40 protein-coding genes (2 of these 40 cut by a window edge) are annotated in these 57,671 nt (G+C 42.1%); 14 read left to right on the forward strand and 26 right to left on the reverse strand.

Annotation, left to right across the window (positions count from 1 at the left end; genetic code table 11):
- From A587_RS0106050 to A587_RS0106060, 3 genes are all read left to right on the forward strand, one after another.
- A protein-coding gene (locus A587_RS0106050; RefSeq protein WP_010377120.1) for a DUF3192 domain-containing protein crosses the window boundary here: on the forward strand, positions 1 to 175 show its 3' end. The gene continues 209 nt to the left of window position 1, outside the view; only the last 175 of its 384 coding nucleotides appear in the window; its start codon lies off the left edge, out of view; its stop codon occupies positions 173 to 175.
- A gap of 167 nt (positions 176 to 342) precedes the next feature.
- Positions 343 to 2,034: a hypothetical protein gene (locus tag A587_RS0106055; RefSeq protein ID WP_017216842.1), complete on the forward strand. Its 1,692-nt coding sequence runs from the start codon at positions 343 to 345 to the stop codon at positions 2,032 to 2,034.
- 196 nt (positions 2,035 to 2,230) lie between these two features.
- On the forward strand, positions 2,231 to 3,238 hold the full coding sequence (locus tag A587_RS0106060) for an isocitrate dehydrogenase (protein ID WP_010377116.1): 1,008 nt from the start codon (positions 2,231 to 2,233) through the stop codon (positions 3,236 to 3,238).
- Positions 3,239 to 3,272: 34 nt separating this feature from the next.
- Here the strand turns inward: A587_RS0106060 and A587_RS0106065 are convergent, their stop codons facing one another.
- Complete coding sequence (locus A587_RS0106065) at positions 3,273 to 6,245, reverse strand: immune inhibitor A domain-containing protein (protein ID WP_017216843.1); 2,973 nt, start codon at positions 6,243 to 6,245, stop codon at positions 3,273 to 3,275.
- A 366-nt stretch (positions 6,246 to 6,611) separates the two neighbouring features.
- On the opposite strand from A587_RS0106065, the gene A587_RS0106070 reads away from it, so the two are divergent.
- The 4 genes from A587_RS0106070 to A587_RS0106085 all read left to right on the forward strand — a co-directional run bounded on the left by A587_RS0106070 (position 6,612) and on the right by A587_RS0106085 (position 10,920).
- A complete protein-coding gene (locus A587_RS0106070) occupies positions 6,612 to 8,333 on the forward strand; it encodes an acetolactate synthase 3 large subunit (protein ID WP_010605491.1) in 1,722 nt (573 codons plus the stop codon).
- Entirely contained in the window at positions 8,333 to 8,830 is a 498-nt protein-coding gene (gene ilvN, locus A587_RS0106075) for an acetolactate synthase small subunit (protein WP_017216844.1), read from the forward strand. The genes A587_RS0106070 and ilvN overlap by 1 nt, the downstream gene beginning before the upstream one ends.
- 154 nt (positions 8,831 to 8,984) lie before the next feature.
- Positions 8,985 to 9,485, forward strand: coding sequence for a DUF4240 domain-containing protein (locus A587_RS0106080; protein WP_017216845.1), 501 nt, complete (start codon positions 8,985 to 8,987; stop codon positions 9,483 to 9,485).
- Positions 9,486 to 9,693: 208 nt separating this feature from the next.
- The gene (locus A587_RS0106085; RefSeq protein WP_232288023.1) at positions 9,694 to 10,920 is read left to right on the forward strand and encodes an FG-GAP repeat protein; all 1,227 of its coding nucleotides are present in this window, start codon (positions 9,694 to 9,696) and stop codon (positions 10,918 to 10,920) included.
- Positions 10,921 to 11,039: 119 nt separating this feature from the next.
- Here A587_RS0106085 and A587_RS0106090 read toward each other — a convergent pair whose 3' ends face one another.
- The gene (locus tag A587_RS0106090) at positions 11,040 to 11,498 is read right to left on the reverse strand and encodes a hypothetical protein (protein WP_017216847.1); all 459 of its coding nucleotides are present in this window, start codon (positions 11,496 to 11,498) and stop codon (positions 11,040 to 11,042) included.
- A 160-nt stretch (positions 11,499 to 11,658) separates the two neighbouring features.
- Positions 11,659 to 13,653: a methyl-accepting chemotaxis protein gene (locus A587_RS0106095; protein ID WP_017216848.1), complete on the reverse strand. Its 1,995-nt coding sequence runs from the start codon at positions 13,651 to 13,653 to the stop codon at positions 11,659 to 11,661.
- A 233-nt stretch (positions 13,654 to 13,886) separates the two neighbouring features.
- Here A587_RS0106095 and A587_RS0106100 point away from each other — a divergent pair, with 233 nt between their 5' ends.
- Positions 13,887 to 14,231 (forward strand): hypothetical protein, encoded by a 345-nt coding sequence (locus tag A587_RS0106100; protein ID WP_017216849.1) that lies wholly within the window; start codon positions 13,887 to 13,889, stop codon positions 14,229 to 14,231.
- 33 nt (positions 14,232 to 14,264) lie between these two features.
- Here A587_RS0106100 and asd read toward each other — a convergent pair whose 3' ends face one another.
- The 13 genes from asd to A587_RS0106165 all read right to left on the reverse strand — a co-directional run bounded on the left by asd (position 14,265) and on the right by A587_RS0106165 (position 32,371).
- Positions 14,265 to 15,380, reverse strand: a complete 1,116-nt coding sequence (gene asd / locus A587_RS0106105; protein WP_017216850.1) for an aspartate-semialdehyde dehydrogenase — start codon at positions 15,378 to 15,380, stop codon at positions 14,265 to 14,267.
- Between the two features lie 444 nt (positions 15,381 to 15,824).
- Entirely contained in the window at positions 15,825 to 18,512 is a 2,688-nt protein-coding gene (locus A587_RS0106110; RefSeq protein WP_017216851.1) for a TonB-dependent receptor domain-containing protein, read from the reverse strand.
- A 77-nt stretch (positions 18,513 to 18,589) separates the two neighbouring features.
- Entirely contained in the window at positions 18,590 to 20,260 is a 1,671-nt protein-coding gene (locus A587_RS0106115; RefSeq protein WP_017216852.1) for a hypothetical protein, read from the reverse strand.
- Positions 20,261 to 20,451: 191 nt separating this feature from the next.
- Complete coding sequence (locus A587_RS0106120; RefSeq protein WP_017216853.1) at positions 20,452 to 21,762, reverse strand: tetratricopeptide repeat protein; 1,311 nt, start codon at positions 21,760 to 21,762, stop codon at positions 20,452 to 20,454.
- Between the two features lie 21 nt (positions 21,763 to 21,783).
- Complete coding sequence (locus A587_RS0106125; protein WP_010378710.1) at positions 21,784 to 22,389, reverse strand: energy transducer TonB; 606 nt, start codon at positions 22,387 to 22,389, stop codon at positions 21,784 to 21,786.
- A 9-nt stretch (positions 22,390 to 22,398) separates the two neighbouring features.
- Entirely contained in the window at positions 22,399 to 22,809 is a 411-nt protein-coding gene (locus A587_RS0106130) for an ExbD/TolR family protein (RefSeq protein WP_010378708.1), read from the reverse strand.
- A gap of 22 nt (positions 22,810 to 22,831) precedes the next feature.
- Positions 22,832 to 23,359 (reverse strand): MotA/TolQ/ExbB proton channel family protein, encoded by a 528-nt coding sequence (locus A587_RS0106135; protein ID WP_010378705.1) that lies wholly within the window; start codon positions 23,357 to 23,359, stop codon positions 22,832 to 22,834.
- A gap of 2 nt (positions 23,360 to 23,361) precedes the next feature.
- Positions 23,362 to 24,729 (reverse strand): MotA/TolQ/ExbB proton channel family protein, encoded by a 1,368-nt coding sequence (locus tag A587_RS0106140; RefSeq protein ID WP_017216854.1) that lies wholly within the window; start codon positions 24,727 to 24,729, stop codon positions 23,362 to 23,364.
- Between the two features lie 14 nt (positions 24,730 to 24,743).
- Entirely contained in the window at positions 24,744 to 25,493 is a 750-nt protein-coding gene (locus A587_RS0106145) for a DUF3450 domain-containing protein (protein ID WP_017216855.1), read from the reverse strand.
- 249 nt (positions 25,494 to 25,742) lie between these two features.
- Positions 25,743 to 27,632: a methyl-accepting chemotaxis protein gene (locus tag A587_RS0106150; RefSeq protein WP_017216856.1), complete on the reverse strand. Its 1,890-nt coding sequence runs from the start codon at positions 27,630 to 27,632 to the stop codon at positions 25,743 to 25,745.
- Between the two features lie 197 nt (positions 27,633 to 27,829).
- Complete coding sequence (locus tag A587_RS0106155; RefSeq protein ID WP_017216857.1) at positions 27,830 to 28,597, reverse strand: basic secretory protein-like protein; 768 nt, start codon at positions 28,595 to 28,597, stop codon at positions 27,830 to 27,832.
- The gene (locus A587_RS0106160) at positions 28,597 to 30,951 is read right to left on the reverse strand and encodes a GH92 family glycosyl hydrolase (protein ID WP_017216858.1); all 2,355 of its coding nucleotides are present in this window, start codon (positions 30,949 to 30,951) and stop codon (positions 28,597 to 28,599) included. Before A587_RS0106160 ends, A587_RS0106155 begins: the two co-directional genes overlap by 1 nt.
- 145 nt (positions 30,952 to 31,096) lie before the next feature.
- Positions 31,097 to 32,371 carry a sugar MFS transporter gene (locus tag A587_RS0106165; RefSeq protein ID WP_017216859.1) on the reverse strand — a complete coding sequence of 425 codons (1,275 nt, stop codon included), beginning with the start codon at positions 32,369 to 32,371 and terminating at the stop codon, positions 31,097 to 31,099.
- Positions 32,372 to 32,502: 131 nt separating this feature from the next.
- Here A587_RS0106165 and A587_RS0106170 point away from each other — a divergent pair, with 131 nt between their 5' ends.
- Both A587_RS0106170 and A587_RS0106175 read left to right on the forward strand, forming a co-directional pair.
- Entirely contained in the window at positions 32,503 to 33,684 is a 1,182-nt protein-coding gene (locus A587_RS0106170; RefSeq protein ID WP_017216860.1) for an AGE family epimerase/isomerase, read from the forward strand.
- A gap of 1 nt (position 33,685) precedes the next feature.
- On the forward strand, positions 33,686 to 34,639 hold the full coding sequence (locus A587_RS0106175; RefSeq protein WP_017216861.1) for a carbohydrate kinase family protein: 954 nt from the start codon (positions 33,686 to 33,688) through the stop codon (positions 34,637 to 34,639).
- A 63-nt stretch (positions 34,640 to 34,702) separates the two neighbouring features.
- On the opposite strand, the gene A587_RS0106180 is transcribed toward A587_RS0106175, so the two are convergent.
- Together A587_RS0106180 and A587_RS0106185 are read right to left on the reverse strand one after the other, a co-directional pair.
- Positions 34,703 to 35,197, reverse strand: a complete 495-nt coding sequence (locus A587_RS0106180; protein ID WP_010378688.1) for a YcgN family cysteine cluster protein — start codon at positions 35,195 to 35,197, stop codon at positions 34,703 to 34,705.
- A gap of 229 nt (positions 35,198 to 35,426) precedes the next feature.
- A complete protein-coding gene (locus A587_RS0106185; RefSeq protein WP_232288024.1) occupies positions 35,427 to 37,349 on the reverse strand; it encodes a sensor histidine kinase in 1,923 nt (640 codons plus the stop codon).
- Positions 37,350 to 37,665: 316 nt separating this feature from the next.
- On the opposite strand from A587_RS0106185, the gene A587_RS0106190 reads away from it, so the two are divergent.
- Together A587_RS0106190 and A587_RS0106195 are read left to right on the forward strand one after the other, a co-directional pair.
- Complete coding sequence (locus tag A587_RS0106190) at positions 37,666 to 38,799, forward strand: Na/Pi symporter (protein WP_017216863.1); 1,134 nt, start codon at positions 37,666 to 37,668, stop codon at positions 38,797 to 38,799.
- A 136-nt stretch (positions 38,800 to 38,935) separates the two neighbouring features.
- Entirely contained in the window at positions 38,936 to 39,415 is a 480-nt protein-coding gene (locus A587_RS0106195; protein WP_017216864.1) for a hypothetical protein, read from the forward strand.
- Between the two features lie 3 nt (positions 39,416 to 39,418).
- Here the strand turns inward: A587_RS0106195 and A587_RS0106200 are convergent, their stop codons facing one another.
- From A587_RS0106200 to A587_RS0106225, 6 genes are all read right to left on the reverse strand, one after another.
- Positions 39,419 to 40,582 (reverse strand): anhydro-N-acetylmuramic acid kinase, encoded by a 1,164-nt coding sequence (locus A587_RS0106200; RefSeq protein WP_017216865.1) that lies wholly within the window; start codon positions 40,580 to 40,582, stop codon positions 39,419 to 39,421.
- Positions 40,583 to 42,517 (reverse strand): RecQ family ATP-dependent DNA helicase, encoded by a 1,935-nt coding sequence (locus A587_RS0106205; protein WP_017216866.1) that lies wholly within the window; start codon positions 42,515 to 42,517, stop codon positions 40,583 to 40,585.
- Positions 42,514 to 43,275, reverse strand: a complete 762-nt coding sequence (locus A587_RS0106210) for a substrate-binding periplasmic protein (protein ID WP_010378672.1) — start codon at positions 43,273 to 43,275, stop codon at positions 42,514 to 42,516. The genes A587_RS0106205 and A587_RS0106210 overlap by 4 nt, the downstream gene beginning before the upstream one ends.
- Positions 43,276 to 43,441: 166 nt before the next feature.
- Positions 43,442 to 45,910 (reverse strand): glycosyl hydrolase family 18 protein, encoded by a 2,469-nt coding sequence (locus tag A587_RS0106215; protein ID WP_017216867.1) that lies wholly within the window; start codon positions 45,908 to 45,910, stop codon positions 43,442 to 43,444.
- Positions 45,911 to 45,962: 52 nt separating this feature from the next.
- A complete protein-coding gene (locus A587_RS0106220) occupies positions 45,963 to 47,390 on the reverse strand; it encodes a lytic polysaccharide monooxygenase (RefSeq protein WP_017216868.1) in 1,428 nt (475 codons plus the stop codon).
- A gap of 46 nt (positions 47,391 to 47,436) precedes the next feature.
- A complete protein-coding gene (locus tag A587_RS0106225; protein WP_017216869.1) occupies positions 47,437 to 50,550 on the reverse strand; it encodes a glycosyl hydrolase family 18 protein in 3,114 nt (1,037 codons plus the stop codon).
- Between the two features lie 404 nt (positions 50,551 to 50,954).
- Here A587_RS0106225 and A587_RS0106230 point away from each other — a divergent pair, with 404 nt between their 5' ends.
- Entirely contained in the window at positions 50,955 to 52,277 is a 1,323-nt protein-coding gene (locus A587_RS0106230; RefSeq protein ID WP_017216870.1) for an HD domain-containing phosphohydrolase, read from the forward strand.
- A gap of 265 nt (positions 52,278 to 52,542) precedes the next feature.
- Here A587_RS0106230 and ydiJ read toward each other — a convergent pair whose 3' ends face one another.
- A complete protein-coding gene (gene ydiJ / locus A587_RS0106235) occupies positions 52,543 to 55,581 on the reverse strand; it encodes a D-2-hydroxyglutarate dehydrogenase YdiJ (protein WP_017216871.1) in 3,039 nt (1,012 codons plus the stop codon).
- Positions 55,582 to 55,720: 139 nt separating this feature from the next.
- Here ydiJ and A587_RS0106240 point away from each other — a divergent pair, with 139 nt between their 5' ends.
- Complete coding sequence (locus tag A587_RS0106240) at positions 55,721 to 55,927, forward strand: hypothetical protein (RefSeq protein ID WP_017216872.1); 207 nt, start codon at positions 55,721 to 55,723, stop codon at positions 55,925 to 55,927.
- A 34-nt stretch (positions 55,928 to 55,961) separates the two neighbouring features.
- Here the strand turns inward: A587_RS0106240 and ppsA are convergent, their stop codons facing one another.
- Positions 55,962 to 57,671, reverse strand: partial view of a phosphoenolpyruvate synthase gene (ppsA, locus tag A587_RS0106245; protein WP_010378656.1) — the 3' portion only. 666 nt of this gene lie beyond the right edge of the window; only the last 1,710 of its 2,376 coding nucleotides appear in the window; its start codon lies beyond the right edge, outside the window; the stop codon is at positions 55,962 to 55,964.

The following is a 57,671-nucleotide window of genomic DNA, read 5'->3' on the forward strand; positions in this document are numbered from 1 at the left end:
AACGTATGTAAAGAAGAAACAAGACAATACGATTGTACAAATTGTGTTTTATCGCACTCAGCTTGTAAAACCAGATGGTATTACAACGGAAGATGAATGCACCGGACTATTGTTTGAAAATGGCATATTAAAGCTTTGGGGACCTGGCGCTCGGGTCACATTTGATAAAGTGTGATACCAATTAGATTAATTTTCCAACCAATTTGAAGGGTAAAATACCATATTAGCTTCGTTAACAACGCCTCTTTTAGAACAACTAAATAGCAATGTTTTTGCCTTGCTAAGAAAGCTATTTTACCGTTTTAAAATAGACCGTTTACTTAATAAAATTGGTAAAGATAGATGGATGCAAGGATAGTTACGAGTAAAACGCTGTTCGCGATAGCCCAAGGTACACATAAAGTATTACGGCTTTATTATCACAAAGAAAAGTGGTCTTCTATCTACCCTACCCTAGTTAAACTTGCACAGCTTTATATGGACTGTTATGAGTCCTCGCCTAGTAGCATGCATGGACAGCTTGGACTGTATTCACAAAACTTGGGTTACAACACTAATCTGGTCATGAATCAAAATGTGTTGGTCTGTATGGCTTGTCATCACTTAAAGTTTTCTCGTGCAGTAACCGAAGAGCTATTGCTTGCGAGCTTTGCGGACTATTTATGCGTAGCGAGAGAAAGCGATCAACTCGCAGCAGGTAAAAAGTTAGACGCACAGCAAGATAAGCTTTGGAAAGTTCGACATCAGTTGGCCGTACAAATACTGAGTGATGGACAAACACCTAACTTGCAATGTTTGCGAATTTTATCTCGCCTTTCAAACTACGATAGCAAGCTCGTGGCTTCTACCCCTCAGCGGTTTAATGACCATGCTTCTTTAATTGTTGCAATTGCTCACCGATTAGCAAGCTTAATAACGCCAACACACAAACAAAATTGCATAGCTCTAGACAGAGCGATTAAGCTTCTTTATAGCAAACTCAGTTATGCTTTTGCATCAAAAGTACTGAGTGCAATTGCAGGGGCATTTGTTAAACATCCTTCGGGATTGCTGTGTGAGATTAAAGGCGAAGAGGGCTTTTTGGTGATACAAAGCAATAGTGAAAAAATAATCGCTGTTGTGGAACAAGGGCAAACCAAAAAGCTGGCGAAGGCCAACCGTAACTTCCAGTTTCACTGTGGTTTAACTGCAACGACAGATGCGAAGCTACTTTACAATATTTGGGACCGAGCTGCTGAGCCTGCGGTAATGCCTTTCGGCTCTGAACATTTACACCTGCTAGAAACAGTAAAAGCCTTATCTCACAGTCAATTTCAAAGTATTCGTGCACTTGAAAAGCTGATTTGCGAGTTCGATTCGGTGTCAAGTGCATTGCAGATAGCAGCAAAGCAGTATAACCGCGAAAATCTAAAAGCCGCATCGGTTAGGCACTCTCTCGCCATGGTAGGACTTGATGCTGCTGGGTTACTGGCGCAGCGCGTGTTGCTTGAGCAAATCATAGCAAACCATAAGCTTCCTTTCACAGAAGATATCGTGCATAAATATGGCGTGATTAGTCAAATCATCGCCTTATATGTTGGTGAAAGTTATGGTGAACAATTTGAGTGTTTATTGTCGCCATTTGCAGCGGTTATTGTATTTTTAGTGACTAAACAAGGGGTAGAGATCCAACATGCCACGGCACTCCATTCTCGTGAGTATTCAGAAGAACTAGTATCAATTGCTAACCTATTTGGGATCCGCGCGATTGCAAAAGATAAATACCTAGACTTTAATCAGCAGTACTTTGAAAAAAGCATTCTTCATAAGGCAATGCTAGATAGTGAAACGTTAAAAAAATCTCAGACCAATACGCAGTGTAAACTGTTCATTTTTATTAAACTGATTGCACTTAAAGTGATATCCCCCACTTTTGTGTTAACTGCGTGGCAAAAACAATTGGTCGATGACGTATTAGCTGAAAGTCGTTTTGTTACCGCACAAAAGTTTGATGTAGCTCTACTAGAGGCCGGATTTTACTCATCTATTGCCTGATATTTATTCTATAAATACTATCAATAACAAGCATAAATCATATGTATGTCATTTTTTCATTCCATACTGGAATAAGACCTAATTAATTGCTATAAAACGCGGCTTAAACAAGCGAACGTACACCTTTGTTAATTTCTACTAAACTTAGTTTGCAATTCTTCTCGGGTGTATTCCAACTTTTGATAAAGGAAAAAACATGGCACAGCAAACCATCACAGTTATCCGTGGCGACGGCATTGGCCCTAGCATCATCGATTCAGCAATCGAGATCTTAAAAGCCGTAGGTTGCGACTATGAATACGAGTACGTAGACGCAGGTTTGGCTGCTTTAGAAAAAACAGGTGAATTACTTCCAGCAGCAACGCTAGAAGCAATTGAGCGTAACAAAATCACGCTAAAGGGCCCACTAACTACACCTGTTGGCGAAGGTTTCACTTCAATCAACGTGACATTGCGTAAGCATTTTGGCCTTTACGCAAACGTTCGTCCAGTTAAGTCATTTGAAGGTACTAAAGCACGTTACGATGACATTGATATCATTACAGTACGTGAAAACACGCAAGGTATGTACTCAGGTCTTGGTCAAGTTGTTTCTGAAGATGGCAACGAAGCGGAAGCAATGTCAAAGATCACTCGTGAAGGTGCTGAAAAGATCGTAACTTTCGCTTATGAGTTAGCACAGCGTGAAGGTCGTAAGAAAGTAACTGCGGTTCACAAAGCGAACATCCTAAAATCAACTTCAGGTCTATTCCTTAAAGTTGCTCGTGAAGTGGGTGAGCGTTACCCTGAAATTGAATCAGCAGAAATGATCGTTGATGCTACTTGTATGAAACTTGTAATGACACCTGAAGAGTTTGATGTGATCGTAACAACAAACCTTTTCGGTGATATCCTTTCTGATCTTTGTGCGGGTCTTGTTGGTGGTCTTGGTATGGCACCAGGTGCAAACATTGGTACTGACGCTGCAATCTTTGAAGCAGTTCACGGTAGCGCACCAGATATCGCAGGCAAAAACCTTGCAAACCCAACTTCTGTTATTCTAGCTTCAATTCAAATGCTTGAGTACTTAGGCGAAGCTGATAAAGCGGAAAAAATCCGCAGTGCAGTAGCTGACGTTATCAAGAGCGGTGACCGTACAACGCGCGATCTTGGTGGTAGCCACGGCACTACCGATTTCACACAGGCGGTAATTGAGCGCCTTTAATTCTTAACGCTCAATTTAATCCTTGGGTGGTGCGTTAGCACCACCTTCTTCTTAATCCCACTAGTACTCCACCGATTAACGCAAACCATCCAATACTGCCGCCAGACGATCCGCTATCACCAGAGTCCGTTGGCGTTGTTGTTGGTGCCGTCACTGTGATCTCAACAGTGCCTTTCGCGCTTTGATCTGCACCATCCGATAGCGTTAACACGACATTATATGTACCCGCTTGAGCGTAACTATGCGTTGTAGTCAAACCAGAACCTTGCGTACCATCACCGAAATCCCAACTAGCTTGATAGTTACCATCACCACCAGCAGCAGTTGCGACAAAGCTTGCCTGTAAGTTAGATGTGGTCGCTGAGGCTTCAATGCTTAGTGGTACTACGACAGTCACCGAGGTTGATTTAGTTACCGCTTCACCTTCGGCGTCTTTCACATTAAGTGTTACTGTGTACGTGCCGCTTAGCTCATAGATATGTTCAACTGAGTTTGATGTTGCTGTGGTCCCGTCACCAAAATTCCACTCAAGTTCATAAGGCGCTTTGCCACCGATAATTTCGGCGTTGAAGACAAAGCCTTGCCCTACTGCGGTCGCTTTGATATCACCGACTGTAAGCGGGATTGGTTCGACGTTGCCAACGCTGACATTTGAACTCAGCGCTGAACTGCTCCCGTCTGCTTTGGTTCGTGTGAACATTACCGTATAGTTGCCGATATCTTGATAGCTGTGAACAGGTGAAAGTGCGTTACTTGTTTGACCATCACCAAAGTTCCACAAAAAGCTATCTGATTCGTTTAATGCTAAGCCTTTGACATTAAACTTAACGGTGTTTTGCGATTGTACTTGAGTGATTTTAGGGTCGCTGAGATAAATTACACCAACTTGCGCACTGCTCGCATCTTCTTCTATGGTATTCAATCTAAGTTGAACACCAAAACCAGGCAAACTAACACCTGACTCCTTTTGGATTGAGAAGGTGTAATCCTGAGTATCATCAAACGTACTGATCGGCGTGAGATGTTGATCGCCAAGACCCGCTTTTTGAGTATCTAAACGCAGTGTTGCATCTTTGATTTGAATAATACTCGTTGCGGGTGTTGTGCCGTCGGCTTTGAAGATCGGGTTTTGGTCTTGGTCAATCACCAACATATTGCCAGAACCGGGGTGTAACGAAGTGGAGTTATTGCTTTGCCCATCGTTGCTGTACCACATCAACACACCTGTATTATAACCAGACAAAGACAAACCAGCATCTAACCCTCTAAATGAGCGTAAATGCGCGTAGTAAGCGTTACTAGGTTTAGCTCTGTAACCAGATATTTTACGAAAACCGTTGTAGACTAAGTCGTTTGTTGGCTCTGCGGTATTGGTATAAATTTGCGAACCATCCGCTGTCACTGCGATGTTATCGAGTAATACCCCTTTAAGTGTTTCAAAATCGTCAGTTTGATATACGAATGTTACGGTAACAGTTTGTCCTCGGTACGCTGAGATATCAAAATCTAGCGTAATTGGGTTAGCCCCAAAAGCCGACGACTCGCCATCCATGTAATTAGTCACACTGGCATAATTTGGATGGTTCGATTTTGTGGTATTGCCAGCAATTGGCTGGCCATTTACCGCCACTTGGAAAATATCGTAGTTAAGCTCGATACTATAATTTGCAAGCATGGATAATGAAATTTGGCTTGCGTTAGGTAAGCTTACGGTAAAACTTGCTTGGTTATTGAGTTTGTCGTCTTGTCCTGAGTAATAGTGATAATTCCCATCAAGTGGCGTTATGAACTCCTCTAGTTGAGCAGGCAGATTTATCTTTATTTGATTCGTAGTACCATTGTTCACCCCAATATCTGTGAGCGTTACCGTTTGTTCTGTACTCAAATCATCAAATGTGTACTCGGTTTGGTTTAGCCAATTTCCTGCATAATTTTGTTGTAAAAACTCAAGGCTTTTAGGGGAAAATTGGGTTGGTTGCGAGCCACTTAATTGACCTAAGTAACTGCCTGAAGACATGACTGACCAAAGCGCAACGGGTTCACCTATGTCATTGGAATTTAAATCGTATTCGTCCGGTAATCCGAGGTCATGACCAAACTCATGGACGACCACACCGATTGCAGCATCAATAGGATTAATGGTGTAGTTATAAACCTTGTAGTTGGTATCTGGAATTGCCTTAGGTTGGTTGTTTTCATCAAATACGAAGAAGCGATGTGACCAAATTGCATCAGTATCTAATACGCCGCCACCTGCCTCTTGACCAATACTTGAATGAAATAACATGACATGGTCAATAATGCCATCCGGCTCAAGGCGGTTGCCATCACCATCTATGTCGTTCAAATCTGTTTTATCGTACTCAGATAAGTCGATATTAAATTGAGTTACGGCTTTGCTTACAGCTTCGAACACTAACTCTTCCGGTCTTAAGTCTCGGGTGTCGCCTTCTTGTTCGCCATAGTAGGCTGCATTTTGAGCGGCTCTTACCCAGCCAAATGCATTGCCAGATACCTTAAAGCTACCGCCTGAGGCCGCTTGATAAAACTGAGTAGCTGATTGTAACGATTCATTGTTCGGTCCGTTGTAGCCGCTATCTGAATACAATAATGATTGGTAGTGAGACGCGGGATAGCTTGGGTAGTACATATCCGTATCACCGGGGTTTAGTCGGTTCTGGTCGTTAGGCAAATCCGGGAAATCGACCAGAATAGCAAGAATTTTGGCTTCATTAAGTGTTTGCGCCGTGCCCACCGCAAATTGCTTGCCTAACTTAGTGTTGCCAAGGTGCACGTTTTTAATTGCATAGGGTGTTTTTATTTGGCTGGCAATGGGCGTTGTTTTGACAAATTGCTCAAGCGCAATTTTTCTCTCGTATTCACTCAATGTGCGGCCGAGCTTTTTCTCCTGCCAATAAATAACCTGATCTTTGTAAAGTACCTGCGCTGACGCTGCACTTGATAGCAGTATGGTTGATGCCAATATGCTTAGTTTTAACGTGTTCATCTAAGAATCCCTAGTACAATTGAGCTTTAAGTTTAGCATTTTTATCGCTTTGTTCCCGTATAAGTTCTGCTAAATAAAAAATCTAATTGGTGGTGAATTTTAAATTGAAATGTAATATTTCAACAATTGAAAGGTGGAAAGGTGGAATTTATATCTAATACTGTGTAGGCTAACTTTGAAATCAACTTAAAGGCAAAACAATGACTAATTTCTTTCAACTAATCGTTCTCGTGGTGGTACTGGTCTCTTCATAGGGTTCAGCGGGGAGCTATTACTTGAAAGAAATACTCAAACCCCGCAACCAGCGGGGTTTTTTTTTGATTTTAGAAATATAACAGGCACGCACAGTCAACGAGGAATGAGGTAATGGCAGAGCAATACAACGGCTCCGAGCTAGTAGTAAAAGCATTGAGCGCATTAAAAGTAAAATACATATTTGGCTATCCCGGAGGGTCGGTTCTTGATCTTTATGATGCCTTGTTTCAGCAATCAGATATTGAACATATTTTGGTTAGACATGAGCAAGCAGCGACCCACATGGCAGACGGTTATGCCAGAGCAACGGGAGACGTCGGTGTTGTCCTGGCGACCAGTGGCCCTGGTGCCACTAACTGCATTACAGGGATCGCGACTGCTTATATGGATTCAATCCCAATGGTTGTACTCTCAGGGCAAGTACCTTCAAACCTAATCGGCGATGATGCGTTTCAAGAAACGGATATTGTTGGTTGCTCTCGCCCTATCGTTAAACACAGTTTTAACTGCCGCGACGCGACAAAAATCCCAGAAGTATTAGCTAAGGCATTTTATCTAGCCAATTCGGGTAGACCGGGACCAGTTGTGGTTGAGCTGCCAAAAGATATTTTGAACCCTGCGCTTAAATTCGATTATCAAATGCCTGAACAGATTGATATGCGTACTTACAACCCGAGTGTAAAGGGGCATTCCAAGCAGATCCGCAAAGCGGTTGAAGCCATTATTGAAGCGAAGCGCTTGGTTATCTATTCTGGCGGCGGCATTATTCTTTCGAATACCTCGGAAAAACTGACTGAGCTGGTTGAGAAGTTAAACGCGCCTATCACTAATACCTTAATGGGTCTTGGCGGGATCAGTGGCACACATCCTAACTTTATTGGCATGTTAGGGATGCACGGTAGTCTTGAAGCGAATAAGGCGATGGCGAATGCCGATGTTATCTTAGCGTTAGGTGCGCGTTTTGATGACCGTGTGACCAATAACGTTAAGAAGTTTTGTCCAGATGCCAAAATTGTTCACGTTGATGTGGATCCAACTTCAATTTCTAAGACCATTCAAGCGCATATTCCTGTTGTGGGCTGCTTAGATACGGTGATGGAGCAATTGCTACGCGGTATTGAAAAAAGTGAGAAGCGCATCGACCGCGCCGCACAAGAAGATTGGTGGCAAGCAATTACAACATGGCGCGCTCAGAAATGCTTATCGTTTACTGCGGGGGTAGAAAAAATCAAGCCGCAAACGGTTATCGAAAAGCTATACCAAATGACCAGCGGTGACGCGTATGTTTGCTCGGATGTAGGACAGCATCAAATGTTTGCTGCGCAGTACTATCCGTTCAAATCGCCTCGTCAATGGATTAATTCAGGCGGACTTGGCACCATGGGGTTTGGCTTACCTGCTGCGATGGGCGTAAAAATGGCATTCCCGCAAAGCGAAGTATTGTGCGTAACTGGAGACGGCTCAATCCAAATGAATATTCAGGAGCTTTCAACTTGTTTGCAATACGGCCTTGCTGTCAAAGTCATCTCGTTAAACAACCGCTCGCTTGGTATGGTACGCCAATGGCAAGACATGATGTATGAGGGACGTCACGCAAGCTCTTATATGGAATCACTGCCCGATTTTGTTGCGCTTGCAGAGAGTTATGGTCATATCGGTATTCGGGTTGATAAACCAGAGCAACTTGATGCGGCGCTGGAAAAAGCAATGTCGATTAAAGACCGACTTGTATTTTTAGATATTTTGGTCGATGAGTCAGAACATGTGTATCCAATGCAAATTAAGCAAGGTGCGATAGACGAGATGTGGTTGAAAAAAGGAGTAAAAGCATAATGAGAAGAATACTATCGATTTTATTGGAGAATGAACCTGGCTCACTTTCTCGTATTGTGGGTTTATTTTCTCAGCGTGCGTATAACATTGACAGCTTAACGGTAGGTACAACCGCAGATAAAACGCTATCTCGTATTACCATCACGACCCAAGGCGATGACCGCATCGTTGAACAAATCACTAAGCAAGTGAACAAGCTGGTGGATGTGCTTAAGGTCATAGATTTAACCGATATGCAGCACATTGAAAGAGAGCTGTTACTGGTAAAAGTCTATGCCAGAGATGAAGTAACACGAGCTGCTATCAATCGTGTTGCTGAGGTGTTCCAAGCCAGCATTATAGATATGGGCAAGCAAAGTTATATATTACAGATGGTAAGCTCAGCCGACCGTCTTGAATCGTTCTTGGAGCTATTACGTCACGAAAGCGACATTATTGAACTTGTGCGTTCCGGTGCAGTAGGTATTGGCCGTGGTGACAAAGCACTGAAAGGATAAAGCCACTTAGCTTATAGCTGTCACTGTGATCTTTTTGCGCGGGCGAGCACGTTGTGTAACGTACAACCCGCTCAGCAATTTTGCATGGCGGCTTCGATTTACTCTCATTAGGTTACTGGCTATAATCTCGTTTTTATCAAGTTAGATTATGCACATGGAACTCGAACGCTTCTGGCAGCTTGTCACCGCCCCCGATCATTCAAACGATAATGAATATTTAAAAACGCGTTTATCACCGCTAAGTTCAGAAGAAATTGCTCAGTTCGATGCATTATATACCAAAGAGCTAAGAGCACTGTGGCATTGGGATAACTGGAAAGTGGCCTACGTGATTGCAGGCTGTAATAGCGAATATGACTTCTTGGATTTTTGTAATTGGATCATCAGTCGTGGCCCTGAAGCGGTAAGCGTACTCACTGCGGAACCAGATGAATTAGCAAATAAGTTTGCTATACCGAATAAAGACGACCTGCCCTACCCGTTTATTGACGAATTAGATTTAGTTGCTGGGTTGCTTTTTGAAGAAAAAAATCAAGATGAACTCCCGTATCACAGTGTCGTGAACTTTCCGCCGAAAGGTAAAAAGTTTAAAAATAAACCAAAACAGTTAAAGGCTGAACTACCTCAACTTTATGGTCAATATTGGCTTGGATAAGGTTTAGTTTATTGTTTTATATGATGGGTTTTGGTTGTTCTAGAATTAGACGCTGAAACTCATTATTACCATCACCATCGCAAAATACCACCGCTCCAGATAGCCTATCAATCCTTCTCGTCTAACTTACCAATAAAAACACAACCTCTTGTTAAGTCTTTAACAGTGGAATACTATGTTTATCCCTATATCGAAAACAAAAAGAATAATGATGAAAGCCCCCGTTATTTTAAAATACTTCCCTAGTTTGGCGTTAGTGATAGCCTGTCAAAGTATGGCTGTGCAGCAAAAGTTGTTGGCCGATGATGGTAAAGCAGCAGATCAGTTTGGTTATAGCGTAGCGATTGACGGCACAACTGCATTAGTTGGTGCCCACAAAGTGGATGCAAATACGAGTCAGGATACTGGTGCGGCTTATCTATACACGCTAGGTGCGTCTGGCTGGCAGCAACAAGCAAAGCTCATCGCGCAGCCGGCCAAGGCTGGTGACACGCTTGGCGGCAATGTTGCCCTTAAGAATAATATTGCCATGCTTGGTGCGATAAATCGGGACGATAAAGGAGAAAATGCCGGTGCGGTGTTTGCTTTTGAGCGCACAGAAAATAGCTGGATACAAAAACAAATTTTAACCGCCAACGATGCAAAAGCGGGTGATGCCTTTGGACAAAGTATTGCGCTAACCGAGCAATTTCTAGTGATCGGTGCACCACACAGCGATGCGCCACACAAAGACTCAGGCTCAGCGTATGTATACATGAGAGAAAACAATAGCTGGCATTTTCAGTCAAAGTTGACGGCAAGGGATGGCGCTGATGGGGACTTATTCGGAATTAGCGTAGCAATAGATGGCGATACCATTTTAGTCGGCGCAGATTTGAATGATGAAAAAGCAGAAAAAGCTGGTGCGGTTTATGTTTATCAATTCGATGGTAAAAAGTGGAATTCGCAAGCAAAACTGATGGCAAATGATGCTGGGAACACCGATATTTTTGGTGTTCGCGTGGCTATTTTTGGAGATACAGCCCTTATTTCTGCCAGAAGAGATGATATCGACGGTATAGGTAAAGATGCCGGCTCTGCTTATCTGTTTGAGAGAACAAATGATAAATGGACACAAACTCAAAAATTAGTGGCTCCAGATGCCAAAGCGGATGATAGATTTGCACGCGGTGTTGCGTTAAGTAAGGACATGGCGTTTATCACCGCCATGCACCATGATGAAAAAGGTAATAACGCGGGGGCACTTTATCTGTACAAAAAACAACAAGGCCAATGGCAATATGCGTCTAAGGTATTTGCCAATGATGCCGCGCCAGAAGATAGGTTTGGTTGGAATATTGCGGCTTCTAATAACACCGCCATCATCGCAACTCCCCACCGCGATGACAAAGGAGAAAGCTCAGGTGCCGCCTATATTCTGGATTTGGTGGAATAATAGCGATTGGTAATGTCTGAGCTTTGCTCGTTAAGCTCAGACTTTGGCTGTCCCTCTGACAGGGCTTTGTTAGTTTTCTGTAATATGAAGGCTATTGAGAGCGACTTTTTATTGTCTTATTAACCATTTTGATTAGCGCGACGCATATTGAATAGAATTTTTTCATTAACCTTTGTGCGTGTTTGGAGCTGTTTCACTGATAGTTTTCTCTTTCGCATAGTATCAATGGAAAATTTGTACTCCCAATCATTAATCCAGCCGTTTCGATACGCGTGGTCTACAGCTTCTGCATTGAGTGATTTTTCATTATTTTTTCGCACACGCTTAACAGCTTGGAAGATTTTATCTGAAGGAAGACCAATGAACTTTTTAACACAGCAGTTTCCAACGGTAGCTCTGTGATGATTATGCTTATTTTGTAATATACATATTTCAATGATTGGGAAGTGTCCACACAGACAGCGCTCAGGCTCATCTGCTTCATATATTTGAGCCAGCGACCACTCGAGCTTCGCGACATCCCAAACCGCAGACGCTGATAGGTCTATGATTTCTCTCGTAAGCTTATACTCTGACATATCTCTACCTAATAGTTAACATTCTAGTATTTATACGACGCGTAATTTGTGTTGCATCATCGCTTGTTGGACTGAGCTGCTACATGCTTGGTGTGTCAGAATAGATCTCCAAAACTCTTGGATAATCGTTCTCGCTGAACTCTCGAATATTCATAGGGTGCTAGCTCTTATCAATTTTAAATATATCCATTGTTCGTTGTAGCGTATCGCTATTTAGTTTCATATCTTTAAACAGTTCATTTAACGCTTTCGATGTATCTAATTCATGGTTTGCGGCTTCAAGCACTGCGGCGGTGTTTTGTGATATATCGGCGGCGACTTCTGATTGTTCGCAGGCTGCGGTGGCAACTGAGGTCGTTAGCTTTTCAACATGCGAACTGTGTTCGTTTACTCTGAGGGATACTTTACGCGTTTCTTCTACTTCGTTCATGGTATTTTGTGTGAGCAGTGTGTTTTCTCTGATTGATTTCACAACGCTTTGGCTTATTTCTGACAAGCTAAGTAAGAGTGTGGAAATTTGCTCTGAAGATTGTTTACTGTTGTTTGCAAGTCCACGCACTTCATCGGCTACAACTGCAAAGCCACGACCGTGCTCGCCTGCGCGGGCTGCTTCTATTGCGGCATTGAGTGCAAGCAAGTTAGTTTGCTCAGCAACACTGCGAATGGAGTCCAAGATAGTATTTATCTCAGAAACTTGCTTTTCCATACTCGCGGCCATCTCGTCGACGGCGTTCATACTCGTCGAGAGGGTTTTCATGGTGTCTAAGTTCTTTTGGTTGTCTGCAAGTAACTGCTGTGATTCAATGTTAAGTTGGTCGCTGGCATCCAGTGTATCTTGCGCGAGTTTTGCGATTTCTTGGCTGGTTGCGGCCATTTCTTCTATTGCAACCGCAATGGAAGATGCCATGCCTTGAGTTTTTTGTGCATCTTCATTGACGTTAGAGGCTGCTAAATGCATTTTTTCGCCAAGCTTTGTACCTACCTGTACGGACTTGGCTAAGCCAACCATTAAATCTTTAAACGCATAAATCGTATTGTAAATTGACTCGGAGATTTGCCCAAGTTCGTCTCGCGTGTTTAAGCGCATATCTAAAGTTAAGTCGCCCTCTTCAGCTACGCGTTTTAATATGCTCGTTAATTGTGAAAGCTCTGAGCGTAGTGAGCGAATGAGATGAAAGTTGACGAGCGCGATAAAGCTGAGAACAGCGACAAAAAGCACAAACATTAAGATACTTTCAAATGCGATATCTGCTTTGTTCTTTTGACTATCTTTAATTGTCATTTCCCATACTGAATCGAGTTTGCTCTTGAACTTACCGATTAGACTTGTCGCTGCAGAAAACCACTCGGCACTTGAAGGTAAGCTACTAAAGTCAACTTCCCCTTGGCTTTCAAGAGTATCAAGAATTTGATTGAACACTTTTGCATCGCTTGAAGATAAAATAGTTTGTATGTTGCTTTGGTCTGTACCTTCGAGTGCGGTTTCTAATTGATGTAATGACATCTCTAACTGTTGGCGATAGTACTTGATATCGTCTTTGAGGGTGTCTGACATTGCTTTTTTCGCAAGCACACCATTCACTTTGCCACGGATCTGTCCAAGGCGCTCTTTGCTTTGGGCAATAAGGAAAGCAACAGAAAGTTCAGAAGATAAGGTTCTATCTGATACGTAGGCTTGAATTTTTGCTGCCGTGTTTAATGAAACTTGATTAAGTTTGCTGTAATAAGCAAAGGCATTACTGCCATTTTTCCTGTCGACCTCACCTCTTAGGCGGTGCTTATTGGCTTCCACTTCAAAAATATAAGGTAACCATTTTTGTACATTTTTATCTTTAAGAAACAGTGAAGAGTGAAGACTCTTAAGCGTTGATATTGTTTGGTCGGCAATTTCACGTTGCTCGTCGACTTTTCGTTTGTTATCACTACTTGGATTACCAAGGAATCCTGCCGTTAGGCCACGTTCTACTGCGTGGTGGTGCGCTACTTTCTCAATGGCGTCGAGTAAAACGACATAGTTGATATCTTGATCGGCCGCATTGTACTGTCTCCAGTTATTCAAAACGTTTTTGCCAACTAAAAATAGTAAAAATGCAAGCAGCGAGATAGAACTTATCATCGTGAGCTGCATAATCGAAAATCTTTTCAAAATACCCATTCGTCTCTCCGTAGCGCGAGCGTAGATTATTGTTTAATCAAGGTAACTATAGCCCAACAAAATTAAGGTGAGATATTTTGTAACAAACATCGTAATTGAATTAGCGTTTCGAGGCTGTAAGGATATGATAAATGTTACTTGAAGTAATTTTTCTGAAAACAAATGGTAATGCAGTGTTGCTACCTTCTTGTTGCTGATAATGGTATTGGCGTCAAAATTAAATAGAGGAATGTATGAAAGGATTTATCAAACTAATGTTAGTGAGCCTTGCGCTTATCTCATTGAAGTCATATGCGGTCATATTTACTTGTAAAGGCATCGTGTACGACCTTTACTCAAAAGGTGACAACCGTTATGAAGTAAGGTTTGAGCGTGAGTCTGGTTTCGACCTTGAGCCTGTTGTGATCTATCCAGAACAGCACTATCTGTTAGGGCCTGTACTGGATGCTATCCGTGAAGGTGAAAAGTATCGTACTGTGTATAGCCTTGTTATTGAAAACAGAGATGGCGGGAACATTAAATGCCACGATGGTGAGAGTGAAAACGCCTTAATCGGTCTTACAAAAGTCATCGATTAAAAAAACAAAAGGCGCCGAAGGCGCCTTTTGAAATTAACCTGTAATGATCCTTAACATTCTACGAAGTGGCTCTGCCGCCCCCCATAAAAGTTGATCACCAACAGTAAATGCGCTGATATATTTTTCACCCATAGTGAGCTTTCTTATCCTGCCTATCGGAATATTCAGTGTGCCAGTAACATTAACCGGAGTTAGCTCTTTTGCGGTAATATCACGCTCATTTGGAATAACGCGAACCCATTCATTATGTGCCGCTAGAATTTCCTCAATTTCTTCGACGCTTCGATTTTCACGTAACTTGATGGTGAGCGCTTGTGAATGACAGCGCATCGCGCCAATTCGTACACACAATCCGTCGATAGGAATAGGCTGCTTTGACGAGCCAAGGATTTTGTTTGCTTCTACTTGTGCTTTCCACTCTTCTTTACTTTGACCAGAAGGCATTGGAACGTCAATCCACGGAATTAAGCTGCCGGCCAACGGCACACCAAATTGATCTTGTGGTAAAGATTCATCTTTGATTTTTTCTGCCACTAGCTTATCGATTTCTAAGATGGCTGAACTTGGGTCGTCGAGTTGTGCTTTAACCGAGCTGTGGATCTCACCCATTTGATTGATGAGTTCACGCATATTTCTTGCGCCTGCACCTGATGCCGCTTGATAGGTCATTGGGCTCACCCACTCTATTAAGTCTTGCTCGAATAAACCACCAAGCGCAAGTAGCATAAGAGAAACCGTGCAATTACCACCGACAAAGGTTTTTACACCTTGTTCAAGACCTTGTTGAATGACATCTTTGTTGACAGGGTCAAGCACAATAATACTGTCTTTTTCCATTCTCAGTGCTGAGGCTGCATCTATCCAATAGCCTTCCCAGCCCTGTTCACGCAATGAAGGATATACAGATTTGGTATAATCTCCGCCTTGGCAGGAGATGATAATATCCATTTCGCTAAGCGATTGAATATCGCTTGCGTCTTGAAGCGGCTTTGGCTCACCACCGCCTTTAACAACAGGGCCGAGTTGACCTGCTTGTGAGGTAGTAAAGAAGTGTGGATCAATGACCTCAAAGTCATTTTCTTGCTGCATACGCTCCATTAGCACGGAGCCAACCATTCCACGCCAGCCGACGAGTCCTACTTTTTTCATGTTATGTGCCTTAATTCTTGATTATACGGATCATTGCGTGAGTCGTATGTCTAGATGGCTACCATAGCAAAAGAATACGCGGTGGACTAGCTAGAAATTAGGAATTTAATAAATAAAAAACCCCGCATGGCGGGGTTTGGATACAACATGTAAAGGTTGTCCTAATTAAACGCATTTGCGTCAACAAGAACTCGGTACGAAACGAGCTATGGTTTTGTTTTTAAAGCTCTTAAATAATGTTACTGGTTAAATATGACAAGTATATTAACAACCTAGTAACCTACTGAAGTATTTGGATATATTTTTATATATAGACCAACTATACACAAAGTTACAGAACTTAGTCCATGAAATAATGAATTAGTAGAAAAAAATATCTCGAAGATTGATAAAGATCAAAAAAGCCAAGGCTGACCTTGGCTTTGGTTAAAGCTTAGTTGTTCTTTAGAACTCGTAGCTGTAGCTCAGGCTAACAGAGGTACCGACATCTTTTTGTCGCACCACTACGTCAGATTGAGTTACTTCTTGATCTTCATTTAGCAAGTTCTTGACTTTAAATTTAACTTTAGAGTTAAAGTCAGGATACCAAGTATATACTAGGTCAAGTGAGTTGAATGGTTGCTCATAAGCATCATCTCTACCGCCGATCCCTGAAGCCAAAATACGCTCACCAAAGACGTTATACACTAATGAACCACTGTGTTGACCATCAGCCGAGTCATAGTTTAATTGCATATTAACTACGTACTCTGAGTGACCCGTCATACGCTTCGTTGGGTTGGTTAAGTTACCAGCACGAGCAGGATCTATCGATACTTCAGAATCACTCAGAGTGATATTACCTGACGTAAAGAAGCCACTCGCAAGACCCGATAAGTCGTATAACCATTCGGCTTCAATACCGTATACTTCACCTTCCTCACCGTTTACGAAGGTTGCTGTATAGTCTTCATCACCAACGCGTAAGATGGTTTCTATTGGCGCCGTAATATCTTTATAGAATGCCGCAACTGAGAAGTTATCGCCATTATCCATATAGTATTCAAAGCGCGCGTCGTAGTTTTTCAGGTCACTACTCTTAAGGCCAGCTACACCGAAGGTGCGGATATCGGTTAATGGATCATAGTAGGCAACCGGTACTAACTCACGTAAGTCTGGACGTACAGTGGTTTCACCATAACCAAAACGTACTTGATAGTTACCGTCTGAAAGATACGTTAGCGATAGTGCGTTAAAGAAGTTATCTTCGTTCACTGTACCGGCTAAAATACGCTCCTCGTCGTAAATCGTTTCCATCGTTATGCGGTCGAAGATTAGACTCGATGTTGCAAGTGACACTTGTTTAAAGTCTTCGTAACGAATACCACCACTAATACGCCAAGTATTGTCGAAGAAGATATCAAATTCACCATAGCCCGCATCAATCTTTTGAGCCGCGATATAATCGTCTGCCGCTGGTGCCTGAGGTTCATTGAAGGTCAACAAGAAAGTGTTGTTGTTCAAAAATTCACCGTCAAGATAACCCGATAATCCATAGATCTCAGATTCATCAAAGTTTACTGGGATGGATATGCCACTTTTGTTATTTACAACGAAGTTACTGGTATTGTAAACACGCGCTCTATCCATAAAGTCATAACCACCTTTAAGGGTAATTTCTATGCCCTCGAAGGTTAACGGTAAGGTGACATTGCCGCTGTAAGACTTAACGTTGTCTTCCATGTCTGTAAAAGCGTACGTTATACGGTTATCATCACCGGTAACGATGGAGCTTTTATAAGAACCGTCTTCGTTATAGTTATCAATAAACTTAAAGTCGATTTCTGTTGGAATATCGGTTTGCGCTTTTGACTCTGTATACTGCCAGTCAAAGCCAATCCCCCAATAATCGAGGAACGTGTGTTGACCAATCACTTGGTCGATATCCAATGTGCGTTCTTCGTAATCAAACTGATGCGAACGCTGTGCCGCGCCTGTTCCCGCGATAGTTCTAACGGTACTACCGTTAGGGCTTTGTAACACGGAAAACTCTGATTCGGTTTCGTTATCTTCGAGATAAATCTTAGAATAAGTAATGCTATGCTGATCTAAGCGGTAACCGATATTAAATACACCATTTAGGCGTTCAGTCTCAGTCGTTACTTTAGATTCTTTAAGTGTCACATAACAGGAATTGGCTGTGTCTTCTGCGGTTTCTAGTTTTGAAGTACAGTTTTCAGCTAATGTGTCGTCAATAACGCCTGTTGTACGGTCGCTATAATTCCAATCATTGTCATAGGAACCTGCAAGCATAAAGCCTACCGTGCCGCCTAACCAATCTTCTTGGAAACTATTGCCAATGTTGGCTTTTACATCAAAGTTTGGATCTAGGGACTCTTCTTTGACTTGAATATCGCGAGGAAGTGATGACACAAAACCTTTGATCACGTCAATTGCTTGATCCGCACGTGTTAGCCCGTCTTTATCTTTGAAACCGTTTTTGTCTACAACTTCACCGATGTCAAAGTTACCACGATATCTTACAACTGCATCTTGTAGTACTTGAGGTATACCTTCCGCGGTCCCGCTGTAGGTAAAGCCTTTATCAGAATTAAAGTTTTGGCCAATACCTACCTCAATACCTGCGGTGAACTCCGATGGTACAGATTTAGTACGGATATCGATGTTACCACCACCGAATGCAGCAGGCATTGACGGAGAATAAGCTTTTTGTACCGCTAGACTTTCAATAATGCTTGCTGGAAAAATATCGAGTGGAATAACGTTTCGGGTTAAGTCCGGGCTCGGTACTGCGGCACCATTCAGGCGAGCACTTGAGTAACGCTCACCCAGGCCACGAACATAGATAAACTTGCCGTCAACTAACGTAAGACCGGTAACACGACGTAGCGCGGATGCTGCATCACTATCACCTGTTCTAGATAACTGCTCTGCACCTAAGATATCCGCGACGAAGGCTTGGTTTTTACGTTCTTCAATTACCGCCGCAGCACTACCTTGCAAACGAGTACCTACCGCAACAACTTCTTCGATTGCCTGTTCTTCTTCTGCAACGCTTGGTAGAGAAGTTGCGACTGTGAGTGCCGTACTGATGGCTAAAGCAACTTTTTTAAATTTCATTTGAGTATCCATATGCAATCCTGCCAAAAATCATAAAAAAGGCGCAATGACTGCGCCTTAATTGTAATAACTAAGGTCATTACGGATAATTAGTCAGCGTTTGAAGCCTCAATTGCTTTCTTAACCCACTGATACCATTCAGAAGATGTATCTTTATCAGATACCGCACCAATGTAATCAACAGTCGTGAAGAAGTTATCATCTAGGCTGCTTAGGTCGTTTGCTTCTACAGTGATAGCGGTAGAGCTTGAATTTGTTGAGAAGCCGTCTGCTGCAAGTACGTCAGCAGCACCGTTTAGAATTTGGTTAGAACCTGCGTTAACAAACCAGTCTTCTTTACCTTCACCTGCAGGTAATGGCTCAGAACCATTTTTAAAGTTCGCTGCACAAGCAAGTACAGAGCTTACATAATTAAGCGTATCAGCTTCAGCGTTTGCCGCTGCATCTGGGTCTTTGAATTCTAGACATTCAGTGCCATTTGAAGCTTCAGCTTTTACGATTAGCGTGTTGTAGTACATACCACGGATAGCATCATCAAACTTCATGCCTTGTGATGCACCATTGTCGCGAATAGAGTTACCATCAGTTGTTAATACAGTTACGTTAGCAAAGTTAAGCGTAGATGCCGGTGCTTGACTATAATCAGGACCTGCTGCTTTTTCACCATCGGTTTCAAAACCGTTATTACCCATGAAGCCTTCTGTACCTGCAGGGATCAGTACCGCGTCGCCTTTATCATCAGCATAAGTAACGTCACGTTTAGTTTTAATCGTACCGTGCTTAACAACAATAAACTGACCTTTACCTTGCCAGCCCGCATCAACGTCGATACCATCATCTTGAGTATCTGTTACTACGATATTTTTGATGTTTGCAGCACCACCGAAGAATTCGATACCATCGTCAAAACCTTGGTGAATGTGAAGGAATTCGAAGCTTGAACCAGAACCCACAGCATTCAGTGTTAGTGAGTTTAAGTCGTCCCCAGGGCCGCCATCACGAGGGCCAGAACCTGCATACCAAATGTGTGCATATTTGATTTGACCGCTGCTATCTGCGTTGTTTTTACCGCCATAGTAGCTTGTTACACCTTCAGAATCAGCATTACAAAGGTTGCCATCGCGCTCTGCATCAGTACATTCATTTGTGATACCAAAACCGTTAACCATGATACCACCCCAGTCAGCAAACTGTGGACCGATACCTGCTAGGTTAAATGCGTCAAATTCTGCTGCTGAAGTGAAACGAATCGGCTCAGCTGCAGTACCAACTGCGTTGATTTTCGCACCACGCGCGATACGAACCACAGACTCACCAGAAGTGAATGCCATTACTGCACCTGGCTCTACAGTTAGTGTTGGGCCGTTCGCCTCGATTGTACAACCTGTTGACGTGTTACAATCTTTACCGATTAAAAGTGCACCTTTGAATACGTGAGCGCCACCATTCTCAAGCTTTTTGAATGTCACATCAGCTTGTACTTCTAGTGATTTAGAAGCAAAGTCAGTGCCGTATACACAGTGTGGTGCTTGGAACGTACCTTGAACTTCAGTGCTTCCTACAGCGCGAGTTGTACAAGGGTTAGTTGTGCCTGTATCGCCACCTGTATCACCGCCTGAATCGCCATTGTTTGTTGTATTGTTTGAATTGTTAGTGCTGTTATCGTTTACAGTAGGTGTAACTTCGATGTCACCACCACAACCAGTAAGTGCCATAGCAGCGACGATTGCAGAGACTCTGAAGAGGTTTTTTAGTTCCATTGCTAACTCCAATAGTAGACTTTTAAAAAATTATTTTTTTACTGTGTTTAAATGATGTGACTAAATTAATGGGGTTTTATTACACGAAGATTACACAAAATAATTGTAATTAAATCTTCATAATAAAAATTGGAACTTTTAAAAATAAAAAAACCGCCCGAAGGCGGCTTTGGTGTTGCGATTATAAAATATTATAATAAAGCTTGTTTTAATGTTTCAGCATGAACTTTTTCTCGCTTCACATATTTAATCCATTGTTTAGCGAGGTTTGCTGATTTTTTGTGCTTTTCAGCTTGTTCGAATGCCAATATAGAAGCATCAAAGTTTTGCAGGTTAAACTGTGCCATTCCAAGTGCAACATAGGCGTTAGACTCAAACGTTAAATCGCCTTTATTGAGCGCAAGTCGTGCGTGATCTGCAGCTTCATCATATTTTTCAAGATTTAAGTAGATCTCTGCAAGTCTCTGATCTAAATTGCCATGTTCAACTTTTTCAGTTGCAGCTAGGAAAAAAGGTAGTGACTTTTTATCTTCTCTTGCTTGAACGAAAGCTTCTGCGATAAAAGTTAGGTTTTTGGCGCTGTCTTCAACGACACCTGCTTTTATTCCGTTATCGAGTGCTTCCGCTGCTTTAAAAGGCAAGGCGTTCATTAAATAGACTTGAGCAAGTTGCATATAATCAGATTTTGATTTTATAAAGCCCCTTTGCTTCGCAGTTTCAAATGTTGCAAGCTGTTTTTTCTCTGCACCTATCTCACCGTACATACCGCCAAGCTGGATCCAGTATTGTGGTTTGTCATAAAGGGTAACCATTTTCTCTAAAACATCCGCTACTTTTTCCGGCTGATTTAATGAGTAATATATCGCACGTTGAAGAACTAACCAGTTTTCTTTTGGTAGTTCACCGTCGGCTTCAACTAAATCAATCGCAGTATTTATATTGTTTATCGCATCATTATATTTTTTTAGTTGATATTGTGCTTGCGCCTTTAAAATATAAAAGTTACTTTTTGGGGCCTGCGTATTAACTTCTTTCCACTGATCAAGGAATGATAATGTACTTTCAAAATCATTGTTTGCCATGGCCAATTGAGCCAAACTAAATGTCGTAGAAAGACGCAGGGACTCAGGAATAGATTCTTCCGCAATAACTGCTTTGAAAGATTCGATGGCCTTGTCGAGCTTGTTCTCGTTGTAATAAATAAAACCATAGAAGTTATACATCATTGCCACTTCGTAGCTATTCATACTCGAAACGCGTTCTTTCACCGAATCTAATGCGGCGAGGCCTTCTGCAACTTGACCGTCGTCTGCAAGTTTTTGCGCGCGAGCCAGTTGACTGTACACTTTTTCGCGTAGCGCGGGCACACGCTTGGTTTTAGTTTCTGAGTCTGCATAAGCCGTTGCCAAATTAACATTTGGTATGACCGAAATGAGACTCGGTGCTATTAAACCTGTGCTAAATAACGCACTTATTAACGTAATTTTTTTAAATATTTTCATAATCGCAATCCTTAATGGCGGTTAGCCATTAATTTGAAATGAAATCTTATTTTGAACACCCGCAACTTCAACCGGTTCACCGTTTACGACACGAGGTTTGTATTTAAATTTCAATGCTGCATCAAGCGCTGCTTGGTCAAAGATTGATTCCGGTTCGGCGCTTACTACAACAGGGTTTCTCACGGTGCCTTGTTTAGTTACAATGAACTCAACAATCACATACCCCTCAATTCCGCGTGATAACGCACGTCTTGGATATACCGGCGCAACTTTAACGATTGGCAGATATTCACCATCACTGGACTCAAGTGCTAAACCACCCGCCAAATCTACGTCAGCGTCCACATTGGCACTGAAATCAAAGTTGCCGCCTGTTGCGTCAAGATTGTTGTTCTGCGTTTGTGGTGCATCCATTGGTGGAGGCGGCTCTTTTGGTGTTGGTGGCTTTTGTGGCTTACGCTCTTTTTTCTCCACCGTCTCTTCTTTTTTAAGACGGACGAAATCTAGTACTTGTCCTTTTACAGGATCTGTCATTGCTCCCTCCCCTCCTTGGATAAGCGCTTGCATACCCAAGAAAAGGAAAAAGGTAACTATGCCTGCAATTACTAAAGCAATTAAGTAACGCATGGTATGTTCCTATGACTCCTGTGCGGCAATCGAAACATCAAATGCGCCAGCTGCGCGTGATGCATCCATTACTTTAATTAGCGTGTCAGTAGTTGCCTTTTTATCAGCTTGGATAACCACACTACCCTGCGGGTTTTCCGCTTTAAGACGCTCAATGTTTGCTTGAACTGCACGGATGTCTACTTGGCGTTTGTTAATCCAAATTTCACCAGTATCTGAAATTGCAACCAGGATATTGGCTCTTTGCTTTTTCACTGCAGTGGCCGCTTCTGGGCGGTTAACATCAATACCCGCTTCTTTAACGAAAGAGGCCGTTACAATAAAGAAGATAAGCATGATAAATACAACGTCCAGCATTGGCGTCATGTTGATTTCTTCTGCTTCTTCTTCTTGGAATACTTTTGCAAGTGGTGCTCTCATAATTCTTTCCTCACACGACCAATTAATGGTCTAGTAGCATTTTATCTTCTAACAACTCAACTTCACGCTTGGCTTTACGCTGTAGGTAGGTCGATGCAAATACACCAGAAAGCGCGCCAACCATGCCTGCCATTGTCGGGATAGTTGCTTTTGATACCCCTGATGCCATCGAACGTGCACTGCCTGACCCGGTGATCGCCATTACATCAAATACTTCAATCATGCCGGTTACCGTGCCTAGGAGTCCTAGTAAAGGACACAGTGCCACCATGACATTGATATATGGTAAGTTGGCGTTGAGTTTGATCCCTACGCGAGAGATAGTTGCTTGTCTTATCTGCTCTGCGTTCCAACTGTTACGCTCATTTCGAGAGTTCCAAGCTTGTAGGACTTCGTTTTTGTAGCCTCTGTATTTACCGAACACAAACATGAAGCGCTCGAGAATAAGTAGCCACATGGCGAAGGTTACGAAGCCGATGACCAGGAGAACCTGGCCACCTGTATCAAGGAATTCACGTAAAGCGTTAATTGCATCAAGCAATAAAACCACGATTACGCTCCTTTCTCGCTACGCTCAGCAATGATCCCCGCGCTCTGCTCTTGAAGAATAAGGAGCAAGTTACGAGAACGTGTGTTTAGTAGTGTGTAAAGGAATACGGTTGGGATAGCGACAACCAGACCAAGTACGGTGGTTACGAGGGCCTGAGAAATACCACCAGCCATGAGTTTAGGGTCGCCCGTACCAAACAAGGTGATTGCTTGGAAGGTGTTGATCATACCGGTCACTGTACCTAGTAGACCAAGTAGAGGTGCTACGACTGAAATAATTTTGATTAAAGTCAGGTTACGAGTGATCTTTGGCATCTCTCGAAGTATTGCTTCGCTTAACTTAAGTTCTAGCGTATCGTAAGCCACATCTGGGTATTGCTCTTTCACTTTCATCACTCGACCTAGCGGGTTGTCGTCACGGGCAACATTATCTTTAAGCTGACGATTGATTTTAGAACCCATCAACATGAGTGATACAAAACGCTCAATTGCAATTAGTAGTGCCAGTAAACCAACACCTAGGATCACGTAACCTACCGCGCCACCTTGGTGCACTTGTTCTTCGGTATTTGGCGCTTGTACTAGTAGACCGAGAATTGAACCGCCTGTTGGGTCAAGGGCAAAATCAACAGAACCTGTCTTCGCACTTTGTAATTCTCCCGCTGTTGAGGTGAAACGAGACGCTGGCTGACGAGTCAGTTCAGAAAGTGTTTGTGTATCGTTGTTGTAAGTCAGGTATTTACCATCAGCGATTAAGTTAAATGCACCAACGCGAAGCACTTCTTTATTTTGCTTGGCTCCACCGGCTACGATAACTTCGGTATTAAAGCGCGATACTTTACCTTGCTCTGTCATTTCACGTTGCATCTCAAACCAGACTTTTTCAATGTCTTCGATTGATGCTAGACGCGATGTTGAGCCCATCTTTTTCGCAAGCTCAGTCATGTAATCATCACGACCTTTAATTTCAGCTGATACAACTGAAGTTGCGAACTTATTTGAACTATCGCCAGCTACTTGCTGAAGCACACCGAATAGCTCTTTTAATGTACCCATACGCTTGCTAAGGGTGTCACTTAGGTTGGCCAGTTTAATTTCGTTTTCTTCGAAATTGGTTTCTAGACGTTCAGATTTAGCCAACGCTTGGTTACGTTCACCCGTTAACGCATTCAACTTTTGGATTTGGTTGTTTTGCTGCGCTTTGAACTCGGCTTCACGTTGTTTGTTTTGCGCCGTTTGTGCGGTTTGCCCTTGTTCTAAGGTTTTAAGTAGTGAATCTAAATCTAATGCTTGTTCAGCATGGGCAGATGCGGTTAACGCAAGTGTTGTTGCGAAAATAGCGTGTTTAGTGAATTTTTGTACGAATTTCATAGTGGTCTCACCTATTACTCTGCAGCCTGAACTGGAAGCGTTAACATGTCAGGTGCTAACTGCTTACGTGCGATACGAATGCCTTTATTGATTTGGCTGATGTTGGTATCTGGTAATGCGTCAAAAGTGTTACTGTCTTTGTTCCAAAAACCAGCTTGGCTGCCATCTTTTGTGACATAAAGCAGCTCAAGACGACCAATTCGTAGGAAATCTACTTCACGTTCTTGTCCATTCACGTCAAGTAATGAGGTGTAAGCTTCGATAGTTCGTCCGTAGTCCACTTCAACTTGGTAAGCTTCAAGTACGCGGCGGAACTTTTCGCTTGATGAAATATCAGCACGGTCCATCAAGTTAGTTAACTGAGTAATACGCTCAGCACGCTCTTTGGGAAGGAAAGGCACATCTAATTCAACGAACTGTTTCAGGCCTGTGATCATGCGCATCATGAGAGGTGTGATTTGACGCTCGATCACCGAAACTTGGTCCATAGAGGTGTTAATTGCCGCCATTTCTTCAAGTTGGTTTTTGATTTGTTTTTCTAATTGAGCGTTGTAAACAGATAGGCCGTCGATTTCTTTGTTCAACGTCTTGAACTTTTGCAAACGAGACTGCATATCGTCTGCAATACCATCGATTTTCCCTTGAGACTTTAATGCAGATTCATTGATAGCTGCACTTTTGTCCATCGCTTGATTTAATTCTGTTGCTCCGGCAGAGGCCGTAGCTAGCATACCTGCTATAAGCAAGTGGTTAACGCACTTCATCGCATACACCTTATAAATTATTGCTAGTTGCTAAAAAACTGGGTGCAGTCTAGTTACGAAAAATGACAACCATGTTGCGCAACTAATACACAAATGTGACAGCTGTCATTGAAATTACATTAATCAATTAACTTATTGGTTTTAATGGGATTTTGTTGGTTAATGAGATGTTGCAGGTGTTTCGTGTCATAAAAGGATCACAAAAAAGCCGCTTTTGTTAAGCGGCTTTTAAGCTCTAGTGAGATGGCGTTAGACTCTAAACTTGAGCACCATTTGTTCTAATTCGTCGAACTGTAGTTTCAATGACTTACACTCTTCAAGGGTTGCGGTTAGGTTATTGCTGCCTTGCAGGCTGAGGTCACTAATATGATGAATGTCGCTATCTAATGTTTGGATAACAGTGTTTTGCTGGTGGGTGGCGCTGGCAACTGCATGGTTAACGCCGTCTATGGCATCAATCGAATTGCTCACCTCTTGCATTTTAGTACCTGAAGCATTGGCTCTATCGGCGCTTCTTGCTGAGTCTTCTAGGCTTGCTTTCATTACGGCCACAGCTGAAGCAGAACCTTGTTGTAGTTGTGCAATAGTGCTTTCGATTTCTTGCGTTGACTCTTGCGTGCGCTGTGCCAATTGCCTTACTTCATCGGCAACGACGGCGAATCCACGTCCAGCCTCACCAGCCCTAGCTGCTTCAATGGCTGCATTTAACGCTAGTAAGTTGGTTTGTTCGCTAACTCCTTTAATCACCTCAAGTACTTGCCCTATGCTGCCTGAGAGTTTATCCAATCCATCCAGCGTGTCTTGTGCTTGAGACATTTTTTGTGTCAGTGAAGCGATTTCTTCGATATTTTGAGTGAGTGAATGTTGGCTTTCAATCGAAAGCTTGTTGGCGTTACTGGCAAGTTCTGAAGCATGGGTTGCATTGTTTGAGATCTCTTGTGCACTTGAAGAAAGCTCGTTGATGGCTGTCGCGACGCTATCGGTGCGCTTTGACTGATCTGTATACATAGATAAGGTATCTTGCGTTTGCGCAACCAAACTATTCACGACGTTTTCAAGTGTTACTGTAGTATTTTTTACCTGCGTAATAGAAGCGTGAATTTTGTCGATAAATTGGTTGAAATAATCGGATAACTCGCCAAATTCATCTTGATTTTCTACAACTAATCTACGAGTAAGGTCACCTTCACCTTGGGCAATGTCTTTGATGGCCGCGTTGAGATTGTACATCGGGCGCATCAGATACTTAAGCAATAGTTGTAGCATCACCACAATAGCAATCACGCCAAGTAGCATATAGATAGCAGCCATATTTCTAAAAGAAGATACGGACGAATAGGCAATTTCTTTATTAATGACAACACCAAGATACCAGTCGACATTTTTAATGCCTTTCATTTTTACAAATGAAACGAGCTTTTCTGTGCCATCAATTTCAAGCTCCGTGAAATCCCGATTTAATGACAGGCGTTTACCAAACAGCTCTGACATCGGCTTGTCATTCAGTTTGGTATCTGGATGGCTGAGTATTTTACCGCTTTCATCAAGTAAAAAACCGTAACCAAACCCTAAAAAGTCAATTTCGTTGATAATTCCAGTGATGGTTGACATGTCGATGTCCCCCCCTGCAACACCTGCGAAACGGCCTCCTTGTTTTACCGGTACAACGGCAGAAATAGTGAATTCGTTGGTGGTAACGTCGATATAAGGTGCGGTAAATGCTGTATCTTGTTTTTGCTCAGCGAGCTTATACCAAGGGCGGCTAGTCGCATCAAAATCAGCAGGAAGTTGGATACTTGGATCGTCCAACACAAATGTACCATCTGGCGTGCCAATAAAAACGTTTTTGAAATCCCCTGCAGTGTCTGCGGTTTTTAACCGTCTTCTTATCTGTTCAGTGGAGTCATCAGTTCTATGTCCATCAGCAATCGAGACTACGATTTCAAGTCTATCATTGAGCCAATTGGCGATATTTTGTGAAACCGAGCTGGAAATCTCTTGTAAAACCAAGGTAAGCCTAGCTTGAGTTTGGTCTCGCATAACGAGAAAGTTGTTTACGGTAAATAAGCCGAGCACAATCACTAACACAAGGGAGGCTGCTACGGTTACTTTGGTGGTGAACTTTAGCGCTTTAAACATCATGATCCTGTTGAACTTGTTCTTTTCTTCAGCCAAGCAATAAACTCGTTGGCCGATTGTTATTAATAGACTTAGGAACTGGGTTCCTTTGTAACTATTTTTATCAAAAACTCAAAGGTTTGTCTTTGATTATCGGCAGGAAATGAGAGAGGTTTAGTGTGAATGTTAAATAAAGGTGAGTCTAAGCTCACCTTGCGTTACAGTAACGACGCTTGATAATGTTGCCAAGCAGTATCTAATTTAACACCTGCTGATTGCTCGAAGTATTGCCAGTCCCACTTTATGTCGTCATGTGGGTCCAACTGAGCATTGATCTCCTGAAGTAGGTCTCGATTACTTTGCTTCGATAACCAATCGATAAAGAATGCAGTATTTTTATAGCCATCTTTATAGTTGCCACCAGGCTTTTGGGTGTCATCAGGAATATAGCCAGCTTTTAGTCTAACAACATCTGCTATTCCCTCAATGATTGGCCCTATTTCCTTGTAATTATGATCATCTAGCTGATAAGCATGGGCAATTTCATGATAGAGAATACCGATAAGTTCGTCGACTGATTCTGTTTCGCTGTGTGATTTAGAAAAGTTTTCCATGTAATTCGCACTAATATGGATAATTGCACCGTTAAAATCGCCCTCTTTATATGCAACTCCTTTTAGGTCTTCAAAGACAATATGGAGTGTTGGTAATTTAGGCGCGCTTTCCGTCTCCTTATACAACAATCTGGCGACGTTATAACTTATCTGCTCTATTACTTTGTTATCAATTTCTTGCCATGCGAAATGGTTAATTTTAGTTGTTTTGCTGAGCGAGACGGCAGGCAGGGGAAATTGACGCCATGCTAAGTCTGACTGAAACGCGATGGGTTTTAATTGCGCTGCGGCATTATCGATGTCATTTGCAAGTGCGAACGGCGCACTTGCAAATGTGGTCATAGCCGCAAGAAATATTCCTGCTTTAACCATTATTTATACTCCGACAATGAAGGCGGTCTTTGCGTTTTGGATTGACCCCATACTTTATTCGGCTTGCTAGACATTTGATACTCCAATGTACCACCATTCATAATGTCGTTATGTGTGATGTAGCTACGCTTAAGCGGTTTTCCATTTAATTTAATGGATTTGATGTATTTGTTTTTATCACTGAAATCTTTAGCAACGGTTCTAAATGCTTTGCCGTTTGCAAGTTTCAACGTAACTTCTGGCACTTGAGGCGCGCCAATCGCGTAGCTTAGGTCGCCTGGCGCAACAGGATAGAAGCCCATCGCAGAGAATATATACCAAGCAGACATCTGACCTACATCGTCATTACCTGCAAGGCCATCCGGTTTGTCTGAGCTTAAGGTATCCATGATCTGACGAATACGCTCTTGGGTTCTCCACGGTTTACCCGCGTAGTTATATAAATAGGCAATATGATGGCTAGGCTCATTACCATGGGCATAGTTACCAATCAGGCCTGCAATATCTTCGTGCTCTTTGATCATCTCTTCAGAAAGGTGGGTATCAAACAGTGCATCTAGACGCGCTTCAAATACATCGTCACCACCCATTAATTCAATCAGGCCAGCAACATCATGCGGAACATAGAAGCTATATTGCTTCGCGTTACCTTCGGTGTATGGACCCATGTATTTTGCTTCAAATGGATCAAATTCGGGATCCCAGTTTCCTTTTGAATCTAACCCTTGCATGTAACCTGTTTCTTTATTGAACACATTTTTATAGCTCATCGCGCGGCGGTAATAGTCTTTCGCTTTGCTGGTATTGCCCATCGCTTCATACATTCTTGCAATGGCAAAATCATCGTAAGCATATTCAAGAGTGATAGAAATAGACTCAGGAAGTACGTCCATTGGTACATAGCCAAATTTCTTGTATTCAGGGATGGCGTCATACACTGGATTGTTAGCCGTGTTTTCAATCGCTTCTACTGCTAAATCAATATCGTAATCTCTGATCCCTTTTAGATATGCATCGGCAATGACTGACACCGCATGATAACCAATCATGGTCCATGTTTCGTGGGCATGGAACGACCAAATAGGTAACATTTTTTCATAGCTTTGCTGATAATGTACCAGCATCGATTGGATCATGCCGGATACGCGGTCTGGGTCGATATAAGTGAGTAATGGATGTAATGCACGATAGGTATCCCACAACGAGAATAAGGTATAGTGCTCGAAACCTTTGCCGTCATGAATTTCACCGTCAACGCCTCGATATTGGCCATTGACATCTTGGTAGATATTAGGCGCTTGTAGCGCATGGTAAAGCGCAGTGTAGAACTGACGTTTTTGCGCTTTGGTGCCTTCCACGTCGACTTTATCTAAATAATTTGCCCATTGAGACTTGGCATTAGCGCGAACGGTATCAAAATCCCAATTTGGCACTTCAGTTTTAAGATTCTCTAATGCATTTTTTCGGCTAACTGCAGAAAGTCCGACTTTAACTAACAGCGGCGTTTTGTCTAGATCATCAAAGCTTGCAACAAACTTAACGGCTTTACCTGCTGTCATTTTTACTGCGGTATTCTCAATCGTAGAGTGTTTGCTGTCTTTTCCTAAGCAATTCATACAACGATAACGGTTGTTGTCTAGATTATAAAACTGATAGTCAGTGATAGGTTTTGAAAACTCGATGGCAAAATACATTTGGCGGTTACGCGCCCAGCCATTAGTTGCACGGTAAGCAACCAATGTGGTGTCGTTTATTTTGCGGATGTCACTCCAAATCACTTTGTTTTCAAAATTATAGATTGCAGAGGTTAAATCAAGCAATACATGGCCTTGTTTTGCTTTGTTGAAGCTGTATTTATGCATACCCACTCGCGTGGTTGCTGTGACTTCGGCTTTCACACCATAGTCGAGTAAGTCAACGCCATAATAGCCAGGCTCAGACCATTCTTGGTCATGAGAAAAGCGTGAGCGATACCCTATGTCAGGATTTTCAGCGGTACCAGCATCGAGTTTTACTTCGCCTGTCATTGGCATGATCAGCAAGTCGCCAAGATCTGAGTGACCAGTACCAGAGAAATGCGTATGGGAGAAACCAACAATAGTATGGTCGTCATAGTGGTAACCGGCGCAGCGCTTGTAGATTTCTGGTTGAGGGGAAACACCGCGCATAGGGTTATCTGTATCTGGGCTTAATTGCACCATACCAAATGGGACGACAGCGCCTGGGAAGGTGTGGCCATCACCGCCAGTACCAATGAAGGTATCGACCCACTGTGTATTTGATTCAGTGGCGTGAACTGTTGCGCTTAACAACACACTTTGTGTGATTGCCAACGCCCAAGTTTTAGCTCGCATTACTCTCTCCTAGTTTTTGTTTTGAATTGGAGCGTTCCAATTTTATTTTATAATACCCTTTATGAATACGTATTCAATACTCTGCGACGAAAAAATTATGCAATAAAAAAGGCGAGCTATGCTCGCCTTGTAAACTTTCGTTAACTTAATTCAGTTTTGCTTGCCACTTTTGCGACAGCTTAACCACGTTTAATCCGTACCATGCGATGTAGACATAACAAAGCAATGGCACAATAAAGCTGATCTGAATATGGAACTTATCTGCCACGACACCTTGAATGAGCGGCACAATAGCACCACCGACAATGGCTAAACACAGCCAACCAGAACCTTTACTGGTTAATGAACTTAAGCCTTCTATTGCCATTGAGAAGATTGTCGGGAACATGATGGAGTTAAACAAGCCAATCGCGAGCACGGCAATCATCGCAATGTTGCCACTGGTGCTCATGGTCAATGCCAGTAATAAAATGATAACGACAGCGTTAAAAGCCACTGCTTTTGAAGGTGCAATGGTCTTTAAGGCTGCAGAGCCGATAAAGCGTCCTACCATAGCACCGCCCCAGTAGTAACCGATAAGTTTGGCTGCGGCATGTTCTTCAAGTCCTGCGATTTCAGGTTCTGCAAAGTAATTTACAAGGAAACTTCCAATCGCAACCTCTGCACCGACATAACAGAAAATAGCTACTACACCCATTACTAAGTGTGGCGCTTCAATTAGGTTATGGTGTTTGGCTTTACAATCGACCGCTTCAGTATGCTCAGCAATGACGGGTAACTTTAAAAACGCGAATACAACGGCGATTGTAAGTAGCGCAGCTGCCAAAATAAGATAAGGTACTTTGACACCCTCTGCGCTTGCCGCAGCTTCAACGGTTAACGTACCGGCTGAGCCAAACAATAAAAAGCCACCAACGATTGGGCCAATAGTGGTACCTAATGAATTAAGCGCCTGAGCAAGGTTTAAGCGACTTGATGCAGTGCGAGGATGACCGAGTGCTGCTACATAAGGATTCGCTGATACTTGCAAAACAGTGATACCAGATGCAAGCACAAAAAGCGCTGAGAGAAAAATCCAATATTCGTGAACAACAACGGCAGGATAAAACATGATGCAGCCTATAGATGCCACGATTAATCCCGTTAGTACGCCATTTTTATAGCCAAAGCGCTTGACTAAGTATCCAGCAGGTAAAGAAACAATAAAATAGGCACTAAAAAAGCAAAACTGGATCAGCATTGCTTCTGTGTAGTTAAGGTCAAATACGCCTTTTAGGCGTGGGATGAGGACATCATTTAAAACGGTGATAAATCCCCAAAGGAAAAAAAGCGTTGTCATTGCAATAAGCGGAAGTCGATAATTATTATTCTCGGTATTCCCGCTTGTGACGAAGGTTTGATTTGTATTTATTTCGCTCACAAGTGATACTCCAATCTGTTTTCACCTTGATTCTACACACTGTTACATGAAAATCACAAATGTTTTGTTGGATCGTTCCATGTTTTATCTGCTAAAGTAACGGAAATGTTCAGCAGTAGGTTAAAAGTTAGATGAATTTTAGAACAACGCAATTTTTAGAAGCACACATTAAAAAGACGCTCAGCTTTTACGCACCAAATTGCGTGGATGAACGTGGTGGCTTTAATCACTTCTTCAAGGATAATGGCGAGATTTATGATGCGAATACGCGTCACTTAGTATCAAGTACCCGCTTTGTCTTTAACTATGCAATGGCCTATGACTATTTTAAAGAGCCAGCTGACTTAGACAAGGTTAAGCATGGTATTGATTATTTAGAAACCGTTCATAGACAAGAAAATGGCGGCTATGCATGGCTGATTGAAGGCGAAAATGTGGTAGATGGCACTAACCATTGTTATGGCCTCGCCTTTGTTTTATTGGCTCATGCCTGTGCGCTTAAGGTTGGTTTATCAGAGAGCAAGTCTACAATTGAACGAGTATGGCAGCTGTTAGAAGAGAAATACTTTGAGCCTGAGTTTGGGCTTTATAAAGACGAATTCGATGCTGACTTTTATCAGGCAGATAAATACCGTGGTCAAAATGCCAATATGCATACCTGCGAAGCGCTAATAGCCTGCTATGAAGCAACACAGGATGAAAAGTTTTTACAGCGTGCATATTTGCTTGCCGACAATATGGTAAATCGTCAAGCCGCTAAGGCTGAAGGGCTAATTTGGGAGCATTATGATAGTCAATGGCAAGTCGACCTTGAGTATAACAAAGACGATCCCAAACACTTATTCAGACCTTGGGGATTTCAGCCTGGTCATCAAACTGAGTGGTCAAAATTATTATTGCTGATTAACCGCTACATGCCAAAGTCATGGCTTGTGGAAAAAGCCGTGCACTTGTTTGATGAGTCATTAAAAGCTGCTTGGGATAATGAATTCGGCGGAATTTGCTACGGTTTTGCGCCGGATAAGTCAGTTTGCGATGATGACAAGTACTTTTGGGTTCAAGCTGAGTCATTCGCTGCGGCGGCGTTACTAGCACTTGAAACAGGTGATGAAAAATATTGGCAGTGGTACGACAGAATTTGGCAATATGCTTGGGATAACTTCGTCGACCATGAATACGGTGCTTGGTATCGTATTTTGAATAACAAGAACGAAAAGTATAGTGATGAAAAAAGTCCGGCGGGCAAGACCGATTATCACACCATGGGTGCGTGTTACGAAGTCCTGCGTTCAATGAAGTTAAAAGGTGAATAACATGGCACTTGTTTGTTTTGGTGAGGCATTGATTGATTTTTTATCGGATGGCAAAACTCCAGAGTCATTCACTAAATATGCAGGTGGTGCGCCTGCAAACGTTGCGGTAGCTGCTGCAAAGCAAGGCGTTGGTGCATATTTTTGCGGTATGTTAGGCAATGATATGTTCGGCCAGTTTTTAGCTCAAGAGTTACAGGCTAATGGCGTAAATACTCGTTACCTTGAGTTTACTGATAAGGCCAAAACGGCATTGGCATTTGTTTCTCTTGATAAACAAGGTGAAAGAAGTTTTAGTTTTTATCGGCCACCAGCGGCGGATTTGTTGTTCAGGCAAACACATTTTTCTGAGGATATGTTTACTGAGCATTCTGTATTACATATATGCAGTAACAGTCTTACTGAAGAAAATATCTATAAAACCACGGTTTATGCGCTTGAGCGCGCACGAGCATACAGCATGCTTGTTAGTTTTGATATGAACCTCAGGTTGAACCTATGGAGTTCGACTGCGCATATTCTTGATAGAATTTGGCATTGTATCGCGCTAAGTGACGTCGTTAAACTCTCTCGCGAAGAGTTGGAATATCTGAACGAAAATAGTCATGCGGGTAAAACAGAAGCGCAAACCATAGCCGCTATCATGGACAAGCAAACTCAATTATTATTGATAACGGACGGTGCAAATCCTGTTGAGATTTTTCTACCAAATCATAGTGCTAAAGTCGCTGCGCCAAATGTTGTCGCAGTGGATACTACGGCTGCGGGAGATGCCTTTGTCGGGGGGTTACTTGCTGAGATCATTCGAAAGTTTAAATTTACCCGAGATACTAAGTTTGCCATCTCACTAGATGACGCAAAAGACTTAGTTGCGTATGCTGCAAAATGTGGTGCGTTCGCCGTTCAACGCTACGGTGCTTTTGCCGCTTTGCCGTCTAAAGGTGATATTGGCGAATAGAATACCTTTTTCTGGGATAGATGCATGCTGTACCGCAAAGCATCTATCCTAGGACCAGCTTCTTTAGTCGCTGTCTTTGTGGGGCCACTCTACTATATGCGCTTCAAAATCAGATTCTAAATCTACTTCCAGCTCAGAAATTGCCTTACCAAAAATACTGATGCCCGCATCGATCATGGCTTGTTTGGAACCATTGTTTCTAAGTGGATGCCAGCTCGCCAGTCCCCTGCCCTCATGAAGTCGTCGATAACTACAACTGTTTGGCATGAAAAAGATATCTTTGAGATTTTCTTTGGTTAGCTGTACGCAAGAGGGTACTAGAATTTGCCTTTCGCTGTAGCGGCTACAACCACAGCTATTTTTATCGTTATATTGGCAAACAACATCGGTGTAGAGTAGCTCTTCTCCTTCGCGCAAAAAGTCGGTGCTCTCAAATGATTCATCTTCTTCATCGCCGTCGATAAAAGAGTGTAAACAGCATTTACCACAACCATCACAAATCGCTTCCCACTCATCTCTAGTCATTTCTTCGAGTACTTTTTCTTGCCAAAAGCTCATTACTTTGCCCCTTCATTACGCTTTTTTGCATCATATTTGATTTGTGAAGTTGGAATCGATCACATCAAACAAGCGGCGCATTCTATAGGATAGTTGAACATAATTCAAAATTGGCGAACTATTTATGGCTGACTATGATTAAAGTACTATTTTTATTTCATAATCTTTGGCTTAAGCTAATACCGCAACGAAATAATAAAACGTGAGTGCGAAAACACACTGTTGTATATCAGTTAAAAGCGGGCACTTTAGTTAATGGAAGCTTGATCTCCATGTTCAACCCGCCTAATAGACTATTAAAGGATTCAATTTGTCCACTGTGAGCTTCTACCACTTTTTTGCACATCGCAAGGCCCATCCCCTTGGATTTTCCCGAATTGGTCCTTGCTGATTGTGATTTGTAAAGCGGGTCAAATAGCTGTTGGTGCGCCTCATAGGATAGCGGAGTGCCTGAATCTTCAATGCGAATGATTAGATTGCTGTCTACGCTAAAGAAACTCATCTTTACTTGGACCTTATCTCCACCATGCTTAATCGCATTACCTAAGATCTCGAGAACGCAATTAGTCATCGCGTCTAGGTCGACGGTTATTTTTTCTGTTCCAGATATTTGATAGTTAACCTCTAATTGCTCTTTATTATCTTTAAATAAACCCGCGGCCTGAGTATGCACTGTATTTACTAGTTTGCAGATTGTGAAGTCTCTAAGATTAAGCATAGTTGCTAACTTTTCATTGTCAGTGACTAGCATTAACTGATTAATAAATTGATTTAGCTCGTCAATTTTATCCATGAGCTTGCCGTAACTTTCCTGAACATTTTCAACGATATTGTACTGTAGGGATTCAACCTGTACCTTCATAACCGTAAGTGGTGTGCGCAGCTCATGAGAGAGATCGGTAAATAAACGTTGCTCTTTCTTTTCTAACGCCTGCTGATTTTGACGGTTGAACTGTTTCTCTGATTGTACTGTATTCGAGAGCGCATTCACCTGGGTTTGTAGCGTTGATAGCAGATTATTTTGGGCTGACTTATTTTGTTGCGCAAGTGCCAGCGTAAACAACATAACCTCAATTAAGTAGCCAAATTTAATCGCGCTTGATATATGATAAACATTGATAAAACCCGCATACATCGTCCCACCGATAGCAATGAAATTTACAAAAATGACATGGTTTAGCAGGCTGAGGGAAAAAGTTACAGAACCAGGAGCACTCTGTTTCAAAGACCAATAGCTGGTATAAAGAAATAGCGGGATGATACTCAAGCTTAATACTAGGTTGTAATGAACTGATTTTGAATAGATTGCCATTGGGATAAGCAGTAGGTAAGCCGCTAAAAATCCATTATATAAAAGGTGTAAGGTTTCGTTTCGATGCTTTAATTGTAGAAATTGCTTGATGAAAAGAAGGTGAAACACTGGTACAAAAGTCATCAAACAAGCTGAAAATAAGGTGGCAAATTTGCCTTGTGAAGGCCAAAAATATTGAAATGTGAACCCTGACATATCCAACACAATAAGCAAAAACAATAGCGTCCAAATACAATAGTAAGCGTTGGTCGCATTGGCATTAAAGTAGAAGTTAACCAATACAATAACAAACACGGCGGCGATGATCCCGCTTAGTGCAGCATTGGTAACCGTACTGGTAAGAACGTTACTGTTGAGCTCATTATCATTGATTAATCTAAGGTCAGCGGGGGCATTCGCAAAAGTTTGATAGCGGACAATAATACTTGCCCCTGTTAAGTGCTCTTTTGATAATGGCAGATATAATTGAGGTGCTTCCACTTCCCTTTTATTAAACGCGGTATTCAGGGTGTGTTGCATTAAAAATTTGACCTCGCCGTTGTTAATCAAAGCAACACTTAGCCAAGGTAATCTAGCAAAGCCAAATGCGATGTAATTTCTGCCCTCGGATACAAGCATATTTGGGGTGATCAATGCCCACTGATAAGACTCATTCTTTAGCTCAGGTACTTGGCTTGAAAGTACCTTTACAATAGATTGGCTTTCGCGCTCATTTATGCCGAGCGTTGAAGATAATTGCGCAGCATCGACTTCTCCAAAATGGATTGTTAATGGTTCACTTACTCTAAGCTCGGCACTAGGCGTAAAGTCAACTGCACCAGCCGCCATAGAAAAAAGCATAAAAATTAACGAGAAAAGTCTTAACATAGTGATATAAGGCACAATAATTATAGTTAAATCCTACTTTTAAATAGTGAAGCAAATGTGGATCAAATTTGGAGAAGTAAACAAATGTAAATGCATCACATAACTAATAATCAGTAAAAACAGTATATTACTACTATTAGTTACCATTGTTTCAAAAAATGCGATGAGAAAATGAGCATACGTGTCGAGTTACATAAAATTGAAATATAACTGTAACAATTGGGTGGTTAAATGCGCGGCTGAAATAAAAGTGTAATGAATGAACATTACTTACTCTAAGAGCGAAACTATGGTTAATCAATCTCAGACTTCAGCTAAACTTTTTAACTGGCTGTCAATCGTATTACTTGTTTACTTAGTCTTAGTCGCAGTTGGCACTGTGAGTGGCGGTTTTAAATTGGCCTCAGGTGGAAGTGAAGGCGCGAAGGAAATCTTCGCATTTGCAACCAATCCAATCGTCGCCCTACTCTTAGGGGCTTTAGCAACTGCATTGGTGCAGTCCTCTTCAACGGTAACTTCTGTTATTGTTGGCCTCGTTGCTGGTGGATTACCTATTAGTATCGCAATTCCTATGGTGATGGGCGCAAATATTGGTACGACTATTACCAACACGCTCGTTTCTATCGGCCACATTCGTAGTAAAGAAGAGTTTAGAAGAGCGTTTGCCGCATCCACCGTACATGACTTCTTTAATTTATTAGCCGTTACTATTTTCCTTCCTTTGGAAATTATGTTTGGCATGTTAGAGAAACTTGCGTCAGGACTAGCCCATGTATTTGTTGGTGATGCTGACTTATCGTTAAAAAGTTACAACTTTATCAAACCACTAGTGAAACCAGCGGTTAGCGTGGTAAAAGATGGTGTTAGCTTCTTAGATTCTACAGCAGCAGGTATTGCCATGGTTGTTATCGGTATCATGATGATCCTGTTCGCTGTAACTTACTTAGGTAAATTACTCAAAAAGGCGTTGGTAGGTAAAGCGAAAGAATTATTACACAGTGCGATAGGCAGAGGCCCTGTTGTAGGTATAAGCTCAGGCGCTTTAGTTACGGTAATGGTACAATCGTCTTCGACAACAACCAGCTTGATGATCCCACTCGCTGGCAGCGGCGTATTTACCACTCGTCAGATATATCCATTCACTTTAGGTGCAAATATAGGCACTACAATTACCGCTTTGTTAGCGGCGACTTCTATCACAGGTCCTGCAGCAGAAGTCGCATTAACGATTGCACTTGTACATGTTATGTTTAACGTTTTTGCGGTAGCACTTATTTACGGTTTACCATTACTGAGAGAAATCCCGCTTCATCTAGCTGAGAAGTTAGCCGAGATTGGTGCGCAGAATAAACCAGCAGCTTTGGCTTACGTATTAGGTTCATTCTTCGTATTTCCGGGGCTCATTATGCTCGCAGTACGATAAATAAAACGGACAAAGAATGCATTTAAAGCTCGGTATTGCCGAGCTTTGACTTTTGTAGCCTTTGGTTGATAAGTCATAATTCTGTAATCTAGCTTTGAGATAATTAACATTGTCTTGTAAATAACGAAAGAAAGTAATGAGTAGCAAACTTGGTATTTTTAGTTTTAATGCAGCACAGATCACAAGTTCTATGAGGGGACAGTACCGTGCTGTTCAACCCTATGAGAAACTTAGTCTGCAACCAGGTGAGCAAGGACTTTCTTTGGTGATAGAGTTGCCAATGGATGCGCGTATTGATGACCGAGTTAACGTTGTACTAACAAAGCACGGCGAGCGAAATACTAAGTGCGAGGTCTCTTTGGTGGTTGATCCGGAGTCTTATCTCACTAAGATTGTCGAAATTAAAGTAAAGCAATCGCTTGATGCAGGTCCTTACTTTATGCAATTGAACCTAGTGGGACTCCACGATTACCTAAAGAATGCGGCTGAGTTTGATATCATTTTGAATGAGCGACTTATCGTAAGCGAACCAGTATCTGAAGCGGTTACAACTCAGACTACTGGCTTCAAACGTATTTTTAACTCTGCGGTCAGCGCTGTATTATCCGTTTTTTAGCGACTATGTTGGTAATGAAATCTTACCCATAGAAAAAGGCAGTGCATCGCCATCACCTGATACGGTTTCATTCGCAAGTAGCGCAAATAAAGCGGCCTCTTTGGCATCAGGGTTGATACCCAGTTGTGAGAAATCCTTGATTAAAACACGGTTATTCAAATGGCTTTCAATTCGCTCCATTAAAAATACATTATGAATACCACCTCCGCTTACATATAGCTCTAATTCAGCCGTACTAAGTTTATTCACCGCATTTGCGACGGTGATAGCTGTGAACTCTGTCAGTGTCGTGATGATATCTTCATGATTATAATCTTTTCCATCCAATGCATGATGCACGAAAGTTTGATTAAATAACTCTTGTCCAGTTGATTTTGGAAGTGGTATATCAAAGAATTCGTGTGACAGTAAGGCTTCGAGAAATGGCAATTGAATTTTGCCACTTGACGCAATCTCACCATTTTCATCAAATGGCAGCCCTAATACGTGGCGACAATATTGGTCTACTAATGTGTTTCCTGGACCGATGTCACTACACATACTCTGCGTTAGTGCACAATTTTGTGGTAAATAAGTAAGGTTTGAAATACCACCGATATTGAGTAAAACCCTATCGATACTCGTGTCCGAATATAATAGATAGTCACCATATTGCACGAGAGGCGCGCCCTCATATCCTTTGGCGATATGCTTTTGTCTAAAGTCTGCGATGGTGATGATGTTTGTTTTTGTCGCAATAATATCGGCGTCAACGATCTGCAACGTACTATTTAAGTTTTCAATGTCTGCAAAGGCTTGTTTCGGACAATGGTAAAGTGTTTGTCCATGACTCGCTATTAAATCAACAGTGTCGGCCGCAACTTGCCATTCTGCCAAAGCATTATTGATGAGACTTGCGTACAACTCACCGAGCCAAGCATTTAATTGACATAACGTTTTAAGATTTACCTGAGATTTAGACGCGTGATCACTGAGAAGCTGCTTTTGCGAAGAGTTGTATTCTATCGTGGTAAATTGTTCGACCGTTAGCTGTGTATTTTTTCCTACACCTTCAATTTTACATAACGCAATATCTAACCCATCCAATGAGGTACCGCTCATTAGTCCGAGTATGTATTTGGTCTTTTTTTCCGCGATTGTGGCGAGTTTAATAATATCTGTTTTCATTTATAACGCGCGCTCCATGATCAGTGCTTTTGCCGTGTCATACTTTACGCCGGATAAGCTACCAAACCCCTCAAGTTGTCTGAATTTATATTTAGTAAAATAGGGGCAATTTAAACCTAACAAAAACAAAGTTTTGAGATGAGTTGAAAAATTAACGCCGCGTTGCGATGCAAAATGTGACGCGTCTCTTAGAATATTTCGTATTGTTTCAATATCTAATTCTTGGCTCTCTTGTACATTGACGATCAGATGCTTACCGCTGCAGACTCCGCAATGGCCACATTGCTCTGGTGCGTGCATATCACCGAAGTAGCTGGCAAGCGCTTTGTGATAGCATGAAGTCAGTTGGAAAAATTTAAGTAAATGTCTTAGTCGTGCAAGTTCGCCTTGCTCTTTAATTTGTGATTGCTGATAGAAAGACTCAACTAGTTCATTAATGTTTACTTGTTGAGGAGGCTTTGAATAAACCGACGTATATTTAGCGACTTTTACGTCAATCAGTTGTTGGTTTTGCAAATACTCAACGACTTCTTGGACTTTAGTCAGTGGGATGTTTTGCTCGCTTAGTGCTTGATGTGAAAGCAATCCCCATTTCTTTTTGAATTCAAAACACGAGAATAGCTGAGTCAAAAACAGTTGCCGCTCGGGCGAGTACTTGGCTAATATTTTATCTTTGTCCTGGATGAATGCGATGCTTAGCTCTGCAAAATAGCTGTAGTTTACCTGTAAGTAACCTTGCAGTTCTAGCTGGACGATAAGTGTTTTTAGTACCAATTGATTAATATTGGTTTTGTAAGCGAGATCGTATTCATTGAGGTGATAATCTGTAGCTGGATCACCGAAAATTTCGTTAAAAAGCTGTATTAATGACTCTCGCTCTAATGCACCGGCATAAACGAAGTTCTCTAATGTGGCAATTTTTTCATTATTAATTAAAGCAACGCAATGTGCATTCTCGCCATCTCTCCCCGCCCTACCCACTTCTTGGCTATATCCCTCAATAGATTTTGGCATATCATAATGTAGTACCCAGCGAACATCGGGTTTGTCTACACCCATACCAAATGCAATGGTAGCTACAACGATAAGGTTAACCTTCGTTAGAAAGTCTGCCTGGATTTGGGCCTTTTTCTCGCTCTGCAACGATGCATGAAAAGCTTCTGCAGGAAAGCCACAGGCAGTTATCATTTTTGCTACTTCTTCTGCTTGCTTTTGCTGCGTGACATAAACGATACCTGCGCCTTTTGCCTTTTGTAAAAAGGCGAGTAAATATTCGTCTTTTTGAGATTCGCTAATATGCACCGCACTTAAGAATAGATTCCTTCGATAAAAGCCCGTTCTAACGATATTTTGATCGGTTACATCGAATTTACCCGCCATATCGCGTGCTACTTTATTTGTTGCTGTCGCGGTGAGTAATAACACTTGGTTGATACCAAGTTCATGTCGATATTTAGCCACTTTTAGGTAATCTGGCCTGAAATTATGTCCCCATTCAGAAATACAATGCGCCTCATCAATGACAAGAAAAGAGATATTGCTTTTTGATAACAAAGTACGTGCTTTTTGGCTATTCAGCCGCTCGACTGAAATAAAGAGGACTTTAAGTGCATTGTTTCGTACTGCATCTTCTATGCGCAACGTTTCTTCTTTGCTTTGAGTACTATCAAGACAAGCCGTTGCAACCCCTTTACTTTGCAGGTAATCCCGTTGTTCATGCATCAGAGCTAATAGTGGTGAAACGACTAAGCACACCCCTTGCTTCATGATTGCTGGTAACTGATAACACAGCGACTTGCCAGCACCAGTTGCAAAAATAGCGATTGTACTTTGACCTTTAAGTATAGATTCTATAACTTCCGATTGCCCCGGACGAAGTGTCGTATGTCCAAATGTACTTCGTAATGTTTGAAAGAGTTGCTGTTGTTGAGTCATCCTGAATCTTTTCTATATTTTTCTGAGATATTCGCTATTGTGCCATTTAAATTGGTGATTGCTTCATTGACGCGCTCAATGTCACTACGCTTAAATGCATGACGTCCAAGCATAAAATGTATAGCGTTATCGTTAACTACATAAGGGTGTAGCTGAATGCTTTGATAGCCTAGCTTGTTGATATAGTAGTAGCCTGCGTCTTCATCTTCAATCAGAAAATCAACGCGGTTTTTAGCCACCATTTCTATTCGTCTGTCTAAGCTCGCGATTTCAAACAATCGCTTGTCGTACCAATCTATTTTTTTTATTTGTTTGACTTCCTCACCATAGTAGGCTCCGGGGTTAGCCGTAAATGTATAACCAGCAGAAAACAACTCAATCAAGTTACTATCGAGATCTATTTCCTTGTTAGCAAACAAGCGCATTTTTTCACGCCGGTATGGCGAGGAAAAATAAGCAATTTTTGCTCTATCAACGCTAAAGCTTGCGGATGGCAGGACATCAATTAAGCCTTTCTCAAGCTCGGTGATCCCCCGTGCCGACGAAGGAAGTTGAATGAACTCGATACAAAACCCAGCGCGCTCAAACACTGCTCTAGTGATATCTACGTCTATGCCATAAGGACGAGTGCCATACATAACAAAAGGCGGCCAGCTAGAGCCAATGCCGATTTTTAGGGGTGACTGACCCGCGCAGTCGGAAGCGTAGCTTTTCGAAAAAACTAAAACGAATAATAAAACGGATAAACGAATAAGCACTGCCAGAACTTATGACTCTTTTATGAAGTTCATTATGTCATTATGAAAGACCAAGCAGAAAAAGAAAGAAGAAATTGCTGATAAAAGGCAGATAATGGGTAACTTTATGTTTATGTGAATAAAAAATGAGCTTGACTGGCAAGCTCATTAATTGGGGATGGTTAGATTAGTTAGTTACTGCCTTCCATACATCTGCGGTTCCAGGTTCTTCACCTTGAGTCCACCATTTTGCTTCAAAGACATTGCTGTTATGAATTACTCGGTCACCACCGACATAAACTGTTGATCGATCCCAAGTAGGATATTGGGCGCCACCGTCTTTAATCGTGACATTAAATGTTGTATCAACAGCGTTAACGCCGTCTGATACGGTAACAGTTACCGGGACGGTTGTGTCGGCTGTGACATTTGCAGCAGTAATAGTCGCTGAGCTACCATTTGCTACTACGCTTAGCTCGGCTGGTGCACTCCAGTTATAGCTAAGCGCCGCGCCTTCTGGGTCAGTTGCTGATACATTGACAGTAGCCGAAGCCCCTTCGTTAACCGCAATGTCTGAAACCGGTGTAACGACCGGCGCTGCATTTGCACCTTCTGGGTTTACAACAACAACGATTGTTTTGGTTGTTGATAACGCCCCATCATTGACCGTTACAGTCAAGTCGTAACTTGTCTGTTGAGCGACTGAAGGAGCAGTTACAGCCACAGCTGCGGTGTTGTTAGCAGACAAAGCCAAACCAGGCGCAGCAACCCATGAATAGGTTAATGGATCATTGTCTAAATCGCTTGCATGCGCATCGACATTCACAACCTGACCTGAGGTCACATTGATTGGTCCAGAAACCCCGATAGTAGGAGCGCGATTAGGGATTTCACCTGCTGTAAGACCATCATACATTGCATTTAGAATGTCGCCATTATCAGCGTCAATTTCCCAACCAAATAAACCAGCTAGTTGATGAGTGTTTGCATACTGGCCTTTTGCGATAACGCTGCGTGGGCTATCGTAAGTGATGAGTTTACCGTTACTTCTGTTCCAAACATATGCTGCTTGTGCTTGCTCATCGTAGCCTACTTCATAACCATTAACGCCTGAACCACCTTGGCCTACAGCGTTTGCTGCAATAGCCTTGTAATCCATAATGCCCGGCTCCCAAACACCTTCACTTGTAGAACCTGTCAATGGGCCATTACCCGGCGCCGTCATCGGATTACCTGGAATGGCTGCATTTGCATCTAGCACACCTTCCCAGCCGCGGCCGTACATTGCAACGCCCATAACGAGCTTAGAGGGCTGCACACCTTGTTGAAGTAACAACTGAATTGCATGGTCGCCAGTATATGCTGGGCCTTTACGTGGCACTCCATTGTCGTCAACGCCTGTACCGTTACATTCGTCTGTGCTGAGATGAGAGCCACAATAGATACCGGTTTGATGACCCGTTTCATTGTTCCAAGCACCATAGAAGTCATAGGTCATCGCAAAGATATAATCCATATACTGTTGAGCAGCTTGGTAATCTACATCTTCAATCTTGTCATAACCCGCACCTATTGCAGAAGTGAGCTCATATTGACGTCCGGTTTCAGCTTCTAACTCATCTAGCATTGCACGAAGTTCTTGCATTAGCGCCACATATGCTGGACCGTCGTTAATTGGGTCGCCTAAATCTGGGTTTGGACCATCACCACCTGGGAATTCCCAGTCGATATCTACACCGTCATAAAACTTCCACGTTTTAAGAAATTGTTTTACAGAGGCCACGAAAGTGTCGCGGTTTGCTTTGTTTGTAAAGCCATGGAATGGGTCAGATAGCGTCCATCCACCGACTGAAGGCAGTATTTTAAGGTCTGGATAACGCTGTTTTAGCGCCATTAATTGAGAATATACACCGCGAATAGGATCTTTTGCATCCACCCCTGGCATAGATTTTTGCACTGCAGCCCAAGGGTCGTGAATGACGACTTCATAATCTTGGGAGTCAGCACACGCAGTTTGAAGCGCTCTCCAACTATTACCATTTTCGATGGATTTGAGTGATTCGTTAGGTCCGCAAATCGGAATAAAGCCATATAAAATGTGCGATAAGTTATGAGCTGGGATCTTAGTTACGTCGTAATTACGGCCATATATGCCCCATTCGACGAAATATGCACCCGTTACACGGCCTGGTATTGTACCGTTATTACGGTTGTTCGGATCTACATTCATAGGAAGTGGCGCTAGATGTGCACCGTCAGTGTCGGCAATGACGATTTCTTTCCCTGCGCTTCTTGCACATACTGTACCTTCACACAGTTCTAAATAAAGCTGATGGCGACCAGATTTAGTGTAGGGGAATTGTACTACCCCACTTTTAGTACCAGCTGCAAGCGTGCCTTGGTTTACGAGGAGATCATCAAAATATACTTTATAGTTATCGCCGCCAGAGCCACTCCATGCATTCCATTTGATGCTGATATCGACAACATCTTTGGCTTTTACCAGTTGCTTGTAAGAGCCAAGCCCATCTACGTTAACTTCAACGAACGAATACTGTTGTGGCTGCCAATCTAATGTTGGCGTTGAAGGGGCTGCAAGTGCCCCGCCACTCAGTAAGGCAAGTCCTATATAGCTGGTTATTTTATTAAGTTTCATATCTTCAACCTTATTGTAGTTACATGTTGTACCCAATTAATTTGGGTTTTCTTTAAATTGCTTTCCAAACATCGGACGCGCCGGGCTCTTCTCCCTGGGTCCACCACTTGGCTTCATACACTTTCTGTTGATGCGTTACTCTGTCGCCTGCGACATAGGTAGTTGTACTATTCCAAGCTGGGTATTGGTTATTTGTGCTATCTTGAACGGTAATTGAGAAACTTACGGCCGTGCTTGCTTTGCCATCAGTGACATTAAGTTCAGCCTGAAAGGTTTGATCAGCCGTCACTTCAGGTGTTGAGATGGAAATCGTGTCACCTTCGCCACTAAAGCTAAGCGGTGCAGGAATACTCCAAATGAATGTTAGTGGGTCATTTTGGTCGTCAAACGCATGAGCATGCACCGTCGCTTGGCTATTTTCTGCGATGCTTTGGTTAGAAATTGGATTTACCGTAGGAGCGGTGTTGTCACCCCCTTTTACAACGCTAAGATTGCTGGTGTAAGCGGCATGTGGCAAAAATACTTCGTTTGCTAATAAGGCGTTTGCATCAAACGCAATTGAACCGTCCGGTTGCTTAACACCAATGTTGACCTTATTTCCGTAATTGCTATTAAGGTAAAGAGCCAACTCAGCTTGCCATGTTGACGCATTAGTGGAGGTTACATTCAAGTTATGGCTAATCAGTTCATTCCCAGATTGATCAAACGTCCTAAACCACACGCTATCACCGGCTTTAGCATCTTGCCCTTGCTTTAAGAAATAGCCGCTGCTCACCCATTCTGGTGGCGTGCCTGTTGAGGTTATTGTGATATCAGAGCAATTGTAAAATCCCTCTCCAGCGACATCAAACCGCTGCCAACGGGTATATAAAACTGCATTGCCCTCACGGCCTTGCGGTATATCTATTTCCATTTTATAGAAGCGTTTACCTTCAGGATCCACAACGAAATCAATATTGCCAAATTCATTAATAAGCTCTAAATCATTCCAAGTCAGAGGAGATGTATCGCCATCGTAATTTGGCTTTGACAAGAAGAACTGCCAAAAACTGGGATTATGAGGTGTTGTCGCCCTAAAGCTAATGGCAAGTTTATTTTGAGCGTTTGGCTCTACAACTGTACGCTGCCAGTGTGGTGAGACAACACTCATGCCACTTTTGTTTGGGTCACCAGCTGAGCAAAGCGTACCATTGGGGATATTCGCTTTTACTGCCTCTAGATTATTGTAGTCAGCGGTATTGGTCGAAAATTCATGCTCTTGCACAAACTGAAAATGGCCTGAGTCCAAAAAAGCCGCTCGACATGCTAGGTTTGGGATATTTGATCCATCATCCGGCCACCAATAACCTCCTTGCGCTTGACAGATCGCCTGCCTTGCTCTGGGAAAGTCCATAAAACCATGAGCTGAAACTGCGCTTGAAATCAAAGCTGAGGTTGCGCCAAAAAGACCAAGCGCATATTTACGGTGTAAACTATTCATGCTTATTCGCCTTTTATAAAGGGGAGCAAAGCTCCCCATTTATTATTTACAAGTTGCAAACCTTGGTATAATCGCCGCTAACTGATGGTTGCTTATTGCTCCACCATTTCGCTTCATACACCGCGTTTCCTTCAACAATTAAATCACCTTGAGCAGCATGCGTGCCCTGTGGTAGGTTCGGGTAAACCACAATTTGACTGATAGGTGTACCTTTACAGCTAGTTACCGGATCTGTAGGCCCTGTACCAGGTGTTGCGATTGGTAAGTCGCTATATTCACTGGAAAATGCATAGCGGTTACCGTCTTTCTCAACCACAAAGTTAACGGGGCCAGAAATAGGCATGTAGTACATGACTTGAGCATTGATAGTTTCGCCGGGAGCAAAAGACTTAGGCGTACCACCCCACTCGTTCACAAGCGTGATCGAGAATCGGTGGAATTCGTTTTCGAAGCCGCCAATATTATTACCCGCAGCATTCGATCCATTTACGTCCACTGCCATGCCAAGCTTTTCTTGTGCATTCCAGTTAGATTTGAAAATTGCCGATGTTGCAACAGGAACATCAAACGAAATTTTTGCGCCACTCAAATCTATCGCTGAGTTATTGGTAAAGGCAAAAGTCGGTGCAATTGGATAGTTAGCATCTCCAGCTGGGAAATCTTTAGCAACGAATGTGACATCAACTGCAGAAGCTGGTTTTACAAAGGTCTTATTTCCTTGTTTAACGGAGTATGGCGTGCCACTTTGGTTAAACTTGTTGTAGGCTAAGCTTGTTAGCGATGAACCCATGAAGTATTCATTTTTGCTTACATCATAATCGAAGTCACCAGCAAGCTCCCAGAACATGATTCCGCCTAGTTCTTGGTTGATCACATAGTCGACTTTGGCGGCCATTGACTCTTCATCTTCAATGGATAAGAAAACATTCTTGGTGGCGTTCCAAAGCCAAGGAGCAACCGCCACGGAATCATAGTGGCGTGCATAAGTACCGCTAATCTGATGCTCTGGGTTGTTAACTGGATCTAGTCCATAATCACTTAGGTAAGTTCCTAACACGCCATTTTGAAGGTTTTTAACATGCCAAAGCGGGTTAGAGCCTGCCGGTACTTCCAAGCCAACATCGTTCTTGTCGTGCCACAGGTTATCGATACCCACTGCACCATTACCGCACTTGTTCTTTTCACCGCTGCCAGTTCCCGGAGGACAATCGGCTTGGTTAGGTAATGCAGCTTGCCCCCACAAACCATTTGTACCACCTGTTACATCTCTAAAGCCGCGAGTATAATAAGGGATACCTATGTTGATGCGTCCTGCAGAGACAGAGCCTCTGAAATATTTGACTGCCCAATCGGTATTAAGGTAACCAATTCCCTCAAACTCTTTGGTGCCGTAAACATTCCACTGTTTAAGCTCGGAATCTTCGCCGGTGTCGAATAGCGATGCGTTATGGCCAACGTGCTGGTTCCACGCTCCGTGTAAGTCATAAGACATGATATTGACGTAGTCTAGATACTTAGTGACTTGGAATGTCTCCATACCACGTAGAAGGTAACCAGAAGATGGTGATGCGATCGTTAATAAATAGTGAGTATTGTCTTGTTGACCTGCTTGGTCTAATGCTTCTCTCAGTTTTTTCATTAATACTTGATAAGAAGCATTCAATGCTGCTCGACGCGGGTTTGATATCGCAAAATCATCGGGGTGACCAGAGTCATTCATAGAAGATGGGTATTCATAGTCAATATCGACACCATCAAAGTTGTATTTACGGATAAATTCAACTGAACTTGCTACAAACGCATCAATACCCGCGTGATTCACGCTGCCATCTGCATTGGTCGTCATCGTATAGAAACCGCCGCTGGCAATTCGCTTACCTGTTTCGTCGAAGTAGCCACCAGTTTCCGCCCAACCGCCGACTGAGATCAAGGTTTTAACATCAGGATGCTGTTTCTTAAATTTGTTCAGCAAGTTAAAATGACCGGTATAAGGAAGAGATGGATCCATCTCTGCACCAGCAACCCCCGGCCAAGTCATATTCGTCGCTGCATTGTTAGGAGCAGTTGGATTGCCTATTGAAACCTTGTTGTTGGCATCAACGTGCGCGAAAGCATAATTGATGTGGGTGATCTTATCCCATGGAATATCATCAACTAAGTAGCTCGGTTGACCATTCTTACCCGTTCTCCAACTGGTAAAGTAACCGATGACGCGTCTAGGGTGATCAGTCCCCATTTTTTCACGGCCATTTTCATCATAGATATCACAGTAGTTAGGCGATGTGTTGGGGGTCTGATAAAGACCATGCGGAACACAGCTGTTTACTACTGGCGGTGTTTCAACCACATTTGCATTGAGTATACTCTCTGCTGTCGCACCGGTATTATCTTCAACAACAAGCTTTAATGTTACGGAGCCCAGTTGCGTTGGTGTCCAAGTGTGCTGTGCCGGTGCAGTTGTGCTCTCATATGCGAGTTGGTCGTTAATAAGCAGTGTTAGTTTTGCGATTGAGCCGTCTGGATCTGAACCATCAAGAACGATGTCTACAGGTTGATTAATAACCAGGTCATTACGTCCGCCTAACGAAAGATTTGCTGTAGGTAACTGATTTCCTGTCGTATTAACGATAATATTAGTTATTAATGTGTTGGACACAGCTTGCTTGTCATCTGTTGCAACTACTGAAATTGCGTGTGTTCCAGCGGTTGCTGACCAGTTAAATGAAAAATTATCACCTGTCGCTGTGGTATCAATACCAACAGACGTGCCACCTACAAAAAACTCTACCTGCGTTACTTGGCCATCGCTATCTGTTGCATTTACAGAAATGGCAACGCTGTCATTTTCGTTAAAAGCGCTGCCGTCAGCTGGGAGTAAGCTTTGTACTGTAGGCGGCGTGTTGGTGACAACGCTGTCACAGTCGCCCAATTTTTTCCAATCATCCCATTGTCCGGAATGGGTAACTGGATCAGCCTGAGTCCACCACTTTGCTTCAAAAGCTTGTTGCGATTTTTGTACTTGAGCACCACCATTATATGCCGAATTTTGTGACCATTCAGGTAAACCATCACAATTATAAGCATATGAGTTAGCGCAGAAAATGGCTCCGAGGAACGAAGCCATTTGCGATAATTTAAGGGTCTTTACATGTTGTTTCATAGTTTGGTTCTCCAACCATTTATTGTATTTGGTTAACAATAACAACATAAACCTAACACATAAAATCAATATGGCAACAACATTTTTCTCTAGCTGGTAACGTTGACGTAAGCGTTAATTGAGCCACATTTTTCATCAAAATGTAACACTAAATTATTGATTCATATGCTTAGTTTTGATTCACTGACACATGGAAATGAAACTGTAATTATTTAATATTAAGCGATAGTTACTAGCCTAGTTCTCTAAAGTTTATACAGTACTAGTTTGTTTCTTAAGCATATATTAAAAAGTTATTAATCAGGTTGAAGGGTAATATTAGACTTAAGGCGTATTTTATCGGTTTCTTGTCGTGGCTTGCTTTTTGAACTAAGTTTAAATTAATTCATTTAGGAGATTGAACTTTGGAATTTGGCGAGCAATCAACGACTTCAAATGAAGCGATACGAGTGCTTTGTCTCGATGATGAGACTAATGTGATACGGTCGTTAAATCGCTTATTCCGTCAAAATGGAATACACGCTGAGCTATGTAGTGATCCACAGCAAGCCTTGACGCTGATCCGCGACTCCTCTTTTGAAGTTGTTATAAGTGATATGCGGATGCCTGAAATGGATGGCGCCACATTTTTGCATGAAGTAAAGCGTATTTGCCCAGATACGCAACGGATATTACTGACAGGATACTCTGATCTTGCTTCAACAATTAAAGCCATTAATGAAAGTGGGATCCATGCATACATTCAAAAACCTTGGGATAACGATATACTCGTGCATACCGTGAGAGAATGTTCAGAAAAATACAGGTTAAAAAGCACAAATAAAAGACTAAATGAAGAGATAGTACAAAAAAATACGCAACTAACAGAATTAAATGAAAACCTTGAAGGACTTGTACAAAAACGTACTGCACAGATCCGCAAAGTATTAAGTCAATTAGAGCAAGCTAATCAAAAAGAACGTAAAGAACATCGGGCTACCGTCGAGTTACTTTACAATTTTCTGAATGCAAATCCATTTATCGATGGTAAAAAAGCGAAGAGCATAGCCAAATTATGTAAAATTATAGCTAAGAAGCTAGAACTTTCTAGTGAAGTAGCTGAAACGGCTATGATGTCAGGGTATTTAGCGGAAGTAGGTTTACTTGCTATGGACCCAGAAATTTATAAATCGCCACCCAGAAAACTAAGTGAAGCACAAAAGAAAATTTATTATACGCATCCTTCCATTGCACAGCTTATGTTGATGCCTGCGCAGCACTTATCTGACGTATCCGAGGCGATTTATCATCAGTTTGAAAAATTTAATGGTCAAGGGATCCCTAAAGGTCTTAAAGGTAAAGAAATTCCTTTGGGCTCACAGATACTTGCAGTCGCTCGAGATTATTATGACAATTTATACAGCGCTAACGGTTCTGATAAAGAGAAAGCTGATTTAGCCCTAGACCTTATCCGAACCTATAGAGGAAATTTCTACTCCCCAGAAGTTGTTGATATTTTAGAGCAAGCTGTAAGTAACAATGAGCTAGGCCAAGAGCAAGTCGGTTCGGTTGATATATTGACAACTGAAAAGCTCAAGCCAGGCATGATATTGGGTTTAGCGCTTCACAGTAATCAAGGAATTTTATTGCTACCAAAAGGCCATACCTTTACCGATAAGTCGATAGATAAACTTAAGCAGCTCGAAACACAACGCCCAATCCCCTTTAGAATTATGGTCAAGCAATAATAATAGCTTATTGACTTATCAGCGACTGCACTATCGAATACTCGTTTACTGGTGTTGTATAGATGATGGTAAATATAGCTTTTGAGTCTTTAATTGGATCAATGTTATTGAGCCGTCAAATTATAGTAGCTCGAGAATAACGGACTTGTGTTCGCGCAGTATGCCCAAAGAACACATCATACTATAAGTGGATTTACTCAGTTTGTCTTCGGCTAAAAATATTAATAAAAAAAGCCCAGTAAACTGGGCTCGTTTAGCTACTATACTAGTCTAGTAGTTTATTAAGTGCTTGAAGCGGGTGTTTTGGTTTTTCTCCACTAAAGCGTTTAACCTGACATCGACAAGAGAAGCCGGTCACTAATACTTCACCTTGAGCCGCATTATCAATATGATGCTGCCACGAGGATTCGTAAAGTGCTCTTGAATTTTCTTGATTTTGCGCTTCGTGGCCATAAGTTCCCGCCATGCCACAACAGCCCGTATTAACCGTTTCTAAATTAGAGTTCAACCTATTAAAAATACCTTGCCAAACACTTTTAGATTCAGGCATTGCTGTTGTTTCAGTACAGTGACTTATCAACGTAAATTTTGATGGACTGATTGTCGCAGCCGTTGGGATATCGATAGTGGCAAGCCATTCATGCGCTAGTTGTACCTTAAAATCTCCCCTGCTCTCTTTGAGAATATCATTATATTCATCGCGATAGCACATCACCAAAGAGGCATCGAGCCCAACTAAAGGCCTATTATATTCACTCACAGTATTTAAAAACTGTGCGGCAGTCTTTGCAGTCGATTTAAATTCCTTTAAAAAGCCTTTAACGTGTTGTGGCTTACCGTTTGGTTTGAATGGCAACACGAGTGGATAAAACCCAAGCTTTGATATAACTTGCACAAAGTCCGATACTAATTCTGCTTCATAGAAACTAGTAAACGGATCTTGAACAATAAATACCACGCTTTGTTGTTCTTCGTCGCTTAACTTTTCAAAACTTTGCTCTGAATAAAAGTGTTTGTTTGGCACTAACTTGCTAAGCTGCGTCTTACTTAGCGCAGGCGAGTCAATATAGCCGATCAGCCGTTCAACGAAAAAGTTTGATATGCGATTACTTTGTAAAGCGTTAACTAAATTTGGAAACTTAGCCATGGCAGGTAGTGCACGCTCTATATTCGCAACTAAGTAGTCTTTAAGTGGACGATTGTAACGGCTGTAGTAAAAGTTTAAAAACTTAGCTCGAAACGTAGGAACATCCACTTTGATTGGGCATGCCGTTGTGCACGCTTTACACGCTAAACATTCATCCATTGATGCTTTAACTTCATGGGAAAAGTCATATTCGTTTTTCTTTCGGGTATTGAGAAAGCGCTCCCACCAAGTGGTATCATTTTCATGACTGATTAATTGCTTTTCTGCAGCAATCAAATCTACCCCTTTATTGCTTTGTAGCCGTAACCACTCTTTAAATAACCCAGCGCGTCCTTTTGGAGAGTTTCTACGATCTTTGGTTACCTTATACGATGGACACATTGGCGAGTTGTCATCATAGTTAAAGCAAAGTCCGTTACCATTACAATTGATTGGTGCTTCGTAGTTTACTTTTACTTCAGTTGGGATTGTACGATCAAACCAAGCTCTTTTCTGTGCATCGACTGACACTAATTGATCGCTTGAATCCAGTGGTGTACAAATTTTTCCAGGGTTTAAGCGATTATTTTTATCAAACAAACTTTTAATTTTACGAAGTTCATTAAATAGTTGCTCACCGAAAAACTCGGGTCCATATTCACTTCGGTAACCTTTTCCATGCTCACCCCACATTAGTCCTCGGTATTTTGCAGTTAACGCTACTACTTTATCAGAGATCACACGTAGTAATTTTTCCTGTTCAGGATCGCACATATCAAGTGCTGGACGGACATGTAAAACACCGGCGTCAACATGACCAAACATGCCATAATCTAATTGGTAACTATCAAGTAACTCTCTAAATTCAATGATAAAATCAGCAAGGTTTTCAGGTGGAACGGCTGTATCTTCAGCAAAAGCTAGTGGCTTTTTACTACCTTTTGCGTTACCCAATAAACCAACTGACTTTTTACGCATTGCATAGATCTTAAGGATATCCGCTTTATCATTGGTAAGTTGATAACCAATAATCCCCGCTTCTTTATTCGCAATAAGCTGATCTAATCGTTGACATAAACTATCGACTTTAGACGAAATTTCATCTTGGGATTCACCGTTAAATTCAACCATGTTAAGACCTTGCATCTCAACACCTGGTACATCTTGAATTAAGTCCGATACTGAATGCCAGATGATGTCCTCTTTGGCAAGACCTAGAACTTTACTGTCTACGGTTTCGACCGATGTAGCATTAGCGGAAACCAAGAATGGGCTGTTTCTAAGCGCTGATTCAAATGAGTCATATTTGATATTTATAAGGGTTTTATATGGCTGAATTGGCGTTAAATTAAGCTTTGCTTCGGTTACAACACCAAGCGAACCTTCAGAACCCGTAATAATTCGAGACAAATCAAAAGTAGTTAGTGAATCGTCGAATACATTTTCGAGGTCATAACCCGTTAAAAAACGGTTTAGTCTTGGAAATTTTTCAAGTATAAGTGCTCGATTGCTTCGACAGATCTCGATGACATTTGCATAAATGTGAGAAGTCTTTGAGTTTTGCTCAGCTAGTAGCTCCGCTTTATCGATCGCTAACTTCGAGGTATTTAGCTCTGTTCCATCCACTAAAAAGGTTTTAAGCCCAAGAACATGATCGCTTGTTTTGCCATAAACGAGTGAACCTTGGCCCGACGCATCAGTATTTACCATACCACCTATTGTTGCTCGGTTACTGGTGGAGAGATCTGGCGAAAAGAAATAGCCGTAAGGTTTTAGAAAGTCATTAAGCTGATCTTTGATCACACCCGCCTGAACTCGAACCCAGCCTTCTTGTTCATTGATCTCAAGAATTTCTCTCATGTGTCTCGAGAGGTCAATCACGATACCGGGTGTAAGTGATTGACCATTCGTACCAGTTCCTCCGCCTCTAGGACCAAAAGTGAGAGACAAAAATGGATCTTGTTGGGCGATTTCGAGTGCAAGTTGTACGTCTCGATTTGTTCTAGGAAATAATACTGCTTGAGGGATTTCCTGATAGATACTATTGTCGGTTGACGTAACAAGACGAGTAGCATAACTCGTATCAATGTCCCCACTAAAACCTGCATCAGTTAGTTTACTTTGATAGAGGTTGATAAGTTCGTTTGCAGAATCCTGCTGACTAATATTTGCGATCATGACGGTATATTTTACTTGCTTTGAATTAATTGTATCACGAAGGATTAATGATCAACTTGAGAATTTTATGGTTTGTTACAATTGGAAATAGTTTATTTTACCACACACCTTATACTCATATTGTATAGGAGGAAATAACATGAAAATTATTTACGACCTTGCTGGTATTGTGTTTTGTATTCTAGCATCGATCTTCTTTATTGTGCCCGGTCCATCGGTTATCTTTTTACTTGCGGCCCTGGTGTGTTTCTCGATGAATCATGAAGGTGCAAAGAAGCACTTAAAAAATGTGCAGCGTTTGTTTAAGCTTGGCTGCGAAAAGTTAGATAGGACATTTCAGAAATGAAATAGCCCCAAAGTGTTGCATTGGGGCCATTAAATTATTTAGTAAACTTTTCAGCTAGATAAAGCCAAGTTTCAAGTACTGTATCTGGGTTAAGTGAAACAGAGTCAATCCCCTCTTCAACTAACCAAGCAGCAAAATCTTCATGATCCGATGGACCTTGACCACAAATACCTACATATTTGCCTTTCGCTTTAGCAGTTTGAATTGCCATTGAAAGTAGTTTCTTGATAGCTGGATTTCGCTCATCAAACAGATGCGCAATGAGGCCAGAATCGCGGTCCAGACCAAGTGTTAACTGAGTAAGGTCATTAGAACCAATCGAGAAGCCGTCGAAATATTCTAAAAACTCTTCAGCAAGTAGGCAGTTTGATGGAAGTTCACACATCATAATGACTTTTAGACCATTCTCGCCACGTTTTAGACCATGCGCTTCAAGAATTTCAATAACTTGAGCAGCTTCTTCTAGGGTACGAACGAATGGGATCATGATTTCAACGTTGGTCAAATCCATCTCATTACGAACACGTTTAATGGCTTCACACTCTAATGCAAAACACTCTCTAAAGTCTTCAGAAATGTAACGAGATGCGCCGCGGAAACCAATCATTGGGTTTTCTTCTTCCGGCTCATACTGCTGGCCGCCAACCAAGTTTGCATACTCGTTTGACTTAAAGTCAGACATACGAACGATTACACGCTCTGGAGCAAATGCCGCACCTAGCGTAGAAATACCTTCAACTAGCTTGCTGATATAGAACTCTACAGGTGACTCATATCCCGCGATTAGCTCTTTAATTTCAGCCTGTAGCTCTGCATCTTGCTTATCAAAATGAAGTAGTGCTTTAGGGTGAATACCAATCATACGGTTGATGATAAATTCAAGACGCGCAAGACCGATACCTGCATGTGGTAACTTCGCAAAATCAAACGCGCGATCTGGGTTACCTACGTTCATCATTATCTTCATCGGAATAGCTGGCATAGAATCGATGCGAGAAGAAATAACATCAAATTCAAGTTCACCTTTGTAGATATAACCTGTATCGCCTTCGGCACATGATACTGTTACCGTGTCACCATTGGTGATCAAATCGGTTGCATTACCACATCCAACCACGGCTGGGATCCCCAGCTCACGCGCAATGATTGCAGCGTGACAAGTACGTCCACCACGATTCGTTACGATAGCAGAGGCACGCTTCATGATAGGTTCCCAATCAGGATCCGTCATATCAGTAACAAGTACATCGCCTTGCTTTACCGAGTCCATTTGATCAATTGAAGACAGGACTTTAACGACGCCTGAGCCAATTTTATGACCGATTGCACGACCTTCAACAATAACTTCAGACTTTGATTTTAGCTGGAAGCGTTCCATTACGTTTGCATCTTCATTTGAACGAACGGTTTCTGGACGGGCTTGTACGATATAAAGCTTGCCATCGTTACCATCTTTTGCCCATTCAATATCCATTGGACGACCGTAGTGCTTTTCGATAATAACAGCTTGTTTTGCTAACTCTTCTACCTCTGCGTCTGTAATCGAGAACTGGTTAGATAGTGCTGAGTCTACATCAACAATCTCAACTTGCTTTCCATGAGACTCATCACTTGAGTAGATCATTTGGATTGCTTTTGAGCCAATATTTCTCTTAAGAACAGCAGGTTTAGCTTTTGCAAGCGTTTGCTTATGAACATAAAATTCATCTGGGTTTACTGCGCCCTGAACTACCATCTCGCCTAA

It is taken from the genome of Pseudoalteromonas sp. NJ631, from assembly GCF_000276645.1.
In the GTDB taxonomy this organism is placed as follows: Bacteria; Pseudomonadota; Gammaproteobacteria; order Enterobacterales; family Alteromonadaceae; genus Pseudoalteromonas; species Pseudoalteromonas piscicida.

Bases quoted from the DNA above. Each gene is read 5' to 3' on its own strand.
- A587_RS0106055 (WP_017216842.1), top strand. From the start codon at position 343: ATGGATGCAAGGATAGTTACGAGTAAAACGCTGTTCGCGATAGCCCAA.
- A587_RS0106060 (WP_010377116.1), top strand. From the start codon at position 2,231: ATGGCACAGCAAACCATCACAGTTATCCGTGGCGACGGCATTGGCCCT.
- A587_RS0106065 (WP_017216843.1), bottom strand. From the start codon at position 6,245: ATGAACACGTTAAAACTAAGCATATTGGCATCAACCATACTGCTATCA.
- A587_RS0106070 (WP_010605491.1), top strand. From the start codon at position 6,612: ATGGCAGAGCAATACAACGGCTCCGAGCTAGTAGTAAAAGCATTGAGC.
- ilvN (WP_017216844.1), top strand. From the start codon at position 8,333: ATGAGAAGAATACTATCGATTTTATTGGAGAATGAACCTGGCTCACTT.
- A587_RS0106080 (WP_017216845.1), top strand. From the start codon at position 8,985: ATGGAACTCGAACGCTTCTGGCAGCTTGTCACCGCCCCCGATCATTCA.
- A587_RS0106085 (WP_232288023.1), top strand. From the start codon at position 9,694: ATGATGAAAGCCCCCGTTATTTTAAAATACTTCCCTAGTTTGGCGTTA.
- A587_RS0106090 (WP_017216847.1), bottom strand. From the start codon at position 11,498: ATGTCAGAGTATAAGCTTACGAGAGAAATCATAGACCTATCAGCGTCT.
- A587_RS0106095 (WP_017216848.1), bottom strand. From the start codon at position 13,653: ATGGGTATTTTGAAAAGATTTTCGATTATGCAGCTCACGATGATAAGT.
- A587_RS0106100 (WP_017216849.1), top strand. From the start codon at position 13,887: ATGAAAGGATTTATCAAACTAATGTTAGTGAGCCTTGCGCTTATCTCA.
- asd (WP_017216850.1), bottom strand. From the start codon at position 15,380: ATGAAAAAAGTAGGACTCGTCGGCTGGCGTGGAATGGTTGGCTCCGTG.
- A587_RS0106110 (WP_017216851.1), bottom strand. From the start codon at position 18,512: ATGGATACTCAAATGAAATTTAAAAAAGTTGCTTTAGCCATCAGTACG.
- A587_RS0106115 (WP_017216852.1), bottom strand. From the start codon at position 20,260: ATGGAACTAAAAAACCTCTTCAGAGTCTCTGCAATCGTCGCTGCTATG.
- A587_RS0106120 (WP_017216853.1), bottom strand. From the start codon at position 21,762: ATGAAAATATTTAAAAAAATTACGTTAATAAGTGCGTTATTTAGCACA.
- A587_RS0106125 (WP_010378710.1), bottom strand. From the start codon at position 22,389: ATGCGTTACTTAATTGCTTTAGTAATTGCAGGCATAGTTACCTTTTTC.
- A587_RS0106130 (WP_010378708.1), bottom strand. From the start codon at position 22,809: ATGAGAGCACCACTTGCAAAAGTATTCCAAGAAGAAGAAGCAGAAGAA.
- A587_RS0106140 (WP_017216854.1), bottom strand. From the start codon at position 24,729: ATGAAATTCGTACAAAAATTCACTAAACACGCTATTTTCGCAACAACA.
- A587_RS0106145 (WP_017216855.1), bottom strand. From the start codon at position 25,493: ATGAAGTGCGTTAACCACTTGCTTATAGCAGGTATGCTAGCTACGGCC.
- A587_RS0106150 (WP_017216856.1), bottom strand. From the start codon at position 27,632: ATGTTTAAAGCGCTAAAGTTCACCACCAAAGTAACCGTAGCAGCCTCC.
- A587_RS0106155 (WP_017216857.1), bottom strand. From the start codon at position 28,597: ATGGTTAAAGCAGGAATATTTCTTGCGGCTATGACCACATTTGCAAGT.
- A587_RS0106160 (WP_017216858.1), bottom strand. From the start codon at position 30,951: ATGCGAGCTAAAACTTGGGCGTTGGCAATCACACAAAGTGTGTTGTTA.
- A587_RS0106170 (WP_017216860.1), top strand. From the start codon at position 32,503: ATGAATTTTAGAACAACGCAATTTTTAGAAGCACACATTAAAAAGACG.
- A587_RS0106175 (WP_017216861.1), top strand. From the start codon at position 33,686: ATGGCACTTGTTTGTTTTGGTGAGGCATTGATTGATTTTTTATCGGAT.
- A587_RS0106180 (WP_010378688.1), bottom strand. From the start codon at position 35,197: ATGAGCTTTTGGCAAGAAAAAGTACTCGAAGAAATGACTAGAGATGAG.
- A587_RS0106185 (WP_232288024.1), bottom strand. From the start codon at position 37,349: ATGCTTTTTTCTATGGCGGCTGGTGCAGTTGACTTTACGCCTAGTGCC.
- A587_RS0106190 (WP_017216863.1), top strand. From the start codon at position 37,666: ATGGTTAATCAATCTCAGACTTCAGCTAAACTTTTTAACTGGCTGTCA.
- A587_RS0106195 (WP_017216864.1), top strand. From the start codon at position 38,936: ATGAGTAGCAAACTTGGTATTTTTAGTTTTAATGCAGCACAGATCACA.
- A587_RS0106200 (WP_017216865.1), bottom strand. From the start codon at position 40,582: ATGAAAACAGATATTATTAAACTCGCCACAATCGCGGAAAAAAAGACC.
- A587_RS0106205 (WP_017216866.1), bottom strand. From the start codon at position 42,517: ATGACTCAACAACAGCAACTCTTTCAAACATTACGAAGTACATTTGGA.
- A587_RS0106215 (WP_017216867.1), bottom strand. From the start codon at position 45,910: ATGAAACTTAATAAAATAACCAGCTATATAGGACTTGCCTTACTGAGT.
- A587_RS0106220 (WP_017216868.1), bottom strand. From the start codon at position 47,390: ATGAATAGTTTACACCGTAAATATGCGCTTGGTCTTTTTGGCGCAACC.
- A587_RS0106225 (WP_017216869.1), bottom strand. From the start codon at position 50,550: ATGAAACAACATGTAAAGACCCTTAAATTATCGCAAATGGCTTCGTTC.
- ydiJ (WP_017216871.1), bottom strand. From the start codon at position 55,581: ATGATCGCAAATATTAGTCAGCAGGATTCTGCAAACGAACTTATCAAC.
- A587_RS0106240 (WP_017216872.1), top strand. From the start codon at position 55,721: ATGAAAATTATTTACGACCTTGCTGGTATTGTGTTTTGTATTCTAGCA.